The 57,038-nt window shown below is 58.7% G+C and carries 51 protein-coding genes and 1 tRNA gene (2 of these 52 cut by a window edge); 40 read left to right on the forward strand and 12 right to left on the reverse strand.

The features are described from left to right. From EKL02_RS08840 to EKL02_RS08880, 9 genes are all read left to right on the forward strand, one after another. Window positions 1-968, forward strand: the end of a protein-coding gene (locus EKL02_RS08840; RefSeq protein ID WP_128901702.1) for a DUF6701 domain-containing protein. The gene continues 2,686 nt to the left of window position 1, outside the view; 968 of the gene's 3,654 nt are visible here — the last part of the coding sequence; its start codon lies off the left edge, out of view; its stop codon occupies window positions 966-968. Window positions 969-1,100: 132 nt separating this feature from the next. After that, on the forward strand, window positions 1,101-2,051 hold the full coding sequence (locus EKL02_RS08845) for an agglutinin biogenesis protein MshI (RefSeq protein ID WP_128901703.1): 951 nt from the start codon (window positions 1,101-1,103) through the stop codon (window positions 2,049-2,051). Further along, window positions 2,048-2,743 carry a PilN domain-containing protein gene (locus tag EKL02_RS08850; RefSeq protein ID WP_128901704.1) on the forward strand — a complete coding sequence of 232 codons (696 nt, stop codon included), beginning with the start codon at window positions 2,048-2,050 and terminating at the stop codon, window positions 2,741-2,743. Before EKL02_RS08845 ends, EKL02_RS08850 begins: the two co-directional genes overlap by 4 nt. Further along, window positions 2,740-3,456, forward strand: coding sequence for an MSHA biogenesis protein MshJ (locus EKL02_RS08855; protein WP_128901705.1), 717 nt, complete (start codon window positions 2,740-2,742; stop codon window positions 3,454-3,456). The genes EKL02_RS08850 and EKL02_RS08855 overlap by 4 nt, the downstream gene beginning before the upstream one ends. After that, window positions 3,441-3,836 (forward strand): MSHA biogenesis protein MshK, encoded by a 396-nt coding sequence (locus EKL02_RS08860; protein WP_206732474.1) that lies wholly within the window; start codon window positions 3,441-3,443, stop codon window positions 3,834-3,836. Before EKL02_RS08855 ends, EKL02_RS08860 begins: the two co-directional genes overlap by 16 nt. Window positions 3,837-3,850: 14 nt before the next feature. Continuing rightward, window positions 3,851-5,569 carry a pilus (MSHA type) biogenesis protein MshL gene (gene mshL / locus EKL02_RS08865; protein WP_128901706.1) on the forward strand — a complete coding sequence of 573 codons (1,719 nt, stop codon included), beginning with the start codon at window positions 3,851-3,853 and terminating at the stop codon, window positions 5,567-5,569. A gap of 12 nt (window positions 5,570-5,581) precedes the next feature. Further along, window positions 5,582-6,472 (forward strand): AAA family ATPase, encoded by an 891-nt coding sequence (locus EKL02_RS08870; RefSeq protein ID WP_128901707.1) that lies wholly within the window; start codon window positions 5,582-5,584, stop codon window positions 6,470-6,472. After that, on the forward strand, window positions 6,469-7,641 hold the full coding sequence (locus EKL02_RS08875) for a tetratricopeptide repeat protein (protein WP_128901708.1): 1,173 nt from the start codon (window positions 6,469-6,471) through the stop codon (window positions 7,639-7,641). The genes EKL02_RS08870 and EKL02_RS08875 overlap by 4 nt, the downstream gene beginning before the upstream one ends. Window positions 7,642-7,879: 238 nt before the next feature. After that, window positions 7,880-10,405 carry a FimV/HubP family polar landmark protein gene (locus EKL02_RS08880; protein WP_164931991.1) on the forward strand — a complete coding sequence of 842 codons (2,526 nt, stop codon included), beginning with the start codon at window positions 7,880-7,882 and terminating at the stop codon, window positions 10,403-10,405. Window positions 10,406-10,441: 36 nt separating this feature from the next. Here EKL02_RS08880 and EKL02_RS08885 read toward each other — a convergent pair whose 3' ends face one another. The 3 genes from EKL02_RS08885 to EKL02_RS08895 all read right to left on the reverse strand — a co-directional run bounded on the left by EKL02_RS08885 (window position 10,442) and on the right by EKL02_RS08895 (window position 13,488). Continuing rightward, window positions 10,442-11,581 carry an HD domain-containing phosphohydrolase gene (locus tag EKL02_RS08885; RefSeq protein ID WP_128901710.1) on the reverse strand — a complete coding sequence of 380 codons (1,140 nt, stop codon included), beginning with the start codon at window positions 11,579-11,581 and terminating at the stop codon, window positions 10,442-10,444. Window positions 11,582-11,777: 196 nt separating this feature from the next. Further along, window positions 11,778-12,956: a pyridoxal phosphate-dependent aminotransferase gene (locus EKL02_RS08890; RefSeq protein ID WP_206732475.1), complete on the reverse strand. Its 1,179-nt coding sequence runs from the start codon at window positions 12,954-12,956 to the stop codon at window positions 11,778-11,780. Window positions 12,957-13,047: 91 nt separating this feature from the next. Then, window positions 13,048-13,488: a putative toxin-antitoxin system toxin component, PIN family gene (locus EKL02_RS08895; protein WP_128901711.1), complete on the reverse strand. Its 441-nt coding sequence runs from the start codon at window positions 13,486-13,488 to the stop codon at window positions 13,048-13,050. 31 nt (window positions 13,489-13,519) lie between these two features. Here EKL02_RS08895 and yaaA point away from each other — a divergent pair, with 31 nt between their 5' ends. Continuing rightward, window positions 13,520-14,296, forward strand: coding sequence for a peroxide stress protein YaaA (gene yaaA / locus EKL02_RS08900; RefSeq protein ID WP_128901712.1), 777 nt, complete (start codon window positions 13,520-13,522; stop codon window positions 14,294-14,296). Between the two features lie 61 nt (window positions 14,297-14,357). Here the strand turns inward: yaaA and EKL02_RS08905 are convergent, their stop codons facing one another. Further along, on the reverse strand, window positions 14,358-15,155 hold the full coding sequence (locus EKL02_RS08905) for an outer membrane protein assembly factor BamD (protein ID WP_128901713.1): 798 nt from the start codon (window positions 15,153-15,155) through the stop codon (window positions 14,358-14,360). 113 nt (window positions 15,156-15,268) lie between these two features. Here EKL02_RS08905 and EKL02_RS08910 point away from each other — a divergent pair, with 113 nt between their 5' ends. Then, window positions 15,269-16,219: an RluA family pseudouridine synthase gene (locus tag EKL02_RS08910; RefSeq protein ID WP_241687857.1), complete on the forward strand. Its 951-nt coding sequence runs from the start codon at window positions 15,269-15,271 to the stop codon at window positions 16,217-16,219. Then, entirely contained in the window at window positions 16,216-16,989 is a 774-nt protein-coding gene (pgeF, locus tag EKL02_RS08915) for a peptidoglycan editing factor PgeF (protein ID WP_128901715.1), read from the forward strand. The genes EKL02_RS08910 and pgeF overlap by 4 nt, the downstream gene beginning before the upstream one ends. A gap of 40 nt (window positions 16,990-17,029) precedes the next feature. Here pgeF and EKL02_RS08920 read toward each other — a convergent pair whose 3' ends face one another. Beyond that, window positions 17,030-17,257 (reverse strand): hypothetical protein, encoded by a 228-nt coding sequence (locus tag EKL02_RS08920; protein ID WP_128901716.1) that lies wholly within the window; start codon window positions 17,255-17,257, stop codon window positions 17,030-17,032. A gap of 68 nt (window positions 17,258-17,325) precedes the next feature. Between EKL02_RS08920 and phaC the strand changes: the two genes are divergently transcribed. From phaC to EKL02_RS08945, 5 genes are all read left to right on the forward strand, one after another. After that, window positions 17,326-19,038: a class I poly(R)-hydroxyalkanoic acid synthase gene (gene phaC / locus EKL02_RS08925; protein WP_241687842.1), complete on the forward strand. Its 1,713-nt coding sequence runs from the start codon at window positions 17,326-17,328 to the stop codon at window positions 19,036-19,038. A gap of 180 nt (window positions 19,039-19,218) precedes the next feature. After that, complete coding sequence (gene phaR / locus EKL02_RS08930; RefSeq protein ID WP_128901717.1) at window positions 19,219-19,788, forward strand: polyhydroxyalkanoate synthesis repressor PhaR; 570 nt, start codon at window positions 19,219-19,221, stop codon at window positions 19,786-19,788. A gap of 88 nt (window positions 19,789-19,876) precedes the next feature. After that, window positions 19,877-21,241 (forward strand): 30S ribosomal protein S12 methylthiotransferase RimO, encoded by a 1,365-nt coding sequence (rimO, locus tag EKL02_RS08935; RefSeq protein ID WP_128901718.1) that lies wholly within the window; start codon window positions 19,877-19,879, stop codon window positions 21,239-21,241. Between the two features lie 28 nt (window positions 21,242-21,269). Next, window positions 21,270-22,442, forward strand: a complete 1,173-nt coding sequence (locus EKL02_RS08940; protein WP_241687843.1) for a cystathionine beta-lyase — start codon at window positions 21,270-21,272, stop codon at window positions 22,440-22,442. 210 nt (window positions 22,443-22,652) lie between these two features. Beyond that, window positions 22,653-23,228: a DVUA0089 family protein gene (locus EKL02_RS08945; protein ID WP_128901720.1), complete on the forward strand. Its 576-nt coding sequence runs from the start codon at window positions 22,653-22,655 to the stop codon at window positions 23,226-23,228. A 119-nt stretch (window positions 23,229-23,347) separates the two neighbouring features. On the opposite strand, the gene EKL02_RS08950 is transcribed toward EKL02_RS08945, so the two are convergent. Further along, the gene (locus EKL02_RS08950) at window positions 23,348-25,030 is read right to left on the reverse strand and encodes an electron transfer flavoprotein-ubiquinone oxidoreductase (RefSeq protein ID WP_128901721.1); all 1,683 of its coding nucleotides are present in this window, start codon (window positions 25,028-25,030) and stop codon (window positions 23,348-23,350) included. Between the two features lie 156 nt (window positions 25,031-25,186). Between EKL02_RS08950 and EKL02_RS08955 the strand changes: the two genes are divergently transcribed. Both EKL02_RS08955 and EKL02_RS08960 read left to right on the forward strand, forming a co-directional pair. Continuing rightward, window positions 25,187-25,963 carry an SDR family oxidoreductase gene (locus EKL02_RS08955; protein WP_128901722.1) on the forward strand — a complete coding sequence of 259 codons (777 nt, stop codon included), beginning with the start codon at window positions 25,187-25,189 and terminating at the stop codon, window positions 25,961-25,963. A gap of 53 nt (window positions 25,964-26,016) precedes the next feature. Then, window positions 26,017-26,421: a thioesterase family protein gene (locus EKL02_RS08960; RefSeq protein ID WP_128901723.1), complete on the forward strand. Its 405-nt coding sequence runs from the start codon at window positions 26,017-26,019 to the stop codon at window positions 26,419-26,421. Between the two features lie 10 nt (window positions 26,422-26,431). Here the strand turns inward: EKL02_RS08960 and EKL02_RS08965 are convergent, their stop codons facing one another. Further along, a complete protein-coding gene (locus EKL02_RS08965) occupies window positions 26,432-26,992 on the reverse strand; it encodes a LuxR C-terminal-related transcriptional regulator (RefSeq protein ID WP_128901724.1) in 561 nt (186 codons plus the stop codon). A gap of 142 nt (window positions 26,993-27,134) precedes the next feature. Here EKL02_RS08965 and EKL02_RS08970 point away from each other — a divergent pair, with 142 nt between their 5' ends. Continuing rightward, complete coding sequence (locus EKL02_RS08970; RefSeq protein WP_128901725.1) at window positions 27,135-27,833, forward strand: CoA transferase subunit A; 699 nt, start codon at window positions 27,135-27,137, stop codon at window positions 27,831-27,833. A gap of 15 nt (window positions 27,834-27,848) precedes the next feature. After that, entirely contained in the window at window positions 27,849-28,502 is a 654-nt protein-coding gene (locus EKL02_RS08975) for a 3-oxoacid CoA-transferase subunit B (RefSeq protein ID WP_128901726.1), read from the forward strand. A 66-nt stretch (window positions 28,503-28,568) separates the two neighbouring features. Here EKL02_RS08975 and EKL02_RS08980 read toward each other — a convergent pair whose 3' ends face one another. The 3 genes from EKL02_RS08980 to EKL02_RS08990 all read right to left on the reverse strand — a co-directional run bounded on the left by EKL02_RS08980 (window position 28,569) and on the right by EKL02_RS08990 (window position 31,324). Further along, window positions 28,569-29,567 (reverse strand): ketoacyl-ACP synthase III, encoded by a 999-nt coding sequence (locus tag EKL02_RS08980; RefSeq protein WP_128901727.1) that lies wholly within the window; start codon window positions 29,565-29,567, stop codon window positions 28,569-28,571. A 77-nt stretch (window positions 29,568-29,644) separates the two neighbouring features. Next, window positions 29,645-30,631, reverse strand: coding sequence for an alpha/beta hydrolase (locus EKL02_RS08985; RefSeq protein ID WP_128901728.1), 987 nt, complete (start codon window positions 30,629-30,631; stop codon window positions 29,645-29,647). Window positions 30,632-30,691: 60 nt separating this feature from the next. Continuing rightward, the gene (locus EKL02_RS08990; RefSeq protein ID WP_128901729.1) at window positions 30,692-31,324 is read right to left on the reverse strand and encodes a hypothetical protein; all 633 of its coding nucleotides are present in this window, start codon (window positions 31,322-31,324) and stop codon (window positions 30,692-30,694) included. Between the two features lie 229 nt (window positions 31,325-31,553). Between EKL02_RS08990 and EKL02_RS08995 the strand changes: the two genes are divergently transcribed. After that, complete coding sequence (locus EKL02_RS08995) at window positions 31,554-32,393, forward strand: alpha/beta hydrolase (protein WP_206732476.1); 840 nt, start codon at window positions 31,554-31,556, stop codon at window positions 32,391-32,393. A gap of 83 nt (window positions 32,394-32,476) precedes the next feature. Here EKL02_RS08995 and EKL02_RS09000 read toward each other — a convergent pair whose 3' ends face one another. After that, the gene (locus tag EKL02_RS09000; protein WP_128901730.1) at window positions 32,477-33,271 is read right to left on the reverse strand and encodes a 3-hydroxybutyrate dehydrogenase; all 795 of its coding nucleotides are present in this window, start codon (window positions 33,269-33,271) and stop codon (window positions 32,477-32,479) included. A 126-nt stretch (window positions 33,272-33,397) separates the two neighbouring features. Here EKL02_RS09000 and EKL02_RS09005 point away from each other — a divergent pair, with 126 nt between their 5' ends. The 8 genes from EKL02_RS09005 to EKL02_RS18525 all read left to right on the forward strand — a co-directional run bounded on the left by EKL02_RS09005 (window position 33,398) and on the right by EKL02_RS18525 (window position 44,465). Next, a complete protein-coding gene (locus EKL02_RS09005; RefSeq protein WP_128901731.1) occupies window positions 33,398-34,264 on the forward strand; it encodes an alpha/beta hydrolase in 867 nt (288 codons plus the stop codon). A gap of 76 nt (window positions 34,265-34,340) precedes the next feature. Next, on the forward strand, window positions 34,341-34,691 hold the full coding sequence (locus EKL02_RS09010; protein WP_128901732.1) for a RidA family protein: 351 nt from the start codon (window positions 34,341-34,343) through the stop codon (window positions 34,689-34,691). A 7-nt stretch (window positions 34,692-34,698) separates the two neighbouring features. Further along, window positions 34,699-36,963: a bifunctional (p)ppGpp synthetase/guanosine-3',5'-bis(diphosphate) 3'-pyrophosphohydrolase gene (locus EKL02_RS09015; protein WP_128901733.1), complete on the forward strand. Its 2,265-nt coding sequence runs from the start codon at window positions 34,699-34,701 to the stop codon at window positions 36,961-36,963. Between the two features lie 24 nt (window positions 36,964-36,987). Next, window positions 36,988-37,800: a 2-oxo-tetronate isomerase gene (gene otnI, locus EKL02_RS09020; protein ID WP_128901734.1), complete on the forward strand. Its 813-nt coding sequence runs from the start codon at window positions 36,988-36,990 to the stop codon at window positions 37,798-37,800. A gap of 32 nt (window positions 37,801-37,832) precedes the next feature. Further along, a tRNA-Val gene (locus EKL02_RS09025) sits at window positions 37,833-37,909 on the forward strand. A 371-nt stretch (window positions 37,910-38,280) separates the two neighbouring features. Continuing rightward, window positions 38,281-39,876: a ShlB/FhaC/HecB family hemolysin secretion/activation protein gene (locus EKL02_RS09030; protein WP_128901735.1), complete on the forward strand. Its 1,596-nt coding sequence runs from the start codon at window positions 38,281-38,283 to the stop codon at window positions 39,874-39,876. Window positions 39,877-39,907: 31 nt separating this feature from the next. Beyond that, the gene (locus tag EKL02_RS18340) at window positions 39,908-43,582 is read left to right on the forward strand and encodes a filamentous hemagglutinin N-terminal domain-containing protein (RefSeq protein WP_241687844.1); all 3,675 of its coding nucleotides are present in this window, start codon (window positions 39,908-39,910) and stop codon (window positions 43,580-43,582) included. Further along, window positions 43,551-44,465, forward strand: coding sequence for a FecR family protein (locus EKL02_RS18525; protein WP_241687845.1), 915 nt, complete (start codon window positions 43,551-43,553; stop codon window positions 44,463-44,465). Before EKL02_RS18340 ends, EKL02_RS18525 begins: the two co-directional genes overlap by 32 nt. A gap of 6 nt (window positions 44,466-44,471) precedes the next feature. Here EKL02_RS18525 and EKL02_RS09045 read toward each other — a convergent pair whose 3' ends face one another. Then, the gene (locus tag EKL02_RS09045) at window positions 44,472-46,844 is read right to left on the reverse strand and encodes a GspE/PulE family protein (RefSeq protein ID WP_128901736.1); all 2,373 of its coding nucleotides are present in this window, start codon (window positions 46,842-46,844) and stop codon (window positions 44,472-44,474) included. Window positions 46,845-47,151: 307 nt separating this feature from the next. Here EKL02_RS09045 and EKL02_RS09050 point away from each other — a divergent pair, with 307 nt between their 5' ends. The 10 genes from EKL02_RS09050 to EKL02_RS09095 all read left to right on the forward strand — a co-directional run. Continuing rightward, window positions 47,152-47,916, forward strand: coding sequence for a 3',5'-cyclic-nucleotide phosphodiesterase (locus EKL02_RS09050; protein WP_128901737.1), 765 nt, complete (start codon window positions 47,152-47,154; stop codon window positions 47,914-47,916). A gap of 32 nt (window positions 47,917-47,948) precedes the next feature. Then, entirely contained in the window at window positions 47,949-49,583 is a 1,635-nt protein-coding gene (locus EKL02_RS09055; RefSeq protein ID WP_128901738.1) for an HD family phosphohydrolase, read from the forward strand. A 102-nt stretch (window positions 49,584-49,685) separates the two neighbouring features. Next, on the forward strand, window positions 49,686-51,893 hold the full coding sequence (locus EKL02_RS09060; protein WP_128903448.1) for an adenylate/guanylate cyclase domain-containing protein: 2,208 nt from the start codon (window positions 49,686-49,688) through the stop codon (window positions 51,891-51,893). 575 nt (window positions 51,894-52,468) lie between these two features. Next, on the forward strand, window positions 52,469-52,786 hold the full coding sequence (gene flhD, locus EKL02_RS09065; RefSeq protein WP_128901739.1) for a flagellar transcriptional regulator FlhD: 318 nt from the start codon (window positions 52,469-52,471) through the stop codon (window positions 52,784-52,786). 51 nt (window positions 52,787-52,837) lie between these two features. Continuing rightward, the gene (gene flhC / locus EKL02_RS09070; protein WP_128901740.1) at window positions 52,838-53,389 is read left to right on the forward strand and encodes a flagellar transcriptional regulator FlhC; all 552 of its coding nucleotides are present in this window, start codon (window positions 52,838-52,840) and stop codon (window positions 53,387-53,389) included. 49 nt (window positions 53,390-53,438) lie between these two features. Then, window positions 53,439-54,221: a class I SAM-dependent methyltransferase gene (locus EKL02_RS09075; protein WP_128901741.1), complete on the forward strand. Its 783-nt coding sequence runs from the start codon at window positions 53,439-53,441 to the stop codon at window positions 54,219-54,221. Between the two features lie 131 nt (window positions 54,222-54,352). After that, window positions 54,353-55,213 carry a flagellar motor stator protein MotA gene (gene motA, locus EKL02_RS09080; RefSeq protein WP_128901742.1) on the forward strand — a complete coding sequence of 287 codons (861 nt, stop codon included), beginning with the start codon at window positions 54,353-54,355 and terminating at the stop codon, window positions 55,211-55,213. Window positions 55,214-55,246: 33 nt separating this feature from the next. Continuing rightward, window positions 55,247-56,179, forward strand: coding sequence for a flagellar motor protein MotB (gene motB, locus EKL02_RS09085; RefSeq protein WP_128901743.1), 933 nt, complete (start codon window positions 55,247-55,249; stop codon window positions 56,177-56,179). Window positions 56,180-56,242: 63 nt separating this feature from the next. Next, window positions 56,243-56,791, forward strand: coding sequence for a chemotaxis protein (locus EKL02_RS09090; protein WP_128901744.1), 549 nt, complete (start codon window positions 56,243-56,245; stop codon window positions 56,789-56,791). Window positions 56,792-56,855: 64 nt separating this feature from the next. After that, on the forward strand, window positions 56,856-57,038 hold the beginning of the coding sequence (locus EKL02_RS09095; protein ID WP_128901745.1) for a response regulator. It continues 183 nt past the right edge of the window; the window shows 183 of its 366 coding nt (coding positions 1-183); its start codon is at window positions 56,856-56,858; its stop codon lies beyond the right edge, outside the window.

Below are 57,038 nucleotides of genomic sequence, written 5' to 3' on the forward strand. Positions count from 1 at the left end.
GAACCACATGCAGCGGTGTTGGCGGTGCCGGCACGGTCGGCCGCTTCATACCCGATCATTTTGATACGGTGGTCACGTTGCCAGGTTGTGGCACGTTCACTTATTCAGGCCAGCCTTTCGCCGTGGCGATAACGGCAAAAAATGGTCTCGCGACACCTACTACCACCGTCAACTATGACGGCACGGCCTTGACTTCGCCGAATTTTGCCCGGGCGGTGACCTTGTCGGACAGCAGCGGCGCGGCCGGCAATTTGACCAATGCTGCGGTGGCAGCAGCTGCATTCAGCGCTGGTGTTGCTACGCTGCCGACACCTGCGGCGGCGCCCTATACCCACCAGCCGCCGATATTCACCTTTACCTCGGCACAGACGCCGCCTGCGGGCATCACGATTCGGGCGACCGAGACCTTTAACAATGGCACGACTGGTGACGGCGTGACGTCCTTGAGAGTGGCGCCTGCGGTATCTGTGGAGGGGAATACGCCAATCCGCAGTGGCCGGATCAGGGTGGCCAATGCCCATGGATCCGAATTGCTTGAATTGCCCCTGTCACTGACAGTGCAATACTGGAATGCCGGTGGGTTCGTCGCCAATACGGCCGATACCTGCACGGTGATCCTGCCGGCCAACTTCGGGTTTGTCTTCCCCGGCGGGGCCGCCAACAAGCTTAATCCGGCCTGCAAGACGGCAGTGAGCGCGGTGACCGGAAGCGCGCCTTCCTTTACTGCCAAGCTGGCCCGACCGGGCAGCGGCAATGGCGGTTGGGCAGATTTGACCTTGAATCTCGGCGCAACGACGACTGGTGTGCAATGCACGGCAATCGGCGCTGCAGGACCGGGCGCCGCAAGCGCAAGCTTGCCTTGGCTGCAATACAACTGGAAGGGGGCCGGGGCAGCAGATCCGGCTGCAAGAGTTACTTTTGGCGTTTACAAAAGCGGGCCGGTGATCTACATGAGGGAAATGTATTGATTCGCGGATTTTGAAAACAAGTGTGAAATCCGGAGAATCTTTCTGTTGCAGATCGCCGATTCTGCGTTAAAAGCCATTGACATCAACGGCTTATTAACTTAATTTCAAGCAACTTCTAATTTTATTGGCGGCATGGGTTTTTTCTCGAAAATTAAAAAAAATACGGGTTCCTTGGTCATCGGTTTCCTCGATGAGGGAATCTGTGCCGCGTCGATCAAACGTTCCGCAACAGCCTTGCCTGTCGTGGAAATGCTTGCTTTTTATCCGATGGAAACGCCGCCGTCCGTAGCGCAGCTGGAAAAAATCGGCAAGGATTTACATGCCGAGGACTACGTTTGCGCCACATTGTTGAACACGCGAGAATATCAGTTGCTGACTGTCGAGGCGCCAAACGTGCCTCCGGACGAATTGAAAACAGCGATGCGCTGGCGCTTGAAGGACATGCTTGATTTTCACATCGATGATGCGACCATCGATGTCATGGATATTCCGGGTGACAGCAATACGCCGGGACGCAACCGTTCAATGTATGCAGTCGCCGCGCGCAACCAGATTGTCGAGCAGCGCCAGGTGTTGTTTGCGGGTGCCAAAATCCCTTTGAGTATCATCGACATCCCGGAGATGGCGCAGCGGAATATTGCCCAGCTACTTGAAACCGAAGGACGTGGTATCGCATTCCTGTCGTTCGGTGCGCATGGTGGTCTGTTGACAGTAACGTTCGCTGGCGAGTTGTATTTGTCGCGTCATATTGATGTGAGTGTGTCGCAACTGGAGCAGGCCGACGAATCGCAAAAAAACGATTGGCTCGACAGGGTTACGCTGGAATTGCAGCGTTCACTTGACCACTTTGATCGCCAGTTTCATTTTATTACCGTTTCAAGGCTGGTGCTGGGCCCGATGGGGCAGGCAGGCGCCAGTTTGCAACAGTATCTCGCTTCCAATCTTTATCTTCCCGTGGAGCAGATGGCGTTGGACGCTGTACTCGACATTTCCAGGACGCCTGAATTGGAAAAGCCCGAATCGCAGCAGCGTTATTTCTTTACACTGGGGGCCGCATTGCGCCTCGAGGAGAAGGCGCTGTGAGCCAGCAAATCAATCTGTTTAATCCGATCTTCCGGCAGCAAAAAAAATATTTTTCCGCCGTGACGATGGCCCAGGCAATCGGCTTGATCCTTCTTGGCGCAGCCCTGCTGACTGCCTATGCGGGTTATCGCTCCTCCAGGCTCAGTGCCGAGGCGGCCGCTGCCAGCATGCAGCTGAAGGCAGCCCAGGATCAACTTGTCCAGGCTGATGCGGCATTTCCTCCGCGGCAGAAAAGCAAGGTGCTGGAAGAGCAAATCAAAAAAATGGAATCCGAAATGGCTTCGCTGCAAAAGGTCGATAACCTGTTGCAGGCGGGCGAGTTCGGTAACACTAATGGGCATGCCGAATACTTGCGTGCCTTTGCCCGGCAGATCATTGAGGGCGTGTGGCTGACCGGTTTCAGCATTCATGGGGCTGGCGCCGAAATTGGCTTGCAGGGAAGGGCGTTGCGTCCAGAATTGGTTCCCGCCTACATCAACCGGTTAAAGCATGAACCCGTATTGCAAGGAAAATCTTTTTCAGCTCTGCAAATCCAGGTGCCGCAGATGGAGCTAACGGCTAATTCGGCCAATACGGCCAATACGGCAGGAGCACAGAGACGGTCCATGGCAGCCCCGTATGTGGAATTCAGCTTGCAATCGTCGGATTCGTCTGCGCAGCCGGCAAACGTCGGTGGAGGGACGGTGCAATGATGCCGCAATTGCAAAAATTGGCCCAAAAAATCAATGCATTGAGTTTGCGAGAGCGCGTAATTGTGTTTGTTACGATCGCGGTCGCGCTGTTATTTTTGGTAAACCGTTTTCTGCTTGAGCCCCAATTCCTCCGTCAACAGCAGTTGGCTGAGCAACTCAGTCAGGATCAGGCAAGGATGAAGGAAATCCAGTCGAGCATTCAGCAAAAGATCAAGGCGCGCGAAGTTGATCCGGATGCTACTGACCGGGTACGTCTGCAGGCGCTGCAACACCGATTCGCGCAAATGCAAAGCAGCTTGTTGGATCTGCAAAAAGGATTGGTGTCGCCGGAACGGATGTCGTCGCTGCTGGAGGATATCCTGAAGCGCAATGGCAAGCTGCGGCTGATCGCGTTGAAGACATTGCCGGTTACTACCGTTGCAGACAGCACAGCGTCGCAATCTGAAGTAAAAAATGCTTCCGCAACCGCGCTGTCACCCGTGGCTGCCAGCAAAACTGCGCCGACTGCAGCTGACGCAATCTTCAAGCATGGTGTGGAAATTACCGTGCAAGGCAGTTACCCGGACATGTTGCGCTACATGTCCGATCTGGAATCGATGCCTTGGCAACTGTTTTGGGGCAAGGCAAAATTGCAGGTGGACGAGTATCCACAGGCAACCTTGACCTTGACCTTGTTTACCCTGAGTCTGGATCGAAAATGGTTGAATCTGTGAACAAGGCTGGCAAGTCAAGGCTGTTGTTCTGCATTGTGATGATGCTGATAAACGCTTCCCCGGTCATGGCTACGGATAATCTGCCGGATCCCACACGTCCTCCTGCCGCATTTGCCGCAGGGGAGGCCGGGTCGGTTGTTGCCAGCGGTCCGGTATTGCAATCGGTTTTGATCGCTTCCGGTCGCCGTGTTGCCGTGATCAGTGGTCAGACGGTACAGGTGGGCGACAAAATTGGTGATTTGCGTGTAGCGAAAATTGACGAAGGCAAGGTAGTGCTTGGTAACGGCAAGGATGTGCAGACGTTAAAGCTATTTCCAGGGATCGAAAAGCGACTGAATGCCGCCGGGGCAACGGGTAAGACTCCTGGCAAGCGGGAATGAATCAGCGAGAGTGTATGAATAAAATAATATCAATCATCGTGGTGGCAAGCCTGGCCGGCTGTAGTTCTGTAGCATCCAGGCGTGACACCTATGACGCTATCAATGCGGAAATCGCCAAGGCTGCAACAGAGAGCAAGGCTCGACCAGCCGACAAGGATGCTGTTTCCGCAGCACTGCTGCCCCCGCTGAACATTGAAATCCCCAAGCCGAAGCAACCGCTGGAAGAGCGCTTTAGCCTGGCCTTCAATGCTGTGCCGGCGCAGCAGTTTTTCATGGCCATCGTCACTGGCACACGCTACAGCATGCTGGTTCATCCCGAGGTCAGCGGCGTCATTTCGGCCAATTTGAAGGATGTGACGGTATTGGAAGCGCTGGATGCGATCCGCGAACAGTATGGCTATGATTACAAAGTAGAAGGCACGCGTATCTACGTCAAGTCACTGGGCATGCAAACCCGCGTATTCAAGGTCAATTACCTGACAGGCAACCGCAAGGGGACGTCGGAAATCCGCGTGTCGTCGGGTTCGGTCAGCGATCTCTCCTCAACCGGCGCGTCGACGGCAGGGGCTGCTACCACGACGACTTCACCGGGCACCAGCGCACGTGCGCTCGAAAGCAGCAAGATCAGCACCAGTTCCAACAATGATTTCTGGGGCGACCTCAAGAGTTCGCTGGACGCCATTGTTGGCAGCGGCAAGGAGGGTCGTAGTGTGGTTGTCAGCCCGCAGTCAGGCGTAGTAGTAGTGCGGGCCGGCTGGAACGAATTGCGCGATGTCGCCGAGTACCTGAAAGCGACGCAGCTGTCCGTTGGCCGCCAGGTCATCCTTGAAGCCAAGATCCTCGAAGTGCAACTGAGCGACGGTTATCAGACTGGCGTAAATTGGGCAGCATTCAGGGCGGGTAACCACAGCAACCGGGCTTCCTTTGGGGTCTTGACGCCGGGGACCGCGTTGCAACCAAATGGTCCCTTGATCGGATCGCAGATTGCCACCAACAGCGCCGGCCAGGACCTGATTGCAGCCGCCAACCCGGCCGCGATCGCGGGCGGGTTGTTTGGGCTGGCATTCCAGACCAGTAACTTTGCTGCTTTACTTTCTTTCCTTGAGACCCAAGGCTCGGTGCATGTGCTGTCGAGTCCCCGCATCGCTACGTTGAACAACCAGAAGGCCGTGCTAAAGGTGGGGCGTGACGAGTTTTTCGTTACCAATGTCAGCACCACTACGACGACTGGCACGTCCACCACCACCAGCCCGAGTGTCACGGTGCAGCCATTCTTTTCTGGCGTTGCGCTGGATGTGACCCCGCAGATCGACGAAGACGGCAACATCATCCTGCATATCCATCCTTCAGTAAGCGAAGTGACGACGGTGGACAAGCCGATCAATCTGGGCAGTGCCGGGACGTTCAGCCTGCCGCTGGCCTCCAGTGCCGTATCAGAGACCGACAGCATCGTACGCGGACGGGATGGACAGATCGTCGCCATTGGTGGACTGATGCGCCAGGCTGCGGCCTCGGACCGCTCGCAAATGCCTGGTGTGGGCAGCGTGCCGGTGCTGGGCAACTTGTTTGGCAATACCAATCGCAGCACGCAAAAGCGCGAGCTGGTGATTTTGCTTAAGCCAACTGTGGTGGATGGCAATCAGGCATGGACCCAGGATTTGACGGAGAGCCAGCGTCGTATCCAGGCGCTGGAACCGCCCCCGCCGCTGGAGCAGCGCAATCCGCTGCAGTAATGCGGATACGGCATGTACAGGAATCACTTCGGCTTACGCGAGCTGCCTTTCGGCATCACACCTGATACCAGTTATTATTTTGCCGCGCCAGCCTCCCAGGAAGCGCTGAATACGCTCATGGTCGCCGCCAAAAACGGCGAGGGTTTCATCAAAATCACCGGTGAGGTCGGTACTGGCAAGACGCTGTTGTGCCGCAAGTTCATGGCGAGTCTGGGCAGCGAATTCGTCACGGCGTACATTCCCAATCCGATGCTTGAGCCGCGTACGCTGATGCTCGCCTTGGCAGAGGAGTTGGGGTTGACGCCGGAAAAGGGGATTGAGCAGCATCATTTGCTCAAGTCGATCAATCAGCGCCTGCTGGATCTGGCGCGTGCAGGCAAGCGGGTCTTGCTATGCCTGGACGAAGCGCAGGCCATGCCGCTGGAGACACTCGAGGCATTGCGTCTGTTGACCAATCTTGAAACAGAAAAGCGCAAGCTGCTGCAAATCGTGCTGTTTGGCCAGCCAGAACTGAATCGCAAGCTACAACTGGAGTCGATCAGGCAACTGGCTCAGCGCATCACTTTTCATTATCACCTCGGACCGATGTCACGCGACGATCTTGAATTCTATCTGTCGCATCGTCTCAATGTGGCCGGTTATCCGGGCAATCGCCTGTTCGCCCGAGACGCCGTCAAGGCCTTGCATGGCGCCAGTGGCGGCGTGCCACGCCTGGCCAACATACTTGCGCATAAAACCCTTATGCTGGCGTATGGCGAGGGTCGTCAGCAAGTGCGCGCATCACACGTGAGGGCGGCCGCCCGAGATACGATTTTCGTCAGGCGCGGTGCGCTGCGCTGGGCGGGTTTTGCGGTGCCGGCCTTGATTTTCGTAGCGGGTTTGCTTTGGATGTATGCAAGATGAGTCTGATTAATCAAATGCTGCAGGAACTTGATGCCCGCGGCGCGCCGGCGGCGTTGGGTGGCGTAATGCAAGGCCAGATCCGGGTCGTGCCGCAGCGGCGCGGAATTCATCCAGCATGGTGGCTGGCATTGGCGCTTGCCAGCATTCTGCTTGCCATCGGTCTCTGGATATGGTTTGCGGGAGCTGTGCCAGTGGCATCGACGGCCCGCAGTGCCGCAGCGGCATTGCCACTGAAGATAGAAATGGATTTGAGTCGCCTGCCGTCGTCAACCATGGCAATGCCGCCTGCAATGGCGGCCGAGCCTGCCGCGGAGCCTTTGAAGTCCCCTATCGAGCCAGTTGCAGCGGTACCTGAAGCGGCCCTGGCTGCACCAGCGGCTGCGCCCGTAGCGCCGCCGCAAGTGGCGATAAATGCGCCCAATAGTGGCAATGCGCGACCGGCCGCAAGTCAGCCAGACGGCACACGGCTGGCACTGCCAGTGACGCCCGCCGTATCGCAGCCTGTAGCACCTGTCCCACAGGCTGCGCCCGCATTGACTTCGGCTGTGTCGCCGAAGCCTTCGCCGGAAGTCGTGATTGCCAAGCAGGTGCGTGAATTGACGCCGCAGCAAAACGCCGAAAACGACTACCGCAAGGCATCGAATCTGATCCAGCAAGGCCGGACGAGCGAGGCACTCGCTGGCCTTGAGCAGGCGCTGCGGCTGGATGCCCGCCATGCCGGCGCGCGCCAGACCCTGGTGGCTTTGCTGATCGAGTCGCGGCGCCAGGACGAGGCGCTGCGCATCCTGCGCGAGGGTCTGCAACTGGATGCCGGCCAGACCGGGCTGGCGATGATCCTGGCGCGACTCCAGCTGGAACGCGGAGAGCTAAGGCCGGCATTGTCCACGCTGCAGCGTTCACTGCCGCATGCAGCCGAACGCGCCGAGTATCAGGCCTTCCTTGCTGCCTTGCTGCAGCGTGATGGCCGTCATCGTGAAGCAATCGAGCATTATGCGGTTGCTTTGCGCAAGTCGCCGGAAAACGGCTTGTGGTGGATGGGGCAGGCGATTTCGCTGCAGGCCGAAAGCCGCAATCCGGAAGCGATTGCCGCTTACAACCGGGCAAAGGCGGGAAATGGCCTGACCGCGGAATTACGGGCATTCGTGGACGAGAAATTAAACAGTTTGTAACATTGGTTGTAAATTAAATACACAATGTAGCCCAACAAGCGATGTGAAACGGAGTTCTCCCTGTTGATGAGGCATTATTACGGTAATACGCCTATCGTAGCCGGAATCCGGATTTTCGTTGCCAAATCATCGCCTTAGGTCAGAAGACTTAATGTAAGTGATCAGGCTCTCGAACAAATAATTAATAAAACACCGCTGAATGAGCTTTAGGGACAATCTGATCATGCGCGATCACCGAATGCCAGTATTACGCACGATTGCGCTCGTGGTGATTGCGGCATGGGGCAGCGCTGGATATGCGGCTGGCCTTGGGCCGATCCGGGTCCAATCCGCGCTCGGCCATCCCTTGCGCGCCAGCGTCCCTGTCTTTGGTGCGGAAACGCCGTATTTGACCGCATCCTGCATCACAGCCAGGCTTGAACATCCGGATGGCATCCTGATCACGCTGGTTCAGGCCACAGTCGGATCCGGCAGCGAGGCCTCGAGCATCCGCTTGAGCACGCGTCAACCGGTCAATGAACCAGCGGTCATACTCAACCTTTCCGTGGCTTGCGGTGCGGCCGTTCAGCGCAATTACCAGTTGCTGCTGGATCCGGTCGTAACCTTGCCACAGCTGGCGCAAGCGCCTCAAGCTGCTCCGGCAATTGCACCCTCCCGCCGGAATGCGAATGGCGAGCAAGCCATGCTGGCTCCCGCAGAGGGCGGCGGGCAAGCGACAGATGTGCCACGCCGCGCTGTGCAGCGCAAGGTGCCGGGCAAGGCGGACGCTGCGCCGGCCTCCGAGGCGGCACCGATGCGAAGCGGGCGCAAGGTCGATTCTGTGCGTCAGGACGCCAGAAAAGTGGTGCGCAGCGTGCTGAAGCTTTCCAGCGATGATGTCGGCATTGATGGCGCTCCTGTTTTTGCACCGGGATTGAAGCTTTCCGACACCCTGTCTGAATCGCGCGATACAGGCGACGCGCAAAAGGCTGCCGAGCTCAAGGCTGCCTACGCGCGCTTTGCCATGGTGATGCGCGGGGAAGATCCGGTCACAGCCGGGGAAAAGCAGCTTCTGGACGCCCAGGCAAGGCTGCGGGAGCTCGAGCAGCAGGTGGCAAAACTAAAGGTACAGGGCGAGCAGCAGCATCTGGCGGACAAGGCGGCTTTGGCCAGCCTGGAGCGAAATACGGTGTCATCCGGATGGGCAGCGATTCTGGGCGTGCTGCTGGCAGCGGCGCTGGCAGCGCTCGGCTGGTTGTATTTGCGCCAGCGGAAGAGCGCTCGCCGGCAGGATGGGGCTTTCTGGGATACCTCAGGCACTGGCCCGGCAACCGAGCTGGACGAATGGGGCAATACACTTGGCGTCGACGAGACATTTGCCGCTGCCGCTCCGGCCAGTTCCGCGCGGGGCGACTCCGAGCCGTCCGACTGGGAGCAAGGCATGCCCCTTGACGATACGCTGGCCGTTGATTGGGCATCCCGCCAAGCGCACCGGCAGGAGCCGGTGTTGCAGACCTTGAAAGTGGCAAGGGCAAGACGGCAACAGGAGCACTTGGAAAACGACTTTTCAGTCACCGAATTACCGGCAATTGCCGAATTCCCGGAAGTTTCCGCCTCGCCAGGAGCACCTGACATGCCCCCGGCGACGCCGATGCCGGCAAGCCGGGCGCCGGATGACAGCCAGAGTTTCGAGACAGTCCGGAAGGCCGCCAATAAACGCAATAGCGCAGTGCAGCCGATGAAGGTCGAGGAAATCTCCGACCTCATGCAGGAAGCGGAATTCTGGATGCTGCTGAACGATCCCGAACATGCCATTGAGATCCTGGCAACATACTCCGGTGTTGATCGGCCGGTTTCTCCCGTGCCATGGATCTATCTGCTGGATCTGTACCGGGTAACCGGGCAACAGGAAAATTACCAGTCACTGGCAGCCCGTATCAAGTCTGTATTCAATACCAATGCGCCCGCCTGGAACAATGAAGATGGGGCGGGGGCGCTGCGCAGCCTGCGCGACTATCCGCATGTGGTCGAGAAGATCGAAGAGTTGTGGGAAGGCGCAGGCATCGTTCCCTACCTGGAAAGCTTGTTGCTGGACGAGCGTGAGGGTGCCCGGACCGGCTTTGACCTCGCAGTCTACCGTGAAGTCATTCACCTGATCGGCGTGGCGCGCGACCCCGAGACACCCCGGAAGCGCGAACAATTGAGCTTCGATGATCCGCAACCGCGCCTGATCAGCCAGACCGTCAGCATGCCCAAGATTAAAACGGACATGAGCGTGCCATCGATCGCCGACGAGGAAGCCGATTTTTTCGACAGGGCCACCTCGCAACAGGCTACTTCCCGCCAGGTTATCTCGAAGCCGGCAATCCCTAAAGCCGCCGCCGTGACGCCTGCGCCAGTCAAGGCGCAAGAAGCAATTCCCCAAGACCTGCAGGTTGCACTGGAAATGCCGCAGCCGTCCGCCCCTGCGCGCCAGGCAAGCGGCGGCAATATTGAGCCCGAAATCGTGCGGAACGGCCAGGAAGTTGCCGAGGATGCTCTCGCGAAAGACTCCCGGCCTGACAGCGCCCCAGCCGACGCTCCGGTCAATGCAGCTGATGACGATGCTGAGCGCACAGCCGACATGGCAAGAAAGCTGGATCTGGTCGAGGCTTACCAGGAAATTGGCGAAAACGTCGGCGCACGTGTATTGCTGGAAGAAGTGATCCAGGGAGGCACGCCGCTGCAGATAGAAAAAGCCAAGGCAATGCTGAAGCGCCTGTTGAAGGAAATCGACTGGCAGTAAGCCGTCGCGTTTCAAGGCAAGCCTTGTCCGCGCACGCTACAGGGCGGCTGCCGGCCCCCACAGCTGCTGCATGGTAAAACGCATCGAGGCCTGTTCTTCCGTGAGAACGTCGCGGATCGCATAGAGCTGCTTTTCCGTATCGCGCCTGAAAGCTTGCGCCAGAGGTGCGCCGCGCGGGCCGATCAGCGCATGGACCTTCGGGGTGGTGGTGCTGGGGCCGCGGCCCGTGACCACGCCGATTTCACCGTTCTGCAGGCGCACTAAGGTCCCCGTCGGATAAATGCCCAGTTCACGGATGAAAGCCGATGCCACGGCTGGGTCGATATTGTTTTTGTCCGCCAGCAGAATATCGCGCAGGGCGGCATTCGGCAGCAGCGACTTGCGGTAATTGCGCGTCGATACGCGCGCGCAGTAACGGTCCGCCAGTGAAATGAGCTTGGCGTTGGCAGGGATGTCGGCGCCGTGCTTGCCGTGCGGATAGCCGCTGCCATCCTCGTTTTCGTGGTGGTGCAATACCCAGGATAGCCAGTCTTGCTGTGCCACGCCGGCATGTTGCAGCATGCGCGCACTTTCTTGCGGATGCTCCTGGATTGTTTTCGATTCTTCCGCGCTCAGTGGCGCGGCAGAGTGCTGCAGGGTTTCCTGCAGGCGCAGCATTCCGACGTTCATGGTCAGGGCCGCTGCCGTGACCAGCGTGATCTCGTCGGCTGGTTTGTGCAGGGAACTTGCCACCAGCAGCGCGACGATGGCCGTATCGATGCTGTGCCGCACCGGGTAAATGCCGCATTGCTGGTTCAGCAGGATACTCGCCAGGGCGATATCCGGCTCGCTTGCGGCAGCACGTATCAGCACGTTGGCTGCTTCCAGCAATTTTGCCTCGGCGCCGGTTTCGTTGGGGAGATTGACCAGCAGGGCTTCCAGTCGCCGGTTTACCTGGTTGATCATGCGCAGGGCCGAAGGCGTTTCGGCGGCTTGCGCACATGCTGCGCGCTTTCCATCGCCGGACTCCCCCAGCGCGTCAATGAACAGGCCGCGCTCGACCAGTGTTTCGAGTTGCCGTGCGTGCACGAGCATGTGCCCCTTGCCCAGCAAAAGGTGGCCGGTCGAATCGTAGACGTCCCATTGCAAGGGTGCGCCAATGATCAGGTCGGTCATGTTGATGCGGCGTTTACCCATATCTTCTCCGGAAAATAACCGGATGTCGCCGCCACCGCTTTTAAGCGTTGTCGTATTGGGTGGCGTGCCTGCCTTGCTGGCGATTCATGCGCCCGGCTGTGCAGACGTCATCGGTAAGCCCATTAAATGCGCTCAATGATCAGTATGTCAATCAAGCCGGACGCCGTTTTACAGTCTTTTACATCGCAGCGCAGAATTACAACGTTGCCAGGCGCCCAAGCGCCGCGCGCAAGGTCTCTTCCTTCTTGGCGAAACAGAAACGCACAATCCCGGAATCACGCGGCGCCTGGTAAAACGCCGATACCGGAATCGCCGCAACGCCGATTTCCGCAGTCAGCCACTGCGCGAATTCGTTTTCGCTCAAACTGGAAATGGCCGAGTAGTCGACGCACTGGAAGTAGGTGCCATCGGCTGGCAGGAGCCGGAAACGGGTGTTTTGCAAGCCATCGCGGAACAGGTCGCGCTTGCGCTGGTAGAACGCCGGCAGTTGCAGGCAGGGCGCGGGATCGGCCATGTAGGTGGCAAGCCCATGCTGCGCCGGGGTGTTGACGGTGAAGACATTGAACTGGTGGACCTTGCGGAATTCCGCCGTCAGCGCATCCGGCGCCGCGACATAGCCGACCTTCCAGCCAGTGACGTGATAAGTCTTGCCGAAGCTGGAAACGATAAAGGCACGCCGCGCCAGCTCTGGATGGCGGCACAGCGATTCGTGCCGTACGCCATCGTAGACCATGTGCTCATAGACTTCGTCGGACAGGATCAGGATGTCGGTGCCCTGCACGATGGCCGCCAGCGCATCCAGGTCGCCGGCGCGCAGGATGGAGCCCGTCGGGTTATGCGGCGTGTTTACCATGATCAGCCGGGTTTTGCCAGTGACGGCAGCAGCCACCCGGTCCCAGGGGACCTGATAGCCGCTTGCGCCCAAAACCATCTGTACCGTTACCGCGCTGCCGCCTGCCAGTTCGATTGCCGGCACGTAGCTGTCATAGGCAGGCTCGATCACGATCACTTCGTCGCCCGGATGGACGCAGCACAGGATTGCGGTCAGCAAGGCCTGGGTGGCGCCTGCAGTGACCGTGATTTCATTGCCGGCATCGTAGCTGCGCCCGTACAGAGCCTCGATCTTGGCGGCAATTGCGCTCCGCAAGGCGGGCACGCCGGGCATGGGCGGGTACTGGTTCAGGCCGCTGCGCATGGCAGCTGCAACTGCTTCCACCAGCGCCGGGTCGCAGTCAAAATCGGGGAACCCCTGTCCGAGGTTGACGGCGCCTTTTTCGGCGGCCAGCGCGGACATGACGCTGAAGATGGTGGTGCCGACCTTGGGCAGGCGCGAGACGATGCGGGGTTGGGGCACTGCGGCAGATGTTGTGCTCATGGCGATGGGGCGGGCGACAGGGTTTGATGGCATCCCGGATGGGATATTTCTGCCATTTTAGCGGTTTGTCCGCCAGACGCCAGCGCCTTGATCAAGCCGCCAGCGGCCAGGCTTCCGGCGGGACGATGCGAAACATGCCGGCCCTGGCGTTCTTCCTGGCCAGCTTGAGCAGCGCCTTGTCCTTGGTGATGAGGGTGTCGGCGCGGGCGTCACGCGCCAGTTCCAGGAATTTCTGGTCATCCGGGTCGCGGCAAACCGGCAGGCGGACATCCGCCTGCGGCACCAGTTCCTCATCAGGCAAAAGGCGGATCAGCGCATCGAATGCCGCTTCGCAGCGCATCCTGCCGGCTTCGTCCAGGCGCAGGTGGGCATAGCCCAGCACGATCTGCCACTCGCGCCGGCAATCCGCGCGCGTCACTGCCTGTATGCTGCCATCCTGCAGGGCCGCCAGCAGGATTTGCCAGCGCGGATCATGGAATACGAACAGATCCAGGCAAACATTGGTATCGAGAACGACGCGATTCGGTATCATTGCGGGGTTTGATTCCATAAATATTGATTCCATGTTGATTGTCCTATCGCCCGCAAAGTCGCTCGATTACGAAACGCCGGTCGTCACTGATAGCCATACACTGCCTGCCTTCATTCCAGAAGCTGCCAGGCTGATTGAATGCTTGCGCGAATTCTCGCCGGCGCAAATCGCCAGCCTGATGAAGATTTCCGACCCGCTGGCTTCGCTCAATCACGGCCGTTATGCAAGCTGGTCGTCGCGTTTCACCCGCAAGAATTCGCGCCAGGCCGTGCTCGCCTTCAATGGCGACGTCTACGAAGGCCTGGATGCGCCAACGCTTGCGCCGGCCGCGCTGGACTATGTGCAGGCGCATGTCCGTATTTTATCCGGCTTGTACGGCGTGCTGCGGCCGCTCGACCTGATGCAGCCCTATCGCCTTGAAATGGGCACGAAGCTGGCGACTGCCGCCGGCCGTGACCTGTATGCCTACTGGGGCGAGCAGGTGAGCGAAAACCTGAACGCGGTGCTGGCCGAGCGTCGCAGCGAAGCCCTGGTCAACCTGGCATCCGAAGAGTATTTCAAGTCCGTCAAACCGAAGCTGTTGTCCGCGCCGGTGGTTACCCCGGTATTCGAGGAATGGAAAGACGGCCGCTACAAGATCATTTCCTTCTACGCCAAGCGGGCGCGTGGCCTCATGGCGCGCTATGCCGCGCAAAACCGCATTGTCCGCGCACGCGACCTGCAGTCTTTCGACAGCGATGGCTACCGGTTCGATGCCAAGGCGTCAAACGAAAATACCTGGGTGTTTCGCCGCCGGCAAGCTGCCTGAGTCCCCCCAAAAAAAAGCCCCGCCATGCGGAAGGGCGGGGCTGTTCCGGGAGGCCGGGCCTTTAGAACAGGTTCCACCAGGAGCCCGTCTTGGGTTTGCCGCCACGGAAGTAGACACTGTTGGGATAGTTCATTTTCAGGACGCGTTCGGCATCGTCGCGCAAGGCATCCAGGCCGAGCGCATCATAGGAGCGCGCCATGACGAAGAGCGCTTCCTCGACTGCCGGGGTTTCCGGATAGTTCTTTACGGAAAGCTGGGCGCGGTTGGCGGCGGCAAGGTAGGCGCCGCGGCGATAGTAGTAGTTGGCCACATGGACTTCATAGGCGGACATCGCATTGACGAGGTAACGCATGCGGTCGCGCGCATCGGGGGAATATTTACTGTCAGGGAAACGATCGGTCAGTTGCTTGAACGAGTCGAACGCTTCGCGCGCGGCCTTGGGGTCGCGTTCTGTCGGATCCTGGCGGGACAGGAAGTTGAACAGGCTCAGCTTGTCGTTAAAATTGATCAGGCCGCGCAGATAGTAGATGTAATCGACGTGGGGGTGGTTCGGATGCAGCTTGATGAAGCGTTCCACCGCCGCCAGCGCCTGTGCCTGTTCGCCCTGGCGGAAATAAACGTAGGCCGTGTCCATTTGCGCCTGTTGCGCATATGTGCCAAAAGGATAACGGGATTCCAGCTTCTCCAGGGTGCGGATGGCGTTGTCGTAGTTCCCGGCAGCGATTTCCGACTGCGCCTCCGAGTATAATCGGCCGGCAGACCAGTCCTTGGTTTCGTCGATCTGGTCCGGCAGTAGGCTGCAGGCCGACACCAGCATTGCAAGGGCAAGGGTGGCCGCATTCAGGAATTTTCTTGGCATGTGTATTTGCTACAAATTGGACAATAGGCGGATTATAGCCGATGGGATTTACCGTGAGATTACCAGTAGTGCCCGAAGTGGCCGAAATTTTGCACGATGACGAACTTGAGGACGTGCGCGACGAGGCGGAAGCGGCCGCGCCGATCGAGTTGCGCCTGGGTACCGAGGCCGGGGGAGATCGCCTGGACAAGGTCTTGTCGAAGTTGTTGCCGCAATATTCGCGCAGCCGCCTGCAGCAATGGATCGAGTCCGGCCACGTCAGCCTCGACGGCCAGCCCGCCCGCACGAAAACGACGGTGCTGGGCGACGAGACCGTCATCGTTTATCCGCAGCCGGCCGCGGAAGACCAGGCATTCAAGCCGGAGGCAATGGCATTGCACATCGTGCACGAGGATGACGCCATCCTGGTGCTGGACAAGCCCGCCGGCCTGGTGGTGCATCCGGCCGCCGGCAACTGGTCTGGCACCTTGCTGAATGGCTTGCTGCATCACTTGCCGTCGCTGGCCGGGGTGCCGCGCGCCGGCATCGTGCACCGCCTGGACAAGGAAACCAGCGGCCTGATGGTGGTTGCAAAAACCCTGGAAGCGCATACCGACCTGGTGCGGCAGTTGCAGGCCCGCAGCGTCAAGCGCGAATACCTGGCGCTGGTGTGGGGTACGCCGGTGGCGCGCGGCAAGGTTGAAGCCGCCATCGGCCGGCATGCGCGTGACCGGCTGAAGATGGCGGTGAGCGAAAGCCCCAGCGCCAAGCCGGCGCTGACCCACTTTGAGCGCGTGACCACCGGAGCGCTCGACGGCCGCGCCGTCAGCCTGTTGCGCTGCCACCTGGAAACCGGGCGCACCCACCAGATTCGCGTCCACATGCAATCGCTCGGTTTTTCGCTGGTGGGCGATCCTCTCTACGGCAAGGCGCACCTGGCGCCTTACTTTCCGCGCCAGGCGCTGCAGGCCTGCCGGCTTGGCCTGGTGCATCCGCAAACCGGCGCCGCATGCGAATGGAGCGTGCCGCTGGCCGCCGATTTCGCAGAATTGCTGGCGCGTGCCGGCATACCCGCGCCGGCATGAGCGCCGCCCCCGGTCCTTTTGTGCTGGTGCCGCAATGGCATGGTGCGCCTGCCAGCGTCAGCGCACTTTCCACCCTGCGCAGCGGCGGCGTCAGCCGGGGGGGGTATGACGATGGCGCCGGCGGCGGCGGCCTGAATCTGGGCGTTCACGTCGGTGACGACTCGGAGGCGGTGGCGCAAAACCGTGCGAGGCTGCGTGCTCTGCTGCCTGCCGACCCGGCCTGGTTGACGCAGGTGCACGGCAGCGCCGTGCTCGATGCCGCACAGGTGCGCGGTGCCCCCGAGGCTGATGCCAGCATCGCGATCGGGACAGGCGCGGTTTGCGTGATCCAGACGGCTGACTGCTTGCCGGTCTTGTTCTGCGACACCACGGGCAGGGTAGTGGGGGCAGCGCACGCCGGCTGGCGCGGCCTGGCCTCTGGCGTATTGGAAAACACGGTGTCGGCGATGCGCGCGGCAGGTGCGTCCGAGATCCTGGCCTGGCTGGGGCCGGCAATCGGGCCTGCCAGCTTTGAAGTGGGCGAGGACGTCCGGCAGGCATTCCTGGATGGCGCCAGTGACGCCCATGCTGCATTCTTGCCGAATATCAATAACTCTGGAAAATATTTCGCCGATATTTATGCTCTCGCCCGGCTGATCTTGCATCGGCAGGGCGTGGAGCGGATTTCCGGCGGCGGCTTTTGCACAATGACGGATGCTGCGCGGTTCTACTCTTTCCGGCGTGACCGAATCACCGGGCGCATGGCGTCGCTGGTCTGGCTGAATGACTAGCAACTGAATGTGGCAATACCCCGGCGAACATGCCTGTGTGCTAGTGGTCCGGCGGAGGAGGGGGTTCTTCTGATGTAGCGGTCTTTAATGCACTTTGTTCGCGCTGGCGACGACGCCGGCGTTGCGGTGTTGCCATCAGATATAAAATAATTGCCAAAGGCAACACGCAGTAAAGCAAAAAGGTCATAATGCCTGCAACCACCGTGTGTTCGGTGATCGACATCATCAGCACAACGTAAATCCAGGCAATCGCAACAATCAGTAGCATAAGCAAGTCCGCAAGCAATCAATTCGACAGGTTTTCCACGATACCGCAAATCGACACAGCTGACAGCCATGATCAATCTTCCCCCGCAAATGCATCCGACCATGTGGATGACCCAGATCGCCGATCCCGGCGCCTTTCAGGATTTGTTCAAGGCAGCCCAGCCGGGCTTCGATGCCTTTGCCCTCAAGGTCGGTGACGCTGAAGTCAAGCTCGACCCGAAGGTGGTGGCCCAGTTGCAGGGTGATTACCTGAAACAGTTCACCTCGCTCTGGCAGCAACTGGCGTCGGACGAGACCCTGGCGCTGCAGGATAACCGTTTCGCCTCGCAAGAATGGCAAGCCAATAAACTGCATGCGTTTACCGCGGCGGCCTACCTGCTCAATGCCCGTTTCCTGCAATCGATGGCCGATGCTGTGGAAGCTCCCAACAAGGTCAAGCAGCGCATTCAGTTTGCTGTCCAGCAAACTATCGATGCCATGTCGCCGGCCAATTTCTTTGCCACGAACCCTGAGGCCCATAAAAAGATCCTCGAAACCAAGGGCGAGAGCCTGACCAAGGGCATCAGCCATTTATTGGCCGACATGCGCAAAGGGCGCATTTCGCAAAGCGATGAATCGGCGTTTGAGGTGGGCAAAAACCTGGCGATTACCGAAGGCGCCGTGGTGTTCGAAAACGCCATGTTCCAGCTGATCCAGTACCGTCCGCAAACCGCGACGGTATTCCAGAAGCCGCTGCTGCTGGTGCCGCCCTGCATCAACAAATACTATATTCTCGACCTGCAACCGCAAAACTCGGTGGTACGCCATCTGGTGGAGCTGGGGCATACCGTGTACCTTGTGTCCTGGCGCAATCCGGATGCTTCGATGGCGAAAACCACCTGGGACGATTATGTCCAGGATGGCGTGATCGAAGCGATTCACACCGTGCAGGAAATCTCCGGCCAGAAACAGATCAATGCCTTTGGCTTCTGCGTCGGCGGCACCCTGATTTCCAGCGCGCTGGCCGTCATGTATGCGCGCGGCGAAAAGCCGATTGCCAGCCTGACCCTGCTGACCGCGCTGCTCGATTTCAGCGACACCGGCGTGCTCGATGTCTTTATCGACGAAGGGCACGTGCGCATGCGCGAACAAACCCTCGGCCGCGGCGGCCTGATGAAGGGCAGCGACATGGCCTCGGCTTTCTCCATCCTGCGCCCGAACGACCTGATCTGGAATTACGTCAAGGCCAACTACCTGAAAGGCGAAGCGCCGCCGCCGTTCGATCTCCTCTACTGGAATGCAGACAGCACCAACATGGCCGGGCCCATGTATGCCTGGTACCTGCGCAACATGTACCTGGAAAACAAGCTCAAGGACCCTGGTGCATTGACTATTTGCGGCGAGCAGGTGGACCTTGGCGCCATCGACGCACCGACGTTCATCTATGGCTCGCGCGAAGACCATATCGTTCCCTGGACTTCGGCATTTGCATCGATGCGCCTGCTGAACCCCAAGAAACCAGGGCGGAACCGTTTCGTGCTGGGCGCTTCGGGCCATATCGCCGGCGTCATCAACCCGCCGGTCAAAAAGAAGCGCAACTACTGGGTTAGCGATGCCGCTGTGACCGATGCCGATGCCTGGCTGGCGTCCGCCACCGAAAAGCCTGGCAGCTGGTGGAATGAGTGGGCGGACTTTCTTGCCGAACATGCGGGCAAAAAAATCAAGGCGCCTGCCGAATACGGTAATGACAAGTACGTGCCGCTCGAACCGGCACCCGGGCGTTACGTCAAGGCCAAGGCCTGAGCGTACGCGGCATCGTTTTGGATGCCTCGTCCCTGCGCCGCAACAATTGGCGTACAATTTTGTCATAATTGCGTAAATATTTGTTTTAACGCAATATAATGCGTAATTCCATGGCGCACTTTGGTGCGCCATTCTTTCATTTGCCTGACATGCGTTGCGGCGCAATACACTGGAAGTTCAATGACTAGCGGACCCAAGATTCCTGAGCGTTTGATCAAGAAGTATCCCAATCGTCGCTTGTATGACACGCAAACCAGCTCGTACATCACGTTAAGCGATGTCAAGCAGCTGGTGCTCGATAACGAAATTTTTGCCGTGATCGATGCCAAGACCAGTGAAGACCTGACCCGCAGCATCCTGCTGCAAATTATCCTCGAAGAAGAATCCAACGGTTCGCCGATGTTTTCCAGCCAGGCGCTGGCACAGATCATCCGCTACTACGGCCATGCCATGCAGGGGATGATGGGTTCTTACCTGGAAAAGAATATCCAGGCTTTCATCGAAATCCAGAACAAGCTGGCGGAAAGCTCCAAGGGTTTTTATGAAGGCAAGCCGTTTACGCCGGAGATGTGGACGCAGTTCATGAATGTCCAGGGACCGATGATGCAAGGCATCATGGGTAACTACATCGAACAGAGCAAGAACATGTTCATCCAGATGCAGGAACAGATGCAGAACCAGACCAAGAACATGTTTGGTGTATTTCCTTTCGTGCAACCCGGCGAAAAGGGAGATGGCGAGAACAAGTAGTCAGTCTGACCGGCCTGGCGCCGGTCACGGCGCAATTGACAGCGCACAAGAGGGTACAATAGCGGATTCGCTCTTGTCCCCTTTTTTTATGTCCAACGCATCTTCTCCTACGCCGAAAGTCGGCTTTGTTTCCCTTGGCTGTCCCAAGGCGCTGGTCGATTCCGAACAAATCCTGACGCAATTGCGCGCCGAAGGCTACGAAACCGCCAAGTCCTATGACGGCGCCGACATCGTGATCGTCAATACCTGCGGCTTCATCGATGCCGCCGTGCAGGAGTCGCTGGATGCCATCGGCGAAGCACTGCATGAAAACGGCAAGGTCATCGTCACCGGATGCCTTGGCGCCAAGAAGGATGCCGCCGGCGACGACATCATTCAGAAAGTGCATCCCAAGGTGCTGGCCGTCACCGGCCCGCATGCCCTTGGTGAAGTCATGAGCGCTGTGCACCTGCACCTGCCCAAACCGCACGACCCGTTCAGTGACCTGGTGCCGGCGCAGGGCGTGAAATTGACGCCCAAGCATTTCGCCTACCTGAAAATTTCCGAAGGCTGCAACCACCGCTGCAGCTTCTGCATCATCCCGTCGATGCGCGGCGACCTGGTGTCGCGGCCGATCGCCGACGTCATGCTCGAAGCGGAAAACCTGTTCAAGGCCGGCGTCAAGGAATTGCTGGTGATTTCGCAAGACACCAGCGCCTACGGCGTTGACGTCAAGTTCCGCATGGGCTTCTGGAACGGCAAGCCGGTCAAGACCCACATGACGCAGCTGGTCACCGCGCTTGGCGAACTGGCTGCGCAATATGGCGCCTGGGTGCGCCTGCACTACGTCTACCCGTACCCGCACGTCGACGACATCATTCCGCTCATGGCCGAAGGCCGCATCCTGCCGTACCTGGACGTGCCGCTGCAGCATGCCCATCCGGATGTATTGAAGCGCATGAAGCGTCCTGCCAGCGGCGAAAAAAATATCGAGCGTATCACCGCCTGGCGCAAGATGTGCCCGGACCTGACCATCCGCTCGACCTTCATCGCCGGCTTCCCCGGCGAGACCGAAGCCGAGTTCGAATACCTGCTGGATTTTCTGAAGGAAGCCGAAATCGATCGCCTCGGCTGCTTCGCCTATTCGCCCGTGGAAGGCGCCACCGCCAACCAGCTCGCCAACCCGGTGCCGGAAGAAGTGCGCGAGGAGCGGCGTGGCCGCGTCATGCTGCTGCAGGAAGAAATTTCCAAAAAACGCATGCAGGCCAAGGTCGGCAAGACCATGCGCGTGTTGATCGATGAAGTCGAGCCGACTGGCGGCGGCGTTGGCCGTTCGGCAGCCGACGCGCCGGAAATCGATGGCGTGGTGTACGTCAAGCGACCTTTCGAGCCGCAAAAGAAGCTGAAGGTCGGCGAGTTCGTCGAGGTGGAAATCACCGCCGCGGATGCGCATGACTTGTGGGCGGCAGCATAATCAATTCCCTGAACTCGCAGGAGGCGCATTGAGTACGCCAAAATCCCCGCAGACCACGCTGGTCCACAGCGACTACACGGCGCCCGGCGGTTTTGCCGCCTTTCCGACTGCGATTCACCACGCTTCCACCGTCCTGTTTTCCAGCGTGGCAGCGCTGCGTTCGCGCAGCTGGCAGGACAAGTCTGCCTATACCTACGGCTTGCACGGCACGCCGACCAGCTTCACCCTGGAAGCGCGGCTCGCCGAAATCGAGGATGGCAAGCATTGCGTGCTGGCGCCCAGCGGCCTGGCGGCGATTGCGCTGGTGGACTTTGCCTTGCTCAAGAGCGGCGACGATGTGCTCATTCCCGACAATGTCTATAGTCCCAGCCGCGAGTTGGGCAACTGGCTGGCGCGGGATTTCGGCATTGCCGTGCGCTATTACGATCCGCTCGCCGGCGCCGGCATTGCCGCGCTGATCCGCCCCAACACCCGGCTGGTCTGGGCCGAGGCGCCGGGATCAGTATCGATGGAAGTGCCCGATTTGCCGGCGATTTGCCGTGCCGCGCACGAAAAGGGCGTGCTGGTAGCGCTGGATAATACCTGGTCGGCGGGCGTTGCCTTGCGTGCCTTTGACCTCGGTGTCGATATCGTCATGCAGGCGCTGACCAAATACCAGTCGGGCGGCTCGGACGTGTTGATGGGTGCGCTCGTCACGCGCGATACGGCATTGCACCGCAAGCTGGAAGCAGCCCACATGCGCCTCGGCTTTGGTATCGGCATGGATGATGCCTACCTGGTGCTGCGCAGCTTGCCAACTCTCAAGCTGCGTTTCGCAGCGCATGACGAGGGGGCGCGCAAGGTGGCAGCCTGGCTGAAGGGACGCCCCGAGATCGCCCGCGTGCTGCATCCGGCACTGCCGGAATGCCCCGGGCACGAATACTGGCGACGCGATTTTTCCGGTGCCGGCGGATTGTTTTCAATCATATTCGATGCGCGTTACAGCGAAGAGCAAACCGACCGTTTTGTCGATAGCCTGAAACTTTTCAAGATCGGTTTCAGCTGGGGTGGCTCGAACAGTCTGGCAGTGCCTTATCGCATGCAGGCCATGCGCAGCAGCTGGCAAGATGCTGGCCAGCTGGTTCGGCTCAATATCGGGCTGGAAGACCCTGACGACCTGATTGCGGACCTCGAGCTCGCGCTGCGGATGTTGACGGGATAGATTCTGTCATTTCTGCCGTCATCCTTGAATTGAGAAAGCCGGCGCAAGCCGGCTTTCTCTTTTTTATTGTCCTGGATTTGTCGAATGTTTTTACAGTGAGCCGATTCGATGCTTTCGATTATTTCCCAACGGATTGATTTCAAAGAAGAAATTTAAAATGGCATGGATGTTGCTTTTGGTTAAGAATAATCAATTCAAGGAGGCGTCAACATGAAATTTAAGCAAATCGTCCAATCCATTTTCTTCGCTGCGCTGCTCGGCACTGCCGGCGCATCGTCTGCAAACACTGTTTATAACGGTACGGTTGCCGGTGCGGATGGAAGCTGGGGATTCGTCAATTTCGGCCATAGCGGTGGCGCACTGTCGATTGATGCATGGGCCAATGGCTTTACCGGTGGTTCGACCGGCTTTGGCATCGACGATATCTACCTGTCGCTGTTCGTCAATAACGGTTCGTCGCACAGTGCCTTTACCGGCGCTTTTGTCGGCGCAAATGATGACTCTTGGAATTTTTCCGATGGGTCGACCAGCGTCCTGGATTCCTTCCTGAGTTTCGCTAACCTGTCCGCCGGTTCCTACACGCTCGCAATCAGCCACTGCTGCACGAATTTCGACTACGTCCGCAATGACACGGTTTCCAGCGGTATCCATGGTCCGTACCGGGATTTCCGTCTGACCTTTTCCCAGGATGTCGCCATCGAGGGCGTGGTTCCGGAGCCGCAATCCTTGCTGCTGATGCTGACCGCACTGGCTGCGTTGGGCCTGGCGGTTCGCCGCAAGACCTGATTTCACGCCTGCAGCGCCGGGCCTTGCAATTGGCCAGGCTGCGCCAGGCTTGATTTCATGCGGAATAAAAAAACCCGAACGGGCAATCGCCTGGTTCGGGTTTTTTACTAGGTTTTTTACTACATGTTCGGGTAATTCGGCCCGCCGCCGCCCTCCGGGGTGACCCAGACGATGTTCTGGGTCGGGTCCTTGATGTCGCAGGTCTTGCAATGCACGCAGTTCTGCGCATTGATCTGCAGGCGGTCGGCGCCTTCTTCCGTCTTCACGAATTCATACACCCCGGCCGGGCAATAGCGCGACTCCGGCCCCGCATAGGTCGCCAGGTTCACCTGCACCGGCACGCTCGCATCCTTCAAGGTCAAATGCACCGGCTGGTCTTCGGCATGGTTGGTGTTGGAAATGAACACCGAGGACAAGCGGTCAAAGGTCAGCTTGCCATCCGGTTTCGGATACGCAATCGGCGTGAAATTGGCCGCAGGTTTCAGGCTTTCATGGTCGGCATGGGTATGGTGCAGCGTCCAGGGCGCCTTGCCTTTCAACAGCACCTGGTCGATCCCCACCAGCAGGGTGCCCATCACCAGCCCCTTGCCCATGGCCGGCTTGAAGTTGCGCGCCTTGTGCAATTCTTCATGCAGCCAGGATTGCTCGAAGGCCAAAGGATAGGCGCTCAGTTCATCGTGCTGGCGGCTGGCGCCCAGCGCCTCGAAGGCGGCGTCCGCGGCCAGCATGCCCGTCTTCATGGCCGCATGGCTTCCCTTGATGCGCGAGGCATTCAGGAAGCCCGCATCGCAGCCGATCAGCGCGCCACCGGGGAAGACCAGTTTCGGCAGCGATTGCAGGCCGCCGGCAGTAATGGCCCGGGCGCCATACGACAGGCGCTTGCCGCCTTCGAAGAAGCTGCGGATGGCGGGATGGGTTTTATAGCGCTGGAATTCCTCGAAGGGCGAGAGATACGGGTTTTCATACGCCAGACCCACCACGTAGCCCACCGCCACCTGGTTGTTTTCCAGGTGGTAGAGGAAGGAGCCGCCATAGGTGGCATTGTCCAGCGGCCAGCCGGCGGTATGGATGACCAGCCCCGGCTGGTGTTTGGCCGGGTCGATTTCCCACAATTCCTTGATGCCGATGCCATAGGTTTGCGGATCGCGCCCGGCATTCAGGTCATATTTGGCCATCAATTGCTTGCCCAGATGCCCTCGGGCGCCTTCGGCAAACAGGGTGTACTTCGCATGCAGTTCCATGCCCAGCTGGAAAGCCGCGGTAGGCTGGCCTTCGCGGTCCACGCCCATGTTGCCGGTGGCAACGCCCTTCACGGAACCATCATCGTTGTAGAGCACTTCGGCGGCGGGAAAGCCGGGGAAGATTTCCACGCCCAGTGCTTCGGCTTGCTGGCCCAGCCAGCGCACAACGTTGGCCAGCGAAATGACGTAATTGCCGTGGTTCTGGAAGCACCCCGGCAAGAGCCAGTTGGGGGTCTTGTAGGCCTTGGTTTCGGACAGGAAGAGGAAGCGGTCTTCGGTGACGGGCGTGGTGAGCGGTGCGCCGCGTTCCTGCCAGTCGGGGAAGAGTTCGGCGATTGCCACGGGGTCCATGACGGCGCCGGAGAGGATGTGGGCGCCGAGTTCGCCGCCTTTTTCCAGCACGCAGACCGAGACCTCATTGCCCTTGGCCGTGGCGAGCTGCTTCAGGCGGATGGCGGCTGCCAGGCCGGCGGGCCCGCCGCCGACGATCACCACATCGTATTCCATTGCTTCGCGCGGGCCATACTGTTCCAACAGGTCCTGGCTTGCCGATTGCGTCATTGCTTCTCCCACATAAATTAAAATTATTCAACGTCAGCGTGGATTGTCCGGGATTTTGCAGGAGAATGCCAGTTAGCGTGGATCTATATGCCGGCTTTCATGTAATGATAGCGTTTTTGCAGGCGATAATTCGCGAGACAAAGGCCAGGAGGGAATGTGGGCGTTGAAATGAATTTCGAGGGAAAGATCGCGCTCGTGACGGGCGCGTCGAGTGGTCTCGGCACGCGATTCGCCAAGATCCTGGCACGGGCCGGCGCGCAAGTGGTACTGGCTTCGCGGCGCGTCGAGCGCTTGAAGGAATTGCGCGCGGAAATTGAAGCCGATGGCGGCGCGGCGCATGTGGTGGCCCTGGATGTGACCGATTACGGCAGCATCAAGGCAGCCATCGCCCATGCCGAGACCGAAGCCGGGCCGATCGATATCCTGGTCAACAACTCCGGTGTGGCAAGCAGCCAGTTGCTCGCCGATGTGACGCCGGAAGAGTATGCCTTCGTGATGGATACCAACCAGCGCGGCGCCTTTTTCGTGGCGCAGGAAGTCGCCAGGCGCATGGTTGCCCGTGCCAAGGGCGATGCCCAACTCCAGCACCGCATCATCAACATTGCTTCCGTTGCCGCCTTGCGTGTCATTCCCCAAATCGGCATCTATGGCATGAGCAAGGCTGCCGTGGTCCACATGACCAAGGCCATGGCAGTCGAGTGGGGGCGCTATGGCATTAATGTGAATGCAATTTGTCCCGGCTATATCGGTACCGAGCTCAATGCTGATTTCCTTGCCGGCGAGGCTGGTCAAAAACTGGTTACCATGTTGCCGCGCAAGCGCGTCGGCGAGCCGGAATTTCTCGATGGCTTGCTGTTATTGCTTGCGTCCGAAGATTCGCAGTTTATCAATGGCGCCATCATCGCCGCTGACGACGGCATGAGCGTGCAATAGACGCACTGCCGAATGGAAGGCAATCAGGGCAAGCAAGAGGAAGCAGGGAAGTCATGGATAAAAAACTGGCGCACACCGTGCGCATGCCGATACGCTGGGGTGACATGGATGCCTTCGGCCATGTCAACAATACGGTGTTTTTCCGCTACATGGAACAGGCGCGTATCGAATGGATGGAGGTGCGCGGCATGGCGATGGACGGGCGCGGCGACGGGCCTGTCGTCGTCAATGCCCGGTGTACTTTCCTGCGTCAGCTCAAATATCCCGGCGAGGTGGAAGTGCGTACCTTTGTTGCCTCACCAGGGCGTTCCAGCTTCGAAACCATTGTCGAGATCTGCCGCACCGACCAGCCGGACGTTCTGGTTGCCGAAGGCGGGGCCAAGGTGGTCTGGGTGAATTACGCCGAGGAGAAATCGGTGCCCTTGCCGCAGTCCCTGCGTGAAATGCTGGAGACTTGAGTCCGGCGCTTCAGCCTGACATGCCCACCAGCCGGTGCACCAGTTCGCTGGAAGTGGCGGCGGAAAACTTGCGCATCAGCTTGGCGCGGTGCATTTCTACCGTGCGGGGGCTGAGGCCAATCTGGCGGGCGATCAGCTTGCTGGTCTTGCCTTCGACCAGCAGCGCCGCGATCTCCCGTTCGCGCGGGGTCAGTTCGGCGGTAACCGGCCGCTTGGCGCTCAAGTCCTGGAATGTCCAGATACCGGCGGCATGCGGGTCGTTGGGCACCAGCGAGCGGCCATTGACGTGGCACCAGAACAGTTCCTGATTGGCGCGTTTCATGATGCGTTCGTCCGAATAGCAGCCTTTGGCATTCAGGATGGGCGAAATGCGCGCACCCGTGCGTTCGAATTCGTCCGGGGTGGGGTAGAGCACCAGGAAGGATTTGCCGACCAGGTCGCCGCGAGAATAGCCGAACATCTGCGCCAGGGTGTCGTTGCAAGCCTGTATGATGCGATTCTGGCTGACGCACATGCCCACCGGGGAGCGCAAAAAAATGTTTTCGTAGTCGATCGCTGGCGTTATGCTCATGAAGCCGTCAAAAATGGTGGTATGCAGGGGATGAACATAAGGTATTTTTACGGTATTGTACAGTGCCGGTACGCATCTTATGCTGGCGTGCTCTGTACTGTAGCAGCAGTTCCACTTTTAAAAGAGAGAGACGAGGGGGAGTATGAAGAAAGTTTATCCTGATGCGGCCACCGCCCTGGCCGGTATCGTCAAGGATGGCCAGACCATCGCCGTTGGCGGTTTTGGACTGTGCGGCATTCCTGAGGCATTGATCGGCGCGCTGCGTGATTCGGGCGTAAAAGACCTGACTGCCATTTCCAACAATGCCGGTGTCGACGGTTTCGGCCTCGGCCAGTTGCTGACGACCCGCCAGATCAAGAAAATGATCTCGTCCTACGTCGGCGAAAACAAGGAATTCGAACGCCAGTACCTGTCCGGCGAACTCGAACTGGAATTCACGCCGCAAGGCACCCTGGCTGAAAAGCTGCGTGCCGGCGGCGCCGGTATTCCGGCTTTCTTTACCAAGACCGGCGTGGGCACCATCGTCGCCGATGGCAAGGAGATCCGCGAATTCGATGGCCAGCAATACGTCATGGAACGTGCGCTGGTGGCTGACGTCTCCCTGGTCAAGGCCTGGAAGGCCGACAAGGCCGGCAACCTGGTGTTCCGCAAGACTGCGCGCAACTTCAACCCGAACGTCGCCATGGCCGGCAAGGTCACCATCGTCGAAGTCGAGGAACTGGTCGAAGTCGGCGAGATCGATCCGGATCAGGTCCATACTCCCAGCGTGTTCGTGCACCGCATCGTGGTCAACGCCACGCCGGAAAAACGCATCGAACAACGCACCACGCGTGCAAAGTAACAGGGGAGAATAGACATGGCATGGACTCGTGATGAAATGGCCGCTCGCGCGGCGAAAGAATTGCAGGATGGTTTCTACGTCAACCTGGGCATCGGCTTGCCGACCCTGGTGGCCAACTATGTGCCGAACGACATGGAAGTCTGGCTGCAGTCGGAAAACGGCTTGCTGGGCATCGGCCCGTTTCCGACTGAAGATGAAATCGATCCCGACTTGATCAATGCCGGCAAGCAAACCGTCACCACGCTGAAAGGCTCGTCCTTCTTCAGCTCGGCAGACTCGTTTGCGATGATCCGCGGCGGCAAGATCAACATCGCCATCCTCGGTGCGATGCAGGTGTCGGAAACCGGCGACCTGGCCAACTGGATGATTCCAGGCAAAATGGTCAAGGGCATGGGCGGCGCGATGGACCTGGTGGCCGGTGTTGGCCGCGTGGTCGTGCTGATGGAACACGTTGCCAAGGGCAAGGATGGTTCTGTCTCCAAGAAGATCCTCAATAACTGCAACCTGCCTCTGACCGGCGTGAAGGTGGTCAACCGCATCATTACCGACCTCGGCGTGATCGATGTGACGCCGAACGGCCTGAAGCTGATCGAATTGGCGCCTGGCGTGACCAAGGAAGAAGTGCAGGAAAACACTGAAGCCACGCTGGACACGAGCGCAGTGGCCTAAGCCGCGATCGCTCCAATGAAAACGGCGCCTGCAAGCAGGCGCCGTTTTTTATTCCCCGAACCACTTTCAGGTCATGCGGATCGCACACGCGGCCTGGTTATAGCCAACGCCCGAACCGATCATGACCACCAGGTCGCCCGACTTGACCTTGCCCAGGCTGATGGCATCGTCCAGCGCCATCGGGATGCAGGCCGAGCCCGTGTAGCCCCACTTATCCATGATCATGTGGCACTTTTCAATGGGTACGCCGCAGTTCTTCGCGGCCAGTTCGATGGTCGGCTTGCGCACTTGTGTAAAGATGAGCTGGTCGACGTCGTCGGGGGTGAAATTGTTTTCCTTTGCCAGACGGTGAAACAGCTTGGGCCAGCCGATGTCGTTGATCTCCGGCGGGTAGCGTTTGACCAGGCGCACCTGGGTGCGGCCGTCCTTGAGCGCCTGTTCACTGGCTGGCTCAGCCGTGCCGCCGGCAAAGATGCCCCACGATTGCGCAAACTCACCATCGGCCTGCATGGCCGCGCCGATGAAGCCCTGCTTGTCGCCTGCCTCGACGACAGCCGCGCCGGCGCCGTCACCGTAAAAGAAAATGGTGGGATCGTTTGGATCCGCCAGCCGGTGCATCATGTAGGCGCCGATGACCAGGATGGTCTTGATGCCGGCATTCGTCGCGATCAGGCCGGCGGCAATCGCCAGCGCGGTCGGAAAAGATGCGCAGGCGCAGCCGACATCGAAGGTGCCGGCGTTCTTCGTGCCCAGCTTGTGCTGCACCACCACCGAGGTGGCCGGCGTAATGTAGTCGGGCGAATCGGTGCCGACGATGAGCAGGTCGACCTCTTCCGGCTTGCGGCCGGCACGCTTGAGCGCTTCGCGCCCGGCTGCCGCGGCCAGGTCGGATGTCGCCCAGTCGTCCGGGGCGTAAAAACGCTGCTTGATGCCGGTACTGTCGGTGAACTTGCCGATTACGTCGGGATTGCCCAGTGCAGTGAAGCGCGCATTGAGTTCTTCATTGGTGACCTTATGCTCTGGCAGGTAATGCGCTGTCGAAATGATGTTGGCGATGCGCGGCATCCCGGTCTCCTTCAAGTTTTTGTGAAGAAATAATGACACACAAGGTTATTGACCACAAGTAGCGGTTTGTCCGATGCCTAGCGCGTGCGGGCGCGTTTGGCTGCGCGTCCGGACCAGCTGGCGCGCTTGACCTTGGTGGTCGGCTCCATGCTGGTTTGCGGCACGTAGCGCAGGTGGTCGCCCGGGCATTGGTAGGCAAGCTCGGCGGCCTTGGGATCTTCATTGGCGATCCACACGGTCTGGTCGCCTTGCCAGGTGCCGCTTTCGACCTGCTGGATGAATTCCGCGAAAATGCGCGCGCAAAGTTCGGGAACTTCGAGGGTGAATGCATGCGACATTTTGGGCACAATCAGCATGCGTGAACTGGCCGTGTTGGCGCGGATGACGTCATGCAGGTGGCGTGGGGTCAGGGCATCGTATTCGCCGTTCAGCACCAGGGTCGGGACGGTAATTTTCGCCAGCTCCGGCGTGATCGACGAGAATTTCGCCAGCGATTCCATCAAATTCTGGATGCCGTGCAGCTCGTTGCCGCTACTGCCGACGCGCTTGACGATGGCGAGCAGGTCGCGGTTTTTCGTCAGCCACTCGTTGGTGAAGTTCAGCGGCATCAGCAAGTCGAGATAGAACTCGAAGCCCACCCGCGCCATGCTGATGTAGAGATTGGCTGCGTGGCAAGTCAGCACCGGGTCGAGTTCGGAAAAAGTCGATATCGGCAAGAGCCCCTTGAGAGCATCAGGGAACATCATGGCGTAGCGCAGCACCACCACGCCGCCAAACGAAATGCCCATCACATAGGCTTGCTCGATGCCGAGATGATCGTGCAGCGCCTTGAGCATGATGGCATGGTCGTCGAAATCCACGCCGAGGATGGGTTTGCTGGAAAAGCCCTGGCCCAGCATGTCATAGGACAGCACGCGCACGCCTTTTGCCGGCAGCATCTTGAAATAGGGCGCCCAATGCGAGGTGCGCATGGACAAGCCGTTTACGAGGGTTAAGACGGGATCGCCTTCATTGCCAATCAGGTCGTAGTAAATCTCGGAATTCTTGTAACGGAAAACGGGCATGGTGGTGTCCTGGGATGCTGCGCGGTTTTGGCGCCTGGGGCGGATCGGGTGGAAAAAGCCTTACGCTGCAGGGATTTCGGTGATCTCGGCAAGCAGGCGCAGGAACAGCTTTTCAACGATCTGGCGCTGGGACTCGATGATGTTTTCCTTTTCTTCCATGGGCAGGTCGATGGCCATGTCTTTGAGCAGGCGGATCTGGGTCTGGATCTGGCGACCGTTTTCTTCCTCGATTTCCTTCAGCGTCGAAAAGAATGGCGTGTTCAGGTTGGTCTGCACCGACAGCAGGGGCAGGATGCGAATCACCGAGAGGAAGGCGTGCGACAGCGCCAGGTATTCGTAAAAATTGCGGTCCACCTTCAGCATGCCGCCCATGAAGCGCGCCGCACTGGTCTCTTGCCACAAGGCGAGGTTCAGCTGCGTGGCGGCGAGGAAGACCATCGGGTTGCTGCTCCAGGCCGTGGACTTGCCTAGCAGCGTGGTCAACTCGACTTCCTTGAAACACTGGCTGTGCAGGAACTTGTAGGGAACCCATTCCATTGGCTGAAATTCGACCCGCGCCAGGATGGTGGCATTGATGCTCTTGACGCCTTGCAGGAACAGGCAGAGACGGGTCTGTGCATCGGGGCTGAGCTCTTGCTGTTGCTTGAAATATTCCATCGCGCGTTGGCGAATCTCGATGGATCGGTCAGCCATGGGGTCTCCGGTAGGGTGGTGAAGCTGGGTTGGTTCGGTCCGGCAGGAAGAGCCTGTCCGGTGCAGCAGTGCACTTGTTAATAGTTTACTTGAATCATTGATGTTTTTCCATGCGCTTAGACTCTCCGGTCAGGCAGTTTACCGATCATTTTTAACATTTTCCAAGAGGAAAAAAGTGATATAAAGAAACTTATTTAAAAATAGTTACATTCCATCAGTGGAGGAGCATTTGAGGCAGCATCAATTTTCAAGCATGGGTCCTGCGGGTTTTCATCGGCTGGCTTATACCGAATGGGGCGATCCGGCCAATCGCGACGTGATTGTCTGCGCGCATGGATTGACCTTGAACAGCCGTTACTTCGACTGGTTTGCCAAGGCTTGCGAAGACCATTACCGCGTGATTTGTCCGGATACCGTCGGGCGGGGCAGCAGCGAATGGGTGGATCCGCAGCATTACTGGTTCCCCCAATACATGACCGACGCTGCAGCATTGCTGGCGCGCATAGGCAATGACAAGGTGAACTGGATCGGCACGTCGATGGGGGGCTTGCTCGGTATTTTTCTTGCTACGCAAAAAAATCATCCCATCAAGCGCCTGGTCTTGAACGATGTCGGCCCCTTTATCACCAGGGAGGGCATGAGATTCATCGCCGAGTATATCGGCAGGGATGAGCGCTTCCGCAACCATGCCGAGGTCGAGGCGCATTTGCGCGTGCTGTATCCCAAGTTTGGTGATCTGACGGACGAGCAGTGGCGTCACCTGGCGCGCATCGGGTCGCGGATCACGGAGGAGGGCGACTTGCGGCTGGCCTACGATCCGCGCATCCGTGAAAGCTTCCGCGAGATCAACGACGATTTCCAGGCATGGGACCTGTGGGAAAAGATCGATATTCCGGTACTGATATTGCGCGGTTCCGAGTCTGGGATCCTGACCCAGGAAACGCTGGAAGAGATGCTGCGCCGTAATCCACGGGCGCGCGCCCATGTGTTCGAGGGCATCGGCCACGCGCCGCCGCTCATGGCGGGTGACCAGATCAATATCGTGCTGGATTTTCTGGCAGAAGGCTGAACGATTGCGATGGCGTAAACGAAAAAATCGCGCGGGGTGCCGCGCGATTTTTTTGTGAAGCGCCGTAGCGCTTGCAGGCAAGCTTACTGCGCGACCCAACCGCCGTCGACGTTCAGGGACATGCCGCGCATCTGGCTGGCAGCGTCGCTGCACAGGTAGACGGCCAGGCTGCCCAACTGGTCCGGGGTGACGAACTCGCCGGACGGCTGCTTTTCCTGCAGCAGCTGGCGCTTGGCTTCATCGTTGGAGATCTTGCCGGCTTCGGCGCGTGCGTCCACCTGTTTTTGTACCAGCGGGGTCAGCACCCAGCCCGGGCAGATGGCGTTGGCGGTGACGCCGGATTGTGCATTTTCCAGGGCAGTGACCTTGGTCAGGCCGATAATGCCGTGCTTGGCTGCGACATAGGCGGATTTTTGCGCGGAACCAACCAGGCCGTGTACCGAGGCAATGTTGATGATGCGGCCCCAGTTTTTCGCTTTCATGGCCGGCAAGGCCAGGCGCGTGGTATGGAAAGCGGAATTCAGGTTAATGGCGATGATGGCATCCCACTTCTCGACCGGAAAATCTTCAATGTTGCTCACGTGCTGGATGCCGGCATTGTTGACCAGCACATCAACGGCGCCGAACTTGTCGGCAGCGAACTTCATCAAAGCTTCAATCTCGGCAGCTTTGGACATGTCGGCATTGTGATAGGCAGTTTGTACGCCGAATTCTTGCGCAACGGCTTGTTGCAAGGCTTCGATTTCCTTCAGGTCGCCAAAGCCATTGAATACGATATTGGCGCCCGCTGCGGCCAGTGAGCGGGCAATGCCCAGACCGATGCCCGATGTCGAGCCGGTAACGAGGGCGGTTTTACCTTGAAGCGTCTTGCCTTGCATGATGTCCTCTTCCAATGTGTCTTATATAAAATAAATTATTACCGCTCGGTGACGGAGCTAGGATTTTAATCTTATCCGGCAGTAAAATGTTGATTGATATCCATATTATTGACAGATTAACCAGAGATGACCCAGCCTCAGATTAAAAGCGTTCAGTGTTTGTCCCCAGTCGGACTGCATAACATGGTTTACAAGGAATGGGGCGATCCCAAAAATCCGAAAGTGCTGGTGTGCGTGCACGGCGTGACCCGTGTGTCTGATGATTTTGACAATCTTGCGGCAGCTTTGTGCGATGAATACCGCGTCGTGTGTCCGGACATTGTCGGGCGCGGGCGTTCCGACTGGCTGCGCGATCCGATGCACTATGTCATTTCACAATATCTGAGCGACATGGTTACCCTGCTGGCGCGGCTCGATGTCGAGACGGTGGACTGGGTCGGCACATCGATGGGCGGCTTGATCGCCATCCCCTTTGCCGCAATGCCCGGCAATCCGATTCGCAAACTGGTGCTGAACGATGTGGGGCCGGCGCTGGACATGACCTCGCTCGTCACGATCGCCGACTATATCGGCCATGATTTGCGCTGGCCAACCTACGATGACGCCGAAACGTATGTGCGCGCCATTTCCGTTCCTTTCGGCCCGCATACCGATGACGAGTGGCAGCGGCTCGCCAAAAGCGTCTTGCGCCAACTTGAAGATGGTCAATGGACGCGCCATTATGATCTGAGGCTTGCAAAGCCTTTCCGCCATGCTTATTTTGATGACGTCATCGGCTCGGAATCGACTTTGTGGCAGCAATACGATGCAATCACTTGTCCGACCTTGCTGTTGCGCGGCGCCCAGTCCGGCCTGCTGATGGCCAAGACAGCACAGGACATGGCGCAACGTGGGCCGCGCGCCAGAGTGGTGGAGCTCGAGGGTGTCGGCCATGCGCCGACCTTGATGCATGAAGACCAGATCGCGATTGTGAAAGACTTTTTGCTGGATTGATAGTCTGAACCTCAGGCGACATGCTGCCGCCTGAACCGACTATGCCTCACCTGTCTCTGTAACGGCTTTTAACGTCATGCTTATTCAACGCTTCCATCCTGGCAAAACCCTGTCCGAGATGGCAATACACAATGGCACGCTCTATCTGGCAGGGCAGGTGGCTGAAGATGTCACCCGAGATATTGCCGGCCAGACCCGTGAAGTGCTGGGGCATATCGACCGCTTGCTGGCCGAGGGTGGCAGCGACAAGGCGCACATCCTGATGTGCCAGATTTATCTGTCCGACCTGGCCAATTTCGATGGCATGAATGCAGCATGGAACGCGTGGGTCGCGCCGGGCAATGCGCCGCCGCGCGCCACTGTAGAGGCCCGGCTTGCCCGGCCGGAATGGCTGGTCGAGATGGTTGTCACCGCAGCACAAAAATAATGATCTTATGGTTTCCGTAACCGCCGCCGAACATTCCAGCCACGATTTGCTGGTGGCTGGCCTGAATGCCGCCGATGCTGCGCGCGTTGGCGCAGCGCTGGACTTCATTCAACCGCTTTATGCAGGCAAGAATGTCATCAAGGGCCAGGATGCCTACGCCTATGCCGTGACAGTGGCGAGCATCGTTGCGCACCTGGAAACCGATGCCGACACGCGCATGGCGGCGCTGCTGTTCGAGGTGCCGATGCTGGCGCCGGCCCAGGAAGCAATGCTAGAAGAGCGTTTCGGCAAGGAGGTTGTCGACCTGGTCGCCGGCATCCGCCAGTTGATGCGATTGCATGAAACCACGTTCGACCAGCACGAACCGGAACAGGGCAAGAATAAGAGCGCCCAGCAAAGGGCTGCGCTGCAGCTGGAAACCCTGCGCAAGATGCTGCTGGCGATGGCGACCGACATGCGCGCCGTCCTGGTGCGCCTGGCGTCTCGCGTGGCGACCCTGCGTTATTTCGCCGACCTGAAACTCGACAACGACCGCACCCGCGATTATGGCCGCACCACGCTGGACCTGTATGCGCCATTGGCCAACCGCCTCGGCGTGTGGCAGCTGAAGTGGGAACTGGAAGACTTGTCGTTCCGTTTCATCGAGCCGGAAACCTACAAGCGCATCGCCAGGATGCTGGAAGAAAAACGGCTCGGCCGCGAAGCTTTTGTCGCCGATGCGATTGCGCGCCTGCAGTCGGAGATGGCTGCCGCCGGGATTAGCGCAGAGGTCTCCGGCCGGCCCAAGCATATCTTCAGCATCTGGAACAAGATGAAGGGCAAGTCGATCGACTTTTCCGAGCTGTACGACGTGCGCGCCTTCCGCGTGATCGTCGACGATATCAAGACCTGCTACACGGTGCTGGGCATCGTGCACCACATCTGGACGCCGATTCCACACGAGTTCGACGACTACATCGCGCGTCCCAAGGGCAATGGCTACCAGTCGCTGCACACCGTGGTGACGGCGGACGACGGACGTGCCCTTGAAGTGCAGATCCGCACCCGTGAAATGCACCATTTCGCCGAATACGGCGTGGCGGCGCACTGGCGCTACAAGGAATCGGGCGGTTCGAATTTCGCCGCTAAAAAATATGACGAGAAGATCGCTTGGCTGCGCCAGCTGCTGGCCTGGAAGAGCGAAATCACCGATGCCGTAGTGGGGCAGGAAGAGGGCCGGCGCGAATGGGTGGAAAAGCTCAAGTCAGCCACGCTGGACGACCGCATCTACTTGATGACGCCGCAGGCGCGCGTGATCGAATTGCCCGCAGGCGGCACGCCCATCGACTTTGCCTACCACTTGCACAGCGATATCGGCCATCGCTGCCGCGGCGCGCGCGTCGACGGCGCCATGGTGCCGTTGAATACGCCGCTGAAAAACGGCCAGACGGTGGAAATCATCACTGCCAAGGGCAGCAGCGCCGCCTCGGCCGGTCCTTCGCGTGACTGGCTCAGCGCCGGCTATGCCGCCAGCCCGCGCACCCGCGCCAAGGTGCGCGCCTGGTTCAATGCACTCGACCAGCAGGCCACCCTCGCAACTGGGCGTGGCCTGATCGAAAAAACCTTGCAGCGCGAAGGCAAGACCGCGGTCAACCTGGAAGAATTGGCGCACAAGCTGGGGTTTCCGCGGCCGGACGATTTGTTTCTTTCGGTGGGCAAGGATGAATTCAGCCTGCGCACCGTGGAAAACGCATTGCATGAAGGCGATGCGGCAAAGCAGCCGCCGGCCAACCCGGATGCGGCAGTCGTGCCGCGCAAGAGCCGCGCATCCAGCGTGACCCAGGGCGCCAAGTCGGGCGTGCTGGTGGTCGGCACCGAGGGCTTGATGACGCAGCTGGCCAAATGCTGCAAGCCGGCGCCGCCGGACGAGATCGTTGGGTTCATCACGCGCGGCAAGGGCGTTTCGATCCATCGCACCAATTGCAAGAACTTTGCCGAGATGTGGGTGCATGCGCCGGAACGCGTGATCCAGACGACCTGGGGCACAGCCGGCAAGGAAACGGTCTATCCGATCGATATTTTCATCATCGCCCAGGATCGCCAGGGTCTGCTGCGCGACATCTCTGAAATCCTCATGCGCGAGAAGATCAATGTTATTGGTGTCAGCACGCAAAGCGTGAAAGGGCAGGCACGCATGGCCTTTACGGCGGAGATCGGCTCGACCGAACAGCTCGCCAAGGCGCTGGCGATCATCCGCGAGGTGCGCGGCGTGATCGATGCGCGCCGCAAATAGCCTGTCAAAAGACAGACAAGCGCCATGCCGAAATTTGCCGCCAACCTCAGCCTGATGTACAACGAGCATGCCTTCCTCGAACGGTTTTCGGCGGCGGCGGCGGATGGCTTCGCGGGCGTGGAATTTCTGTTTCCGTATGATTTCGCCGCCTTGGAAATCCGTGCGCGGCTCGACGGAGCCAGCTTGACCCAGGTCCTGTTCAATGCGCCGCCAGGCGACTGGGGTGCGGGCGAGCGCGGTATAGCGGCCTTGCCTGAGAGGGAAGAAGAGTTTCGCCGCGGCTTTGATCAGGCATTGGAATATGCCGCCGTGCTGGGCAATCGGCATCTGCATGTGATGGCGGGCCTGCTGCAATCGGGGCAGGACAGGGCGCGCCAGCACGAAGTGTATCTTGCCAATCTGGCGCATGCGGCCCGCGAGGCAGCGTCGGCAGGCATCACCGTGCTGATCGAGCCGATCAATCCGCGCGACATGCCGGGATATTTTCTGAACCGGCAAGCCGAGGCGCATGCGATCTGCCGGGAAGTCGGCGCGGCCAACCTGATGGTGCAATGCGACCTGTACCATTGTCAGATCGTCGAAGGGGACCTGGCAACCACGCTGCGGCGGGATCTGGCGGGCATCGGCCATATCCAGATTGCCGGTGTGCCGCAGCGGCATGAGCCGGATCTGGGCGAGATCAATTATCCCTACCTGTTCGATTTGATGGATGCGCTCGGATATGCGGGCTGGGTGGGATGCGAATACCGGCCGCGTGCCGGCACTTCGGAAGGTTTGGCTTGGTTGCAGGCATGGCGTGAACGGCAAACTATCAATTTGCAGCCGGGACTAGCCTAAATGCAAAAATGCCCTTATAATTTCGTTTCTTTAGGCGCGTAGCTCAGCTGGTTAGAGCACTACCTTGACATGGTAGGGGTCGTTGGTTCGAGTCCAATCGTGCCTACCAACGAATCAAAAACAAAAATAATACGCATCAATACTAAAAGCCAACTCAACGAGTTGGCTTTTTTCTTTTCCCGTCCGCTAAAAAAATCAAATATCCAGGATCGCGCGCAAAAGTGTTGTTCAGGCATGCTGGCCTCGAATGTCCTGTAACGTTTTAACGATGATTTACATTGCCGCAAGTAATTTGTTTGCTATCTCGAAACAAATTATTTAACATCATCAAGAATAAACACTGTCCAGAACAGGGTTTTAGCACCTGTGAATCCGGCATATTTCTTGCTGGAAATTTTCAAAGGCAAGCGCCTTTCAATTTTCCGCTCCTAAACCGTATTAGTGACATCGCCGTCTACCGTCAGAGCCAGCACAACAATAATGAAATTTCCCTATTCCCGCCTGATTCTCGGTGCAATGCTTTCGGCTGCGACCATGGCCCATGCCGCCGTGGAAGCTGATAATCCCATTGGCCGGTTCGAAATTACCCGCTTCGAGGTGGAAGGCAATACCTTGCTCAAGCCGGAAGCAATGCAAACTCTACTGGCGCCGTTCGCCGGCAAGGCACGCGATTTCGGTTATGTCCAGCGCGCCCTGGAGGCACTGGAAGCGGCTTATCACAAGCGTGGCTTCAAACTGGTACAGGTGGTGCTGCCGGAACAGGAGCTGAACCAGGGCGTGGTGCGCCTGCGGGTGGTGGAAACCCGGGTCGGTGCAGTGAAGGTGCAAGGCAACCGCTTTGTCGATACCGCCAATGTGCGGCGCAGCCTGCCGAACTTGCGTGAGGGTGAAGTGCCCGCCCTGGACGATATTTCCGCCAGCCTGCGCATGGCCAATGAAAATCCGGCCAAGAAAACCACCCTGAACCTGCAGAGCGGCGAACGCGAAGGGGTGGTCGATGCAGTACTGAAGGTCGAGGATGAGAAGCCCTGGACCATCGGCGTCAACCTCGACAATAGCGGACAGGCAGCGACCGGCAAGCACAATATCGGGGTGCTGTTCCAGCATGCGAACGTCGGCGGCCTCGACCACGTCCTGAGCCTGCAATACCAGACCACGGTGGAGGAACCAAGTCGCGTTGGCGTCTATGGCATTGGTTACCACATCCCGCTGTATGCACTGGGTGATTCCGTCGATGTGTTCGGCAGCTATTCGGATGTCGATTCAGGCACCGTTGCCGCTGGACTGGTCAACCTCAATATCAGCGGCCGCGGCACCGTGCTGGGCGCGCGCTATAACCAGACCCTGGTGCGGCGTGGCGAATACGACAGCAAGCTGATCTATGGCATCGACTACAAGGCTTACCAGAGCGATGTGCAAATTCCGGGCGTGGCTCTGCAGCTCGGCAATGATGTCACGGTGCGTCCGCTTAGCTTGACCTACACCGGCAACTGGGTGCCGGGCGCCAGCGCGCTTAATTACTATGTGAGCGCGATCCACAATTTGCCGGGCGGTGAAAACGGCAGCAATGCCGACTTTGCCCAGGCGCGAGTCGGCGCACCCGCTTCCTACAAGCTGCTGCGCTTTGGCGCGGGCTTGAGCCATGCCTTTGCTACTGACTGGCAGGCGCGCCTGACGATCAATGGCCAGTACACGCCCGATGCGCTGGTGCCGGGGGAGCAGTTCGGCGCCGGTGGCGCATCTTCCGTGCGCGGTTATCGTGAGCGCGAGGTTTCCAACGATTCGGGATTTTTTGCCAGCGCGGAAGTGTACACACCTAACCTGTGCGGCAGCTTCTCCTGGGATGGCGCCCAATGCCGGGTGCTCGGATTCATCGATGGCGCCGGGCTCAGGCGCAACAAGCCCCTGCCGGGCGAGCGGGCGCGCAATGCCATCAGCAGCGCTGGTGTCGGCCTGCGTGTTTCGCTTCAAAAACAGTTGGCCGTGCAGCTCGATGTCGCTCATGCCATGGCGAGCGCCGGCAATACCTCCGCAGGAGACGATCGCCTGCATTTCAAGTTGAACTGGTCGTACTAGGATGCTCGGGTCGTAACAAGGACATATGAATATGAAGAAGAATGCCGAATTGCGCCGCAAGCTGTTGCCGCTGTTGATTGCTGGCTGCTTTGGGGCCGGGCAGGCGCTGGCCAATCCATTCGGGGCGCAGGTCGTCAATGGCCAGGTCTCGATTGCCGGCCAGGGCAACGTCCTGACCGTGACCAATTCGCCAGGCGCCATCATCAACTGGCAGAGTTTTTCCATCGGCGCCGGCGAGCTGACCAAATTCGTGCAGCAAGGCGCGTCCAGCACGGTACTGAACCGCATCGTCGGCCAGGACCCGAGCCAGATTCTCGGCGCGCTGCAGTCGAATGGCCGGGTGCTGCTGATTAATCCCAACGGCATCCTCTTCGGCCAGGGGGCGCAAGTCAATGTGGGCGGGCTGGTCGCGTCCACGCTCAATATCAGTAACGAGGATTTTCTTGCCGGCCGCATGAAATTCCAGGCGGGCGACAAGGCAGGCAACCTGCAAAACCAGGGCAGCATTACCAGTGCCAGCGGCGGGCAGATTTACCTGATTGCGCCGAATGTCGAGAACAGCGGCATCCTGACCTCGCCCAAGGGCGAGGTGGTGCTGGCAGCCGGCCGCAGCGTGCATCTTGTCGATAGCGCCAATCCTGACTTGCATGTTGTCGTGAGCGCACCGGACAACCAGGCGATCAATCTCGGACAAGTCGTGGCGGAAAGCGGCAACGTCGGCATTTACGGCGCGCTGGTCAAGCAGCGCGGACTCGTCAGCGCCAATAGCGCAGTGGTCGGCGAGAATGGCAAGATCGTATTCAAGGCCAGCAAGGATGCCTTGCTGGAAGCGGGCAGCCAGACGACCGCGACCGGTGCCGGCACTGGCGGCACGATCCATGTGTTGGGCGAGCGGGTCGGTCTGACTGGCAATGCCAGGGTCGATGCCAGCGGCCAGGCTGGTGGCGGTACCGTGCTGGTGGGCGGCGATTACCAGGGCAAGAATGCTGCGGTCACAAATGCGAAGCAAACCATTCTTGGCAGGGATGCAGAGATCCGGGCGGATGCAGGCACGCAGGGCAATGGCGGCAAGGTAATCGTATGGTCAGACGAACTGACGCGGGCGTATGGCACGATTTCCGCCAAAGGTGGCGTGCAGGGCGGCGACGGCGGCTTTGTCGAAGTGTCTGGCAAACAGCGGCTGAACTTCGATGCGACGGTGGATATAAGTGCTCCGAAAGGAAAAGCCGGCTCGCTGTTGCTTGATCCGAGGGATATCATCGTGCAGGGCGGTACTACTGGGGCATCCGGTGACTCCGCACTGATCAATGATAATTTTGTCGACAGTGCCGATGCCGATGCGGTTACCGATATCACCATTTCGGAGGGCAAGCTCGAAAGCCTGGTAGGGAATATTACCCTGCAGGCGAGCCAGGACGTCAAGTTCGAGACATTTTCGGACGGCAATCTGTACCTCAGTAATGTCACCAATGGCAGCACTTTCTCGATCCTGGCAGGACGGGATATTATTTCCCAGGATCCCGTCACCAATGACGCGATTTCCACTGCCGGCGGGGCGATCAATTTTACTGCTTCGACTGGCCAGATCAATCTGGGTGGCAGCCTCAACAGCAATGGCGGCCAGATCACGCTGAATGCGGGCACTACCCTGGCTGTCGGCGCCATCAGTTCCACCGATGGTGCTTCCGCCGGCAACATCACCCTGACGTCTGGCGGCCCGATGATGCTGGGTCGTATCGGCGGGATTAATGCGAACGCATCTGCACCGGGCGATGTCCGCCTCACGTCCGGCGGCGCAATCTCCATTTTGAATGACAACAACATCAGGGCCAATCGCTTGAAAGTGATTGCCGCAGGAGGCATCGACGATGGCACTGGCGGCCATGCCTATACGGATGTCAGCAGCCTCAATGCCTACAACTCCGGTTCGGGCGATATTTTTCTATATAACCTCAAGGGCCTGGCGATCGATGACATCGACTCGACTGGCTATGGCATCAAGCAGGAACTGGGCGGGCAAAACATTCATGTGCTGGCAAATGGCAATGTCACCATCAATGCGCCAGTTTCAACGGATAACGGCACCCTGACCGTGTACGGCGAAGGTGCGGTGAGCAACTTGACCAGCCTGACTTCCTCCGGCGATCTCAACATCATTGCCAACAGCGGCAACATCCTGAATTCGAGCAGCGGCACTATTACAGCGACCAATGGGTCGGCGCAACTGACCGCCGTGTCGGGATTCCTCCAGAACCTGGGCAACGTAACGGCGACCAATGGCGTTATCTCTTTTAGCGCCGCCCTGGGCATCGATCATTACGGCACGGCCTCCAGTATCGGCGGCGGGCTAGTCATGATGCACGTGACTAATGCCGAAGCAATGTTGTATACCGATGCCGCGTCGCAGATCGTCAATGTTGCGGGATCCACGGTCCTGACTGCGGACAAGATGGACTTGAACGGGACGATCAATTCCAGCGGCGGCCATGCCGTGCTGGCACCAGCATCGTCGATCGCGATTGATGTTGGCACCGTCAGTACCAACAATACGACATTTACACTGGAACTGTCGAATGGCGAGCTGAACCGCATTACCGCTGACAAGCTGATCATTGGCGATAACACGACGAGTGGACCGATTACGATCAAGTCATTCGTGGGCGGCGGAGCGGGAGGCGCACTGCAAAACATCTCCACCCTCCTGTCGCTCAGTTCCGCCGGTGCGATTACCCAGGATGCAAATGCGCTCATCGGCGGACCAGCGATCGAAGCCATAGGCAGTTCAGTCACCCTGATGGAAGCCAATCCTACTGGGGTCGTTTCCGGGGCGGCCACCGCAGGCGATTTCCAGTATCGCTCGGTGAATCAGATCACGCTGAGCTATGGCGCCCTCGGTACCGGCATTACCGTCCCTTTTTCTAATGCGATTCGACTTGAGTCGGATACCGGCATCAATCAATGGTTCGGCGGCCCCGTGATCGGCGGCCATCTGGTCGTGAAAACACCCGGCCCGGTATATCTGGATGACCCGGCGAACAATGTCTCCAAGATTTCTGCCGACCTGTATGTCGGCGGGACCGGCACGGGAAGTTTTGCTATGCGCAACTCCGGCAATGTGGCGGTGGAGAGTTCAACGTATGGCATCAACGGCATCACCACCAACAACACGGATGTGGAAATTTCGGTGCCGTCGTTGAGCTTTACCATCACGGAAAACCAGCCGATCACCACTGGCGCCGGCGTGAAAACCTTGCGTTATGATGGCCTGTTGGGTGGCGTCAGTACCACCACTTCGACTACGAGCACCAGTACCACGAGCACATCGAGTACCAGTACTTCAAGCACGAGCACGTCGAGTACGAGTACTACGAGCACCAGCACATCCAGCATCGGCTCGACCACGACGACTGGCGTCAGCACGACCACGACCGCCGGCGGGACGACGAGCACCATCGCCATGGCAACCACGACCACGACCACCGGCGGGACGACGACAACAACCCTGCCGCAGTCGGATCTCAGCGAGATTGTCGTTGAAAAATCAACCAACATTATCGTGAGTGGCGGCTCAGCGGTTGCGCCGGATTCCGGCAAGACGACGCAGGAAAAAGAGCAAAAAACATCGCGCAGCAATGACGTGATTGTCAGAGAAAACCAGAGTGGAGCAAGTAAAGATGAAGTCCCGCAAAAACTGTTCTGCAATTAATTTCTGCTTCGCGCTGTCGTTGCTGCTATGGGGCTTGCATGCCCATGCCGCGCAGGTGGCCGGTACTGTCATGGACCTGAATGGTCCGCTGCTGGCCAAAAAGGCCAATGGCACGGTCAGGGTGCTGGCACAAAAGTCACTGGTCGAGGAAGGTGATTTTCTGGTCACGGAAAAGGACACTTATGCGCGCATCAGGTTTCTCGACAATAGCGAAGTGACCTTGAAGCCGGAAACGCAATTCAAGATCGAACGCTTTGCCTATGAACAGGACAAGCCACAAAACGACAATGCCTTCTTCAGCCTGCTCAAGGGCGGCTTGCGTGCGGTCTCGGGTACGGTGGGCAAGCGCAGCCGCGAGCGCACCGGACTGAATACGCCGGCTGCGACCATCGGCATCCGGGGCACGATCTACGTGGTGGAATACATTGCACCCGGCGAGGCGGATGTCGCTGCCTGGGGACGCTCCCTGGTTGCTGCTGCCAGCACGGGTTTGCATGCTTACGGGCCCGCGGGTAATGGCGGTGCAACCATGACCGACGCAACGACAGGCAATGTCGTGCCTGAAATATTGCCGGCACGGCTGGCGCTTGATACCTTGCTTGCGCAGGGGGTAACGTCGCCAGTCCCTGGTGCGCGTCCGCCCGGCCTGTATGTCCAGGTGCTCGACGGGATGATTAATGTGAGTAATAAAGGCGGCGCGCAGAATTTTTCGGCAGGCCAGTTCGGCTATACGGCAAATCTGCAGCAACCGCCTGTGGTCGTGCCGTCCAATCCGGGCTTGAAGTTCACGCCGCCGCCGGCATTTTCCTCATCGTCAGTAAATCCGGGCGGTAGCGGCAATGGGGTTGTCGGAATCACCGACGTGAATTGCGAGGTGCGCTGACCTCGATTACTTGATACAGACGGCGCGCACCTGCTTGATGTCGGTAATGCCAGAGAAGATCTTCTCGATGCCGTCCATCTTCAGGGTCAGCATGCCGTCTTCCAGTGCTGCTGCCAGCAGTTGCGCCACGCGCGCATGCTCTTGCAGCAGCTTCTTGATCTTGTCGCTTCCCGTCATCAATTCATGCAGGCCCACGCGGCCCTTGTAGCCACCGCTGCAGGTATCGCAACCAACCGCCTTGTACAGCGTGAACTGGCCCTGGTCGTTGCCGTACTGCTTTTTCCAGTTGGCCAGCACAGAAGCGCGGGCAGCATCGGCATCCTTCCTGAATATTTCGGTATTCAGCAATTCGGCACAATATTCCTGCAATAGCTGCTGCACTTCTTCGGCCGTGGGCGTGTAGGCGATCTTGCACTTGCCGCACAGGCGCTTGGCCAGGCGCTGCGCAAGGATGCCCAGCAGGGCATCGGCGAAATTGAACGGGTCCATGCCCATGTCCAGGAGGCGCACGATCGATTCCGGCGCGCTGTTGGTATGCAGGGTGGAAAACACCAGGTGGCCTGTGAGCGAGGCTTCGATACCCATGGCGACGGTTTCCTTGTCGCGCATTTCGCCCACCATGATGATGTCCGGATCGGCACGCAGGAAGGCGCGCATGGCGGTGGCAAAGTCGAGGCCGGCCTTCTTGTTGACCTGGACCTGGCGCAAACCTTTCTGGGTGATTTCCACCGGGTCTTCGGCCGTCCAGATCTTGGTGTCGGGCGTGTTGAGGAAATTCAGCACCGAATGCAGCGTGGTCGTCTTGCCGGAGCCGGTCGGGCCGCAGACGAAGAACAGGCCGTACGGCTTGCTGACCGTGTCCTTCAGGCGCGCCAGGTTATGCGGCAGCACGCCCAGCTTTTCCAGCGGGATCGGCTCGCCGGCGGCCAGGATACGCATGACGATGTCTTCGACGCCGCCTGCGGACGGCACGGTCGCTACGCGCAACTCGATGTCGAGCGGACCGAACTTCTTGAACTTGATCTTGCCATCCTGCGGCTTGCGGCGCTCGGAAATGTCGAGGTCGCACATGATCTTGATGCGGGCGGCAAGGGCACTGCGGTAGCTCGCGGGAATTTCGATGTAGGTTTCGAGCGAGCCATCCTTGCGGAAGCGGATCTGGGTCTTTTCCTTGCCGGGACGCGGTTCGATATGAATGTCGGAGGCGCCCTGGCGGTAGGCGTCGACGATGATCTTGTTGACCAGCTTGACCAGTTCATTGTCGGCGGCGGCCGACAGTTCGGATTCTGCAATCTCGCCTGCCTCGTCGTCGCTCTCTTCCATTCCCGACAGCAGGTCGCCGACCGACGTGGTGTCTTCCTGCGCGCCGTAGAACAGGTCGAGCATCTGGCGGAATTCATGCCGGGTGGTGACACGGAAGACAAATCGCGACTTTGGAAAGATATTGATCAGGATGCGATTGTTGCTGATGCGCTCAGGGTCGGTGGAGACGATGACGATGCCTTCCTGGGATTCTTCCAGGGGCAGCCACTGGTTTTGTTCGACGAAGTCGCGTTTCAGGTTTTTCAGCAAGTCGAGCGGCTTGACCCGTTCCGGCTTGTGCGCTTCATAGGCGACGCCATAGAACTTGCCTAACGCCTGGCCGACGGTCGCCAGCTTGAGCTGGAATTCGCTGACCAGCACTTCCTCGATATCCACATTCTTGCGGCGCGCCGAGCGGGTCGCCAGTTCAAATTCCGGCGCCGACAGGACAGCGTCGGCCACCAGCGAATCGTACTTGGAGCGAACCAGCGGCGACGGCTTCAGGCGCTGGGTAAATGCAATTGCCAGGGTGGCGCACAATTCCTTGACGCCTTCCTCGGCGATTTCGGTAAATGGCCCGCCAGCCCGGTTGTTGATCAGCTGGATCACGCCCAGCAATTCCACGTTTTGGGCATCCATCAGCGGGGCAATCAGCATTTGCTGGGTGCGGTAGCCGGTGCGGCGATCCACTTCACGCAGGAAGGAGAGCGGCGGATTGTGCGATTTCAGTTCGGCTTCATCATAAACATCGTTGACGCGCACGATGCGCCTGAAGTGCGCGGCGTACCCGGCCATGCTTTGCGGCGAAATCGGCAATTCGAGGTCGGAAAAGGAATGCAGGCCGGTCTTGACCTTGGAAACGATGAAGGACTTGTCATTGCTGACCGCGTAAATGGTGATGCGGTCGCAGTCGAACAGGTCGCAGATATCCTTGGGCAGATCGAGCATGATCTGGTCCAGGTTGCCGGTTGCATGGATCTTGTTGGTAACAGCCTGCAATTTCTGAAAAAATTGCAGCCGGCTATCCGTATTGGCCGCCACGGCAGAGATCGGTTGTGGACTCGGGACAGTGCTCATAGTTGATTGTCTTTGACGGACGACGGAAAGGCCGGCTGGGTTGATCCTGGGCCGTAAAAAGCTATCATGCCATGGAATAATTCCCATGGTAAATAGTAATCACCACGATGCGAAAAACAGGCGGTTTTAGGTGAAAAAAACGTCTGATTCCCGAGAATGGCGCATGCAAAAGGCAAAAATTGCCGGCCGTTGAAGTGCGAAGCAACATTTCCAAATTACAATATGCTATCTTTCCCGGAAGAACGCCTATCGTTTCAAGATATCGGCACCTGGGCCGCTTCCAATAACTACAGGACTGGACGCTTCAATGAAAATGCGCGTACTCGGCTGCGCTGGCGGAATTGGCGGACGCGAAAGGCTGACGACTTGCCTGATAGTAGACAACGACATCCTGCTGGATGCCGGTACGGGTATTTCCAGCCTGTCGCTGGACGAGCTGGTGCAAATACGCCATGTCTTCATTACGCACAGCCATCTCGATCATGTGGCTGGCCTGGCGTTACTGGTCGATGCGGCGCAAGTCAATAAAGCTGGCGGTATCACGGTTTATGCCAACCAGAAAGTGATCGACGCGCTGAAAAAGCACCTCTTTAACTGGGTGCTCTGGCCGGATTTCAGCACCATCCCGAACGCGCAGGAGCCGGTAATGCGCTGGCAGGCAATCGAACACGACGCCACGCTGGATCTGGGCGGGCGGCGGATTACGCCATTTGCAGTCAATCATACCGCGGGATCGTCGGCGTACTGGGTGCGCGGCGCCAGCGGCGGCTTCCTGTTTACAGGCGACATGGGCTCGACCCCGCAGCTATGGGCACGCCTGTCGGATGAAAAGCTGATGCGCCAGGTGATCGTCGACTGTTCCTTTACCAATGCCGACCATGCGCTCGCCGAGATGTCCCTGCATTACTGTCCGCGTACCCTGGGGCAGGACATCCGCGCGCTGGCGCCGGCGATCGAATTCCTGATCTACCACCTGAAGCCGGGGCAAGAGGACCTGATCATGCGCGAGCTCGCCGAAGAGGGTGGCCGGCCATTCACTGCAATCCACTGCGGCGACGTCTTCGAATACTAGTGCCGTTACCCGTTACCTGAGGCTTTATCTGCATGAATGCCCTGCATCCTTCCGAAGTGTCGCTGCGACTGGAGCAGTTGACCGAGCTCAGCGTCGCTCTCAGCAACAACCGTAACATCGGGCAGTTGCTGGAGCGGATACTGCGCAGCGCCAAGAGCATGACGCACGCGGACGGCGGCACGCTTTACCTCACAAGCGCGGACAACGCCAGCCTGTGCTACAGCATCGCCATCAACGACAGCCTGCGCATGTACCTTGGCGGCGCATCCGGCCAGCCGGTCAATATCCCGGGGATTGCGCTGCACGACGCCGCCGGCCAGCCGAACCTGGGCGCGGTGGCGGCGTACGCGGCGCATACCGGCAAGTCGGTCAATATCGATAACGTGTATGAAACCGATCTGTTCAATTTTTCGGGAATGCGCCAGTTCGATGAGACTTATGGCTATCGTTCGCAGTCGCTGCTGACGGTGCCGATGAAAGACCACGAGGGTGAGCTGATCGGCGTGCTGCAGCTGATCAATGCCGGTGACGGGAAGGGTGGCGCAACCCGCCCGTTCAGCAGCACCGACCAGCGTTTCATCGAGGCGCTGGCGTCGCAGGCTGCAATCGCCATCACCAACCGGCAACTGATCGATCGCCTGGAGACCCTGTTTGAATCCTTCGTCAAGCTGATCAATATCGGCATCGATGAAAAATCCCCGCATACCGGCAGGCATTGCGAACATGTGCCGGAGCTGACGATGATGCTGGCGGAAGCCACGCATGCCACCGAGACCGGCCCGCTGGCCGATTTTGCCATGAGCGAGCGCGACCGGCGTGAGCTGTGGCTGGCTGGCCTGCTGCACGATTGCGGCAAGATCACCACGCCTGTGCACGTGGTGGAAAAAGCCACCAAGCTGCAGACGCTGTATGACCGCATCGCGACCGTCGATACCCGTTTCGAGGTATTGAAGCGCGATGCGCGGATTCGCGCCCTGGAGGAAAAATGCGCGGCCGTGGAAAAGGGCGATGCTGCTGCTGTCGCTGCCATCGAGGTTCAGCTGAGCGAAGAAACTGCGCGCCTGGACGCTGACCGTGAGTTTCTGCGGCGCGCCAACATCGGCGGCGAATTCATGCGGCCGGAAGACCAGGAGCGCGTGGCGCGCATCGCCGCCTGCCGCTGGGTCGGCCCCGATGGCCATGAGCGGCCCTTGCTCGACGCCGAGGAGGAAGGGAACCTGAAGATCCGCGCCGGCACGCTCAACGATGCCGAGCGCGAGATCATCAACAATCACATTGTCGTCACCATCCGCATGCTGGAGTCGCTGCCATGGCCGCGCCACCTGGAAAATGTGCCGGAATACGCCGGCGGGCACCACGAACGCATGGATGGCAAGGGATACCCGAAGGGCCTGACGCGCGAACAGATGTCGCTGCAGGCGCGCATGATGGCCATTGCCGATATCTTTGAGGCGCTGACGGCAAAGGATCGGCCATACAAGAAAGGCAAGACCCTGTCGGAGTCCCTGCAGATACTGGGTGGCTTTTGCCAGCGCAACCATATCGATCCGGACCTGTTCGATGTGTTCGTGCGCAAGCAGGTGTATCTCGAGTATGCCCGCAAGTTCATGGACCCGGCGCAGATTGACGACGTCGACGCCAGCACGATTCCGGGCTACGTGCCTTGACGCATGGCTGTTTCACCCCAGTGACCTCCAGGTAAAGGAAGCATCGTGCGGCATTTTCTCTCCAGGTTCGGCCTGCGCTGGCTGATCGGCTTTGCCCTGACGATGGCCGCTGCCGCCCAGGTGGTCGGTTACGTGCCGCAGAGCGTGGCAGAACATATCCAGCAGATCGACCTCGCTGTATATGACACGCGCATGAAGCTGGCCAAGCCGACGTTCGATTCGCGCATTGTCATTGTCAGCGTCGACGAGCATAGCCTGGCGGAAGTCGGACGCTGGCCGTGGAGTCGTACTGTTATTGCCCAGATGGTCGACCAGTTGTTTGACAAGTACAAGATCAAGGCGCTTGGCTTCGACGTTACCTTTTCCGAGCCGGACAATACCTCTGGTTATGCCACGCTGGCCGCGCTGGCGCAGGATGAGTTGCGCAACGTGCCGCAACTCGGCGACCGGTTGCAATCCCTCAGGCCAAGGCTGGATTACGATGCACGCCTGGCACGCTCCCTGGCTGGCCGGCCGGTCGTGCTTGGTTACTTCCTCTCCGATACCCTGAAGAAGGGAATGCTGCCGGCCCCTGGATTTACCATTGCCGATCTGGGCGGCTATAACGTCGACGCGCTCTCGGCGAAAGCCTATGAAGGCAACCTGGCCGAACTGCAGCAGGCTGCCAGGGCCGGCGGCTATTTCAATGCGGATTTCGACCCTGACGGCTTGCTGCGTTCCTCGCCATTGATGATGCGGGTCGGCGACGGCTATTACGAGTCACTGGCGCTGGCAACGGCGCGGGTAGCATTGGGCGCAAACCGGGTGCAACCGGTAATGCTGCAAGCCGACGGCGTGAATTCCTCGGAGGACTTGCGCGACTATGGGGTACTGGCCGCACTTGAACTCGACAGCAAGCCCTATGCCACGCTGGTACCCGTGGAACACAACCTTGCTGCGCGAATTCAGTACCGCAGCCCCGGCGGCCCCGCAGGCGGAGCATTCCGCTATGTTTCGGCCGCGGACATCCTCAAGGGCAGGGTCGCTCCCGAGGAAATGGAAGGACGCATTGTACTGGTCGGTACGACCGCTCCCGGCCTGAATGACATGCGTACCACCCCGGTCAAGGCGGATTACCCGGGGGTGGAGGTGCATGCCAACCTGATTGCCTCGATCCTGGATGGCGATTTCAAGCAGCGCCCGGATTTCAGCGTCGCCATCGACCTGATTCAGGTAGTGCTGATTGGCGTCTTGCTGACGCTAGCCCTGTCGGCACTATCGCCGTTGTGGTCGATCCTGATCTCGATGGGCGCTGCCGCAGCGGCGATTTCCTTCAATTCCTGGATGTACCAGTCCAACCATTACGTCCTGCCGGTGGCAACTGCCCTGGTGCTGATCCTGTGCCTGTTCATCTTCAATGTGGCCTGGGGCTACCTGTTTGAATACCGCAAGGGCCGCGCCATCGTCAACCTGTTCGGCGAATACGTCGCGCCGGAGCTGGTGGCGGAAATGGCGAAGGATCCGCAAAGTTACAGCATGGAAGGCGATCTGCGCGAGCTGACCATCATGTTTTCGGACGTGCGCGGCTTCACGACCATCTCCGAGGGCCTGGAACCGAATGCGCTGCGCGAATACGTCAACCTCTACTTGACGGCGATGTCGGAAGACATTCGCGGCAACCGGGGTACCCTCGACAAGTACATCGGCGACGCCGTCATGGCGTTCTGGGGAGCGCCCATCCCGCTGGCAAACCATGCCGCGCTGGCAGTGAAGACCGCGCTCCAGATGCAGGCAACCGCCAGCCGTCTCAACCAGGACTTCATCGCCCGCGGCTGGCCGCCGTTAAAGATCGGCATCGGCCTCAACACCGGCGAAGTGCGCGTCGGCGACATGGGCTCGGCGGTGCGGCGCGCCTATACCGTCATGGGCGACCCGGTGAATCTGGCTTCCCGGCTGGAAGGCATTACCAAGACTTATGGGGCCGGTATCGTCGTGGGGCAGGGGACACGGGCAGCGGCGCCGGAATTCCTTTACCGCGAGCTGGACCTGGTGCGCGTCAAGGGCAAGAACGAGCCGGTGCCGATCTTCGAGCCGCTGGGACTGGCGGAGGCAGTCGAGCCTGCGTTGTGTGCTGCCGTGGCTGCCTGGCACGCTGCGCTGGTCCTGTTCCGCTCGCAGCAATGGGATGAGGCGCAGGCTGCGATCGAAAAGCTCGCCGCCAGCCAACCGCTGGACGCCCTTTATCCTCTCTATATGAAACGGATTGCCGATTACCGTATCAATCCGCCTGGCGACGGATGGGATGCCGTGACTGTTTTCGATGTTAAATAAGCTATAAACCGACAATTAATTGTTGAAATAATAATGGCCTGCACCTGCAGGCCTTTTTTTTATAAAAAAATGAAAAAAATTTGTAGAAAACCCTAAAGTTCCCAAAAGTGCTGCCGATAACGAAAATAGAAGAGGCAAGATGGAAAGAAATTTTGGAACTTTTTTAAATTTTTTTCCTCATACCCCTAAAGTTTCCAAAAAGTATGCCGTAAATGAGACAAGAGCCCCCCTCTTGACGATGTTTTAGAAGTTTGTTGAGCATGTTTTTAAAGAATTAAACGCTGAAAAAGCAGTGGTTTTTCAGCTTGATTCCGGTGAGCAAGGGTAGCAAAGCGAGCAGGTCGAATTCCCCCCGATTCCTCGCAAAGCCACGCCAGACGCCGCTTTCCACGCAAAATCAATTTGCGCTGCCATCGTTCCGCCCGACGTTTGTAAGACAAACGCCTACGGGTGGACTTCGTTCGTTTCCGCCAAGAAAAACCGACTTCGACTTATTTCCGCAAAGAAAGCGCTGGATAAGAATGCATTACCGACACGACAAATTGCGTGCCGGTAACATCCAAGAAGGGGGAAAAATGGATACGAACGACATGATGGCTGAAATCCGCGATGCCAACCTGAGCTACCTGATGCTGGCGCAGCAAATGATCCGCGCCGACAAACCTACCGCAATCTTTCGCCTCGGGATCAGCAGCGAAATCGCCGACCTGCTGGAAGGCTTGAACAATGCGCAGATCCTGAAGCTGGCTGGGACCAACATGATGCTGGCACGCTTTCGTTTCGATGACGGCGCCATCCTCGGCATGCTGACCAATTACAACAAGGACCGCGCCCTGGCACACTCGCATGCGGCGATCCTGATGGCTGGCCAGCCGGTTGAAGAGATCGCCTGAGCGGTCTGTTCAAAATAGCGTTCAGCATAAAAGAATACACGAGGCTCGAAAATGGCGAAGAAAAGTGTGGTGACAGAAGCCCAGGAAATCCGTCTGGCGATCGATCTGATTAATCTCGGCGCGCGTCTGCAGCTGCTTGAATCGGAAACCACGCTGTCGCGCGAACGTCTCCTGAAGCTTTATAAAGAATTGAAGGGCGTGTCGCCGCCGAAGGGGATGTTGCCGTTCTCGACCGACTGGTTCATTACCTGGCAGCCGAACATTCATTCGTCGTTGTATATCAATATTTATCATTACCTGGTCGAGCATGCCCATATCTCGGGCATCGAGGCGATCATGAAAGCGTATCGCCTGTATCTCGAACAGATTGGCCCGCAAGGCGATGACGAGCCGGTGCTGTCGCTGACGCGCGCCTGGACGCTGGTGCGTTTTTTTGAAAGCAAGATGCTGCAGACCGCATGCTGCAGCGAGTGCAGCGGCCATTTTGTGGTGCATCAGCTGGATTTGCATGACAATTATGCCTGCGGTCTGTGCCACATGCCTTCACGCGCTGGCAAGACCAAGAAGGCCAAGAATTCGGCGCAGCTGGCAGTCGCAGCTTGACCCTGTTGCGCCAAGCGATAAGGTGGCCCGGGCAGGATGGCCCGGCGGCATGAATCCGGCGGCAGGCCCGCTGGGGCGGCTGTGGCGCGCGCCGGCAGTGCGCGCGCTGGCGTACCAATGCATTGCCTTTTTTGCAGGTATTTTCATGCTTGCGGCGTTCGCATCGCGTGGCTTTCCCGTGCAGTCACCTCTGGCTGCGGCCTTTCTGCAAGGCGCGCTGGCGGCGGGATTGTCCGGCTGGCGCCGCATGGCGCCGTGGTGGTTGCCAATCCAGCTACTTTTTGCGCCGGCGCTGGTAGTCATGCAGGCATTGCAGCTGCCGCCGCTGCTCTTTCTCGGATTGTTCCTGTTCCTGCTGCTGCTGTACTGGAGCAGCTTTCGCACGCAAGTGCCGTATTACCCATCTACACGTCCGGTATGGCAGGCGGTCGCCAGCTTGTTGCCACCCGATCGTCCACAACATTTCATTGATATTGGCAGCGGTTTTGGCGGAATGGCCCTGCACCTGGGCGCGCTGCGTCCCGACTGCGCGATTGCCGGCATTGAACTGGCGCCGCTGCCTTATTGGGCGAGCAGGCTGCGCGCATGGTTGCAACGCAATCGCGCGCGCTTCGTGCGTGGCGATTACCTGGACCTGGATTTCGCCAGTTACGATGTCGTGTTTGCGTATTTGTCGCCGGCAGCCATGCCTGGTTTGTGGGAAAAAGCCCACAGCGAAATGCGTTCGGGCACGCTGCTGTTGAGTTTTGAATTCACCGTCCCGGGACATGTCCCCGATCTGGAAATTATGCCGCGCCGTGACGGCGCTGTTTTATACGGCTGGCGCATGTGAGCGGCGGTTTTTTAAGTTCGTTACAGAGTGTTGTACAGGCTGAATACCGCCCATAATGACACGCTATTAAGGTGTTTCCTGTGGTACATTTTCCCCTATAAGCTAAATAAAATTAAATCGGGGTACCGACCTTGCTAGTCATTATTGGATATGTGGTTGTCATTCTGTCGGTCTTCGGCGGTTTTATGCTGGCAGGCGGTCACCTGGCAGCCTTGTTTCAGCCGATCGAATTGCTGATGATTGGCGGGGCCGCGGTAGGCTCCTTTGTCGTCGGTAACAACGGCAAGGCCATCAAGGCCACCCTGGCTGCCTTGCCTGGTTTGTTCAAGGGTTCGCGCTATACCAAGGCGCTCTACATGGAATTGATGACCCTGTTGTTCGAGATCCTGAGCAAGGTCCGCAAGGAGGGGTTGATGTCCATCGAAGGCGATATCGAGGCGCCGGAAGAAAGCCCGATTTTCAGCAAGTATCCGGGGGTCCTGGCGGATCACCATATCGTCGAGTTTTTGACGGATTACCTGCGCTTGATGGTGTCCGGGAATATGGATGCCTTCCAGATTGAAAACCTCATGGATAACGAGATCGAAACGCACCACGCTGAAGGCGAGGTGCCGGCCCATTGCATTACCAAGCTTGGCGACTCCTTGCCGGCGCTGGGCATCGTTGCCTGCGTGATGGGCGTGGTGCACACCATGGAGTCGGTCGGCTTGCCGCCCGCTGAACTGGGCATCCTGATTGCCCGTGCGCTGGTCGGCACCTTCCTTGGCATCCTGCTTGCGTACGGTTTCGTGGGGCCATTGGGAAACCTGCTTGAACAAAAGCTGCATGAATCGACCAAGATGTTCCAGTGCGTGAAAGTGACCTTGCTGGCCAGCCTGAACGGCTATGCGCCGGCACTGGCGGTGGAGTTCGGCCGCAAGGTGCTGTTCTCCACGGAGCGGCCGTCCTTCAGCGAACTGGAAGAGCACATCAAGTCTTCCAAGTCGAAATAACAAGAACCATGAGGCAGAAGCGGCGGAGTCGATATGTCGGATGAATCAGCGCGACCAATCGTCATCAAGCGGATCAAGAAATCCGCCGGCCATCATGGCGGCGCATGGAAGATTGCCTACGCCGACTTTGTGACCGCCATGATGGCGTTCTTTCTGCTGATGTGGCTGCTTGGCTCGACCTCCAAGGGCGACTTGCAAGGTATTGCCGAATACTTCCAGACGCCCTTGCGGGTGGCGATGGGCGGCGGCTCAGGTGCTGGCGACAGCTCGCATGTGATTCAGGGCGGCGGCAAGGATCTGACTCGCAAGGATGGCCAGGTGAAGGCAAAGGATGTGCCCGGCGAAAAGAAGACTTACAACATCAAGAGCGCGACCGAACTCCTGGAAAAGGTGGAGGGCGAGCGCCTCAAGGCCTTGAAGCAGAAAATCGAAGAAGTTATCGCCAACAGCCCGATACTGCGGCAATACAAGAACCAGCTGCTGCTGGATATCACCTCGGAAGGCTTGCGCATACAGATCGTCGATGAAAAAAACCGCCCGATGTTTGCGCTGGCGAAGGCGGACCTGCAACCCTATACGAAGGAAATCCTCCACGAAATCGGCGTTGCATTGAACGAGGTGCCAAACAAGGTCAGCTTGTCGGGCCATACCGATGCCACACCTTATTCTCATGGCGAAAAAGGGTACAGCAACTGGGAATTGTCGGCAGACCGCGCCAACGCGTCGCGTCGCGAGTTAATTTCAGGCGGCATGGATGAGGCAAAGGTCTTGCGCGTGGTTGGTTTGTCATCGGTGCTCCTGTTCGACAAGGAAAATCCGACCAATCCGAGTAACCGCCGTATCAGCATCATTGTCATGAACAAGAAGGCGGAACTCGCGGCATTGCAGGATCTGGGCGCCATGCCGGTGCCGAACGGCGAAGCAGCGGCAAGCCCGGAACGGAAAGAAGCGGAAGAAGCGCAGTAATCAGGGGCATAAAGGCGGGGACCCGCCTGTACTTTTGAAGGTGCTGGTGATAAGGTATTTTTCATGACAAGAAAAAAATTACTTGCGCCTCAGGTGAAAGGCCTGCTGGAGGTGGTGGCCGATCATGGCAACCAGAACCTGACCGAGGTGGAGACCGACCTGCTGCAGACGACTTTCCTGCTGGGCGAGGCGATCGAGAAGCTGTCGTCCAGTTTCATGGCGATCCATGAAACCGTGCGGGCCCAGCAGGATCTGGTGGACGCGCTGCTTTCAAATGGCGTGCCGCCGTCTGGCAGCGCGGAAAAGCTGAAGGACTTGCAGGGAGAGATCGGCAGGCATGTGAATGCCGCTGTCACCGGCTTGCAGTTTCAGGATATGACGACGCAGCTGATCGGCCGCACGGTGCGGCGCGTGACCGGCTTGCGTGAGGTGCTCGATGTTCTGGAGGGCGGCAGCGCCGCCATCCTGGCAGACGCGTCGGCAGAGAATATTGCCGAGGTGCTGCATAACCTCAACGCCGTGGTTGAAAGCCAGGCCAAAAAGCTGGAAAGTCTTTTGTGGAAACCTGTGCATCAGACTCACATGGAAAGCGGCGACATCGAATTGTTTTGAACGCAGAAATATAGACAGGTGTAAGCGGGCGAAAAGCCCGTAAACGACAATAGCGGGAGTAAAGATGGCAAAAACGATACTTGCAGTGGACGATTCGGGATCGCTGAGGCAGATGGTGGTATTCAGCCTGAAGGCAGCCGGCTACAAGGTGACCGAAGCCGTTGACGGGCAAGATGGCCTTGAAAAGGCCAAGGCCGAGGTATTTGACCTGGTGCTGACTGACCAGAACATGCCGCGCATGGACGGA

The organism is Janthinobacterium sp. 17J80-10 (assembly GCF_004114795.1).
Taxonomy (GTDB): domain Bacteria; phylum Pseudomonadota; class Gammaproteobacteria; order Burkholderiales; family Burkholderiaceae_D; genus Paucimonas.

What these genes read in the sequence shown, in the direction of transcription:
- EKL02_RS08985 (WP_128901728.1), bottom strand. Translation starts at nt 30,631, where the DNA reads ATGCCCGTTTTCCGTTACAAGAATTCCGAGATTTACTACGACCTGATT.
- EKL02_RS09010 (WP_128901732.1), top strand. Translation starts at nt 34,341, where the DNA reads ATGCTTATTCAACGCTTCCATCCTGGCAAAACCCTGTCCGAGATGGCA.
- EKL02_RS18340 (WP_241687844.1), top strand. Translation starts at nt 39,908, where the DNA reads ATGAAGAAGAATGCCGAATTGCGCCGCAAGCTGTTGCCGCTGTTGATT.
- EKL02_RS08890 (WP_206732475.1), bottom strand. Translation starts at nt 12,956, where the DNA reads ATGAGCACAACATCTGCCGCAGTGCCCCAACCCCGCATCGTCTCGCGC.
- EKL02_RS09055 (WP_128901738.1), top strand. Translation starts at nt 47,949, where the DNA reads ATGAATGCCCTGCATCCTTCCGAAGTGTCGCTGCGACTGGAGCAGTTG.
- EKL02_RS08905 (WP_128901713.1), bottom strand. Translation starts at nt 15,155, where the DNA reads ATGCCAAGAAAATTCCTGAATGCGGCCACCCTTGCCCTTGCAATGCTG.
- EKL02_RS08875 (WP_128901708.1), top strand. Translation starts at nt 6,469, where the DNA reads ATGAGTCTGATTAATCAAATGCTGCAGGAACTTGATGCCCGCGGCGCG.
- yaaA (WP_128901712.1), top strand. Translation starts at nt 13,520, where the DNA reads ATGTTGATTGTCCTATCGCCCGCAAAGTCGCTCGATTACGAAACGCCG.
- EKL02_RS08870 (WP_128901707.1), top strand. Translation starts at nt 5,582, where the DNA reads ATGTACAGGAATCACTTCGGCTTACGCGAGCTGCCTTTCGGCATCACA.
- EKL02_RS08950 (WP_128901721.1), bottom strand. Translation starts at nt 25,030, where the DNA reads ATGACGCAATCGGCAAGCCAGGACCTGTTGGAACAGTATGGCCCGCGC.
- EKL02_RS08920 (WP_128901716.1), bottom strand. Translation starts at nt 17,257, where the DNA reads ATGCTACTGATTGTTGCGATTGCCTGGATTTACGTTGTGCTGATGATG.
- pgeF (WP_128901715.1), top strand. Translation starts at nt 16,216, where the DNA reads ATGAGCGCCGCCCCCGGTCCTTTTGTGCTGGTGCCGCAATGGCATGGT.
- motB (WP_128901743.1), top strand. Translation starts at nt 55,247, where the DNA reads ATGTCGGATGAATCAGCGCGACCAATCGTCATCAAGCGGATCAAGAAA.
- flhC (WP_128901740.1), top strand. Translation starts at nt 52,838, where the DNA reads ATGGCGAAGAAAAGTGTGGTGACAGAAGCCCAGGAAATCCGTCTGGCG.
- EKL02_RS08960 (WP_128901723.1), top strand. Translation starts at nt 26,017, where the DNA reads ATGGATAAAAAACTGGCGCACACCGTGCGCATGCCGATACGCTGGGGT.
- EKL02_RS09060 (WP_128903448.1), top strand. Translation starts at nt 49,686, where the DNA reads ATGGCCGCTGCCGCCCAGGTGGTCGGTTACGTGCCGCAGAGCGTGGCA.
- EKL02_RS09030 (WP_128901735.1), top strand. Translation starts at nt 38,281, where the DNA reads ATGAAATTTCCCTATTCCCGCCTGATTCTCGGTGCAATGCTTTCGGCT.
- phaC (WP_241687842.1), top strand. Translation starts at nt 17,326, where the DNA reads ATGATCAATCTTCCCCCGCAAATGCATCCGACCATGTGGATGACCCAG.
- EKL02_RS08945 (WP_128901720.1), top strand. Translation starts at nt 22,653, where the DNA reads ATGAAATTTAAGCAAATCGTCCAATCCATTTTCTTCGCTGCGCTGCTC.
- EKL02_RS18525 (WP_241687845.1), top strand. Translation starts at nt 43,551, where the DNA reads ATGAAGTCCCGCAAAAACTGTTCTGCAATTAATTTCTGCTTCGCGCTG.
- EKL02_RS09015 (WP_128901733.1), top strand. Translation starts at nt 34,699, where the DNA reads ATGGTTTCCGTAACCGCCGCCGAACATTCCAGCCACGATTTGCTGGTG.
- phaR (WP_128901717.1), top strand. Translation starts at nt 19,219, where the DNA reads ATGACTAGCGGACCCAAGATTCCTGAGCGTTTGATCAAGAAGTATCCC.
- EKL02_RS08975 (WP_128901726.1), top strand. Translation starts at nt 27,849, where the DNA reads ATGGCATGGACTCGTGATGAAATGGCCGCTCGCGCGGCGAAAGAATTG.
- EKL02_RS08845 (WP_128901703.1), top strand. Translation starts at nt 1,101, where the DNA reads ATGGGTTTTTTCTCGAAAATTAAAAAAAATACGGGTTCCTTGGTCATC.
- EKL02_RS08990 (WP_128901729.1), bottom strand. Translation starts at nt 31,324, where the DNA reads ATGGCTGACCGATCCATCGAGATTCGCCAACGCGCGATGGAATATTTC.
- mshL (WP_128901706.1), top strand. Translation starts at nt 3,851, where the DNA reads ATGAATAAAATAATATCAATCATCGTGGTGGCAAGCCTGGCCGGCTGT.
- EKL02_RS09090 (WP_128901744.1), top strand. Translation starts at nt 56,243, where the DNA reads ATGACAAGAAAAAAATTACTTGCGCCTCAGGTGAAAGGCCTGCTGGAG.
- EKL02_RS08860 (WP_206732474.1), top strand. Translation starts at nt 3,441, where the DNA reads ATGGTTGAATCTGTGAACAAGGCTGGCAAGTCAAGGCTGTTGTTCTGC.
- EKL02_RS08895 (WP_128901711.1), bottom strand. Translation starts at nt 13,488, where the DNA reads ATGATACCGAATCGCGTCGTTCTCGATACCAATGTTTGCCTGGATCTG.
- EKL02_RS08965 (WP_128901724.1), bottom strand. Translation starts at nt 26,992, where the DNA reads ATGAGCATAACGCCAGCGATCGACTACGAAAACATTTTTTTGCGCTCC.
- EKL02_RS09075 (WP_128901741.1), top strand. Translation starts at nt 53,439, where the DNA reads ATGAATCCGGCGGCAGGCCCGCTGGGGCGGCTGTGGCGCGCGCCGGCA.
- EKL02_RS08880 (WP_164931991.1), top strand. Translation starts at nt 7,880, where the DNA reads ATGCCAGTATTACGCACGATTGCGCTCGTGGTGATTGCGGCATGGGGC.
- EKL02_RS08980 (WP_128901727.1), bottom strand. Translation starts at nt 29,567, where the DNA reads ATGCCGCGCATCGCCAACATCATTTCGACAGCGCATTACCTGCCAGAG.
- otnI (WP_128901734.1), top strand. Translation starts at nt 36,988, where the DNA reads ATGCCGAAATTTGCCGCCAACCTCAGCCTGATGTACAACGAGCATGCC.
- EKL02_RS08970 (WP_128901725.1), top strand. Translation starts at nt 27,135, where the DNA reads ATGAAGAAAGTTTATCCTGATGCGGCCACCGCCCTGGCCGGTATCGTC.
- EKL02_RS08885 (WP_128901710.1), bottom strand. Translation starts at nt 11,581, where the DNA reads ATGGGTAAACGCCGCATCAACATGACCGACCTGATCATTGGCGCACCC.
- flhD (WP_128901739.1), top strand. Translation starts at nt 52,469, where the DNA reads ATGGATACGAACGACATGATGGCTGAAATCCGCGATGCCAACCTGAGC.
- EKL02_RS09005 (WP_128901731.1), top strand. Translation starts at nt 33,398, where the DNA reads ATGACCCAGCCTCAGATTAAAAGCGTTCAGTGTTTGTCCCCAGTCGGA.
- EKL02_RS09000 (WP_128901730.1), bottom strand. Translation starts at nt 33,271, where the DNA reads ATGCAAGGCAAGACGCTTCAAGGTAAAACCGCCCTCGTTACCGGCTCG.
- EKL02_RS09050 (WP_128901737.1), top strand. Translation starts at nt 47,152, where the DNA reads ATGAAAATGCGCGTACTCGGCTGCGCTGGCGGAATTGGCGGACGCGAA.
- rimO (WP_128901718.1), top strand. Translation starts at nt 19,877, where the DNA reads ATGTCCAACGCATCTTCTCCTACGCCGAAAGTCGGCTTTGTTTCCCTT.
- EKL02_RS09045 (WP_128901736.1), bottom strand. Translation starts at nt 46,844, where the DNA reads ATGAGCACTGTCCCGAGTCCACAACCGATCTCTGCCGTGGCGGCCAAT.
- EKL02_RS08855 (WP_128901705.1), top strand. Translation starts at nt 2,740, where the DNA reads ATGATGCCGCAATTGCAAAAATTGGCCCAAAAAATCAATGCATTGAGT.